We start from the raw sequence: 57,096 nt of genomic DNA on the forward strand, positions 1-57,096 counted from the left end.
GCACTTGTGTGGGTGTGGGAGAGTAGGACACCGCCGACAATACTCGTAAATGGGGAAGGCCCCGGAACCACGGTTCCGGGGCCTTCTGCTGTCCGGGGCCGAGAAACCACAGCCACCGAGGACTATCCTCGGCGGGATGAGCAACCCAGCAGCGCACCAGGCGAACCTCAAACCCCGCAGCCACGAAGTCACCGACGGGATGGAGCGCGCGCCGGCGCGCGGGATGCTTCGGGCGTTGGGGATGCAGGACGACGACTTCGCGAAGCCGCAGATCGGTGTCGCGTCCTCGTGGAACGAGATCACGCCATGCAACCTGTCGCTGCAACGACTGGCGCAAGCCGGCAAGGAAGGCGTCGACGTTGCGGGCGGCTTCCCGATGGAATTCGGGACGATCTCCGTCTCGGACGGGATCTCGATGGGACACGTCGGGATGCACTATTCGCTGGTGTCCCGGGAGATCATCGCCGATTCGGTCGAGACGGTGATGCAGGCCGAGCGGCTGGACGGCTCGGTGCTGCTCGCGGGCTGCGACAAGAGCCTGCCGGGAATGCTGATGGCCGCCGCGCGCTTGGGCCTGGCGTCCGTCTTCGTCTACGCGGGGTCGATCATGCCCGGCAAGGTCGACAACCAAGAGGTCACCATCATCGACGCGTTCGAGGCGGTCGGTGCGTGTGCTCGCGGACTGATCGGCCAGGACCAGGTGGATCGCATCGAGCGCGCCATCTGCCCGGGCGAGGGCGCCTGCGGCGGGATGTACACCGCGAACACCATGGCGTGCGCCGCGGAGGCGCTGGGCATGTCGGTGCCGGGGTCGGCGAGCCCGCCGTCGGTGGACCGCAGGCGGGACGCCAGCGCGCGGGACGCGGGCCAGGCCGTGGTCGGCATGCTGCAAAAGGGGCTGACCAGCAGGGACATCATGACGAAGGAGGCGTTCGAGAACGCCATCGCGGTCGTGATGGCGTTCGGCGGATCGACCAACGCGGTGCTGCACCTGCTGGCGATCGCGCGGGAGGCCGATGTCGACCTGACGCTGGAGGACTTCAACCGGATCGGCGACCGGGTCCCGCACCTGGCCGACGTGAAGCCGTTCGGTCGGCACGTGATGCCCGCGGTGGACCGCATCGGCGGGGTTCCGGTGGTGATGAAGGCGCTGCTGGACGCGAGACTCGTGCACGGCGACTGCATGACCGTCACCGGCAAGACCGTGGCGGAGAACCTGGCCGAGCTGGACCCGCCGGAGCTCGACGGCGACGTGCTGCACTCGTTGTCGAACCCGCTGCACCCGACCGGGGGCGTGACGATCCTGCGCGGATCGCTGGCTCCGGAAGGCGCCGTGGTCAAAAGCGCCGGTTTCGACACCGCATCGTTCGAGGGCACTGCGCGGGTGTTCGACGGTGAGCAGGACGCGATGGACGCGGTGGGCAACGGGACCGTGCAGCCCGGCGACGTGGTGGTGATCCGCTACGAGGGGCCGCGCGGTGGTCCGGGGATGCGGGAAATGCTCGCGGTCACCGGAGCCATCAAGGGCGCTGGGCTGGGCAAGGACGTGCTGCTGCTGACCGATGGGCGGTTCTCCGGCGGCACGACCGGGCTGTGCATCGGGCACGTGGCGCCGGAAGCCACCGATGGTGGGCCGATCGCGCTGGTCCGCGACGGGGATCGCATCCACCTCGATCTCGCGGCCCGGACCTTGGACCTGGTCGTCGACGAAGACGAACTCGCCGTCCGGAGGCGGGAGTGGACCGCGCCGGAGCCGCGGTTCCGGCACGGCGTGCTGGGCAAGTACGCCCGCCTGGTCGGCTCCGCGGCCGAAGGCGCCGTGTGCTGACTCGCCGACCTGGCTGACTCGGAGAAGCGGCTGACTCGAGAGGCGGCTGACTCGGAGATGCCGGGACCGCAGAACGCCCCGCACTCCGCACCGAGAATCCGAGTGAAGGACCCGTTCGACCCGATGGGTCCGGGTCCTTCACTCGGGATCGGTCAGGTCGCCAGCGGCACGGTCATGATCGGCGGTGTGGTGGGTGCCGGAGAGCCGCCGTCCGGTTCGACGGTGACGCCGAGCGTGGCGGTTCCGGCGGGCATCGCGGCCATCATCGGCTCGGTGCCGTCGCCGCGACCCTGCTCCAGCAGCCCGGCCGGGGTCGCACCGTCCGCTCCGATGAACCAGAGCTGGTAGTCGTGCTCGCTCGGCGCCGGAGCCATCCCGCTGGTCATGAACATCGCCTTGCCCATCTGCTGGGAGACGATCGCGGTGGCCCGCGAGCCGGACGGACCGGCCGAGTTCAGCACCCGGGTGTCGGGTGCCTGCAACACCTGCGACATCTCGTCGCCGCGAGCGCCCGCGGCGATCATCCGGTCCTTGGTGTCGGCGAGTTCCTGCTGCGCGCGCAGCGCGAGCACGCCGAACGCGCCGGCCAGTGCGATCCCGAGGACCGCAGCGACCGCGGCCAGCCGGACGCCCCAGGGTTTGCGCCGCGCCCGCGCCTGAGCCAAGGGTGCCGGTGGCGGCGGGTCCTGCCGGGTCTGCGCGACCTCCGCGAGCACCCGCTGCTTGAGGCCGTCCGGAACACCCGATTGCTCGGTGGCGGCGAGCCGGGCCGCGGCTTCGCGCAGCTCGCGGACCTCCTGGCGGCAGTCCTCGCAGCCGGCCATGTGCAGCTCGAACTCGGCGCGTTCGTCGTCGGGCAACGCGTCCACGGCGTATGCGCCGGTCAGCGTGGCGAGGTCGGTGCTCATCGGCCCACCCCCAGGCAATCGCGCAGGCGGATCAACCCGTCCCGCAGTCGCGTTTTGATGGTGGAGGCCGGAGCTTCCAGCAGCCCGGCCGTTTCCCGGTAGGTGTAGCCGCGATAGTAGGTCAGCAGCACCGACTCGCGCTGCAGCTCGGTGAGCGTGCTCAGGCAGCGCCGCACCTGCCGCTGCTCCCACCGCGTGGTGACGGATTCGCTGACCTCGTCGAACGGCCTGCCCTGGTCGCGGGCTCCGACGCGGGCCTCGCGGTCCCGCCCGGCCTGCGCCGAACGCACCCGGTCCACGGCTTTGCGGTGCGCGACGGTCAGCACCCAGGTCAGCACGCTGCCGCGCTCCGGCCGGTAGTGCGTGGCGGTGCGCCACACCTCGACCAGCGCTTCCTGAGCGACTTCTTCGGACTGCGCGGCGTCGCGCACGATGCGCTGGACGAGCCCGAACAGCGAACCCGCGATCAGCTCGTAGAGCTGCTCGAAGGCGCGTTCATCGCCTTTGGCGACTTCGGCGATGAGCGCTTGCGCGTCCGGACCTCCGTCGTCGGCGGGTGGTGGCACCCGCCGGGGTCCGTGCTGCGGGAGTTCTGGCATCTGCTGGGTCCCTTCTTGGCCGCGGTCGCGACCGCCCGGTCATGGCAGTGTTCAGGCCGCCGGCGGTTTGCCGAAACCGAGCTGCCAGACGTCGAGGTAGCCGGAGCGGAATCCGGCTTCGCTGTAGGCGAGGTAGAACTCCCACATCCGCCGGAACCGTTCGCCGAAGCCGAGCTCGGCGATCCGCTCCCGGTTCTCGATGAACCGGTTGCGCCAAGTGTGCAGGGTCGTGGCGTAGCTCGGGCCGAAGGAGTGGCGTTCGATACCGCGCAGGCCGGTGTGCCGGCGCACGCATCGCTCGATCGCCTGCAGCGAGGGCAGTTCGCCGCCGGGGAAGATGTACTTGTGGATCCAGGTGCGGGAGCGGCGCGAGGCCAGCATCCGGTCGTGCGGCATGGTGATCGCCTGTAACCCGATGCGCCCGCCCGGCGCGAGCAGCCGGTCCAGGGCGCGGAAGTAGCCGGGCCAGTACTCGGCGCCGACTGCTTCGATCATCTCGACGCTGACGATCGCGTCGTAGCCGCCTTCGGCGTCGCGGTAGTCGCGCAGCTGCACGTCGACGCGGTCGGCGAGGCCCGCTTCGGCCAGCCGCTTCTGCGCGAGTTCGCGCTGCTCGGTGGACAGGGTCAGCGTCGTGACCTGCGCACCGCGCTCGGCCGCGCGCAGCGCGAGCGAGCCCCAGCCGGTGCCGATCTCCAGCAGCCGCGTGTCCGCACCGACCCCGGCGAGGTCCAGTACCGCGTCCAGCTTCGCCCGCTGGGCCGCTGCGAGGTCCCTGCCGGGCGCGAACAGGCCGGACGAGTAGGTCATCGTCTCGTCCAGGAACGCGGCGAACACGTCGTTGGACAGGTCGTAGTGCCGTTCGATGTTGCGCCGCGAACCCGCGGCGGTGTTGCGCTCCGCGGCGAGCTTCGGCGGGTCGACCCACCGGCGCAGGCCTTGCAGCGGTTTCGGCACCAGCCGCGGGAGCCGTTCGGCGAACGGGGTGAGCAGGTCGGCGGGTTCCGGGCTCTCCCATTCGCCCGCCATGTACGACTCGCCGAAACCGATCTTGGAGTCGGCGCCGAGCCGGTGGAAGAACGCGGCCGGATCGGTGATCCGCATCAGCGGGGATCCTGCGCCGCCGCTGCCGAGCCGTTCGCCGCCCGCCAGCGCGATCTGCACCGGCAGGTCGCGCACGGCGTGCCGGAACAGCTTCTCGGCCAGGTAGGCGCGGGCGGGCGAGTCCGGCGCGGCTTCGAGCGCTTCCCACGGTGGGGTGCTGGTGGGCTGGTGCAGGGCGGTGCTCATCGGATGCCTTCCTGGTGGACGTGCGGCTTTCGGGGCGCGATGCGAACTCCGCGCAGCCACAGCGCGATGCCGTGCCGCCGGATCAGCGCGGCGACGCGGTGCGGGAGCAGGGGGCGGCGCAGCAGCTCGCGCACGATCGCCGGCACGGTCGCGGGCCTTCGGCTTCCGGTGAGCACGGCCGTCAGGCGCGGGCCGGACTCGTCGCGGAATCGGATGCGCACGTGGACGCGCTCGCCGGGCGGAGGGATCCGCATCTCGTAGTGGCCGTTCTCGGGCAGGAACGGGGAGACGTAGAAGTGCTTGCCGGTCTCGGCGCGGCCCTCCGCGTCCGGGTGCAGCAGGTAGCAGTGCCGCTCGCCGTAGGTGTTGTGCACCTCGGCGACCACGCACGCCTGCTCGCCGTCCGGGCGGTGGCACCAGTACACGGTGATCGGGTTGAACACGTACCCGAGCACGCGGGCGTGCGCGAGCATCAGGATGCGGCCGCCGCGCAGGTCGATGCCCTGCAGCCCGAGCCAGTGGTCCACGTTCGCGCGGATGCTGCGGTCCGGATCGCCGAGGTGGTCGCGTGCGTCGAAGCGGGCGAACGGCCGCAGCCACCTGGGCAGCCGCGGCAGTTCGTCGAGGTCGACCAGCCAGGTGTGCAGCCGGTGCCGGAAGCGGTTCGGCACGTCGCCGTGCCGGGTGTGCGAGACGGTGACGTCGTAGAGCGCTGGGGCGTCGCAGCGCACCGGGGCGGTGGGCACGGTCACCACCCCGCTCCGAACGCTTCGGCGGCCCGGACGCCGCTGGCGCAGCCGTCTTCGTGGAAGCCCCAGCCGTGGTAGGCGCCCGCGAACCTCGTGCGGTCGTCCCCGAGCCCCGGAAGAAGGCGTTGCGCTGCAACGGAATCCGGCGTGTAGATGGGATGCCGGTAGTGCATCCGGGCGAGTGTCCGGTCCGGACGGACCCGGCCTGCCGGGTTGAGCGTGACCAGGTAGTCCGCCGGTTCGGCCAGCCGCATCAGGCGGTTCATGTCGTAGCTGACCAGCACGTGCCCCGGATCCGCCGCGCAGCTGGGCTTGTGGTGGTTCCAGGACGCCCGCGCGCCGCCGCTGCGCGGCAGCACTGCCGGGTCGGTGTGCAGCCAGGTCTCGTTCTCGGAGTAGCCGAAGGAGCCGAGGACCTTCCGCTCCGCCGGGGTCGCGTCGGCCAGCAGCGCCAGGGCCTGGTCGGCGTGCGTGGCCAGCACCACCCGGTCGGCCAGGTGCGTGCGGTCGGCTTCGTCGCGGATCTGCACGTGGTCCTCCGCGCGGCGCACCGCGCGGACCGGGGTGTGCACTGTGGACAAACCTGCGGCTGCGCGCTGAACGTACTCGCGCGAGCCGCCTTCGACGGTGCGCCAGGTGGGCGAGCCGGACACCGACAACATGCCGTGATGGCGCAGGAACTCGAAGAGGTACCGCGCCGGATAGCGCGCGCTGGTGGCGAAATCCGCCGACCACACCGCGGAAACCAGCGGCAGCGCGAAGTGGTCCACGAAGTAGCGGGAAAATCCCTGCGTGCTCAGGAAATCGCCGAGGGTGACCTCGTCCGCCTGCGCGCCGGGAGCGTCCAGCAGCCGGTTCGCCGACCGGTGGAAGCGCGGGACCTGGGCCAGCATCCGCAGGTAGCGGGCGCGGAAAGCGTTGCCGCGCTGGGCGAACAGCCCGCCTGCGCGCTTCGCGCCCGCGTACTCGAGCCCGCAGCCGTCGCAGGACACGCTCATCGACATCTCGGTTTCGCGGGTGCGCACCCCGAGTTCGCCGAACAACCGCAGCAGATTCGGGTAGGTCCGTTCGTTGTGCACGATGAACCCGCTGTCCACCGGCAGCACTCGGCCGTCCGAAGTGGTCAGACGGTGCGTGTGCGCGTGCCCGCCGAGCCGGTCGTCGGCCTCGAACAGCAGCACGTCGTAGCGCCGCCGCAGCAGGTGCGCGGCGGTGAGGCCGGAGACTCCGGCGCCGATCACGGCTACCGTCCCGGTCATCGCACCGGCTCCTCGCCCGCGAGCAGCGCGCGGACGAACCGCCTGGTCAGCGCGTCCCATTCGGGCCTGCGCCGGAGCATGGCGTGCCCCGAGCGGGGAACTCGCCGGTAGGTCACCGCTGGCGCGTCCGGTTGCCGCCGCGCGCGCACCGCGTAGTCGGCCGACGCGGCCGCGGAGGTCACCCGGTCCTCGTCGCCGTGCGCGATCAGCACCGGCTTTCCGCGCAACTGCTCGACCGGTTCGTCCTGCTCGACCCACGGAGCCAGCGCGCAGACCCCGCGCACACCGGGCTCGCCCGCGAGCCGCAGCGCGACCCGGCCGCCGAGGGAGTGCCCGACCAGCACGATCCCGGCCTGCGGGTGCTCCCGCTGGATCCGCTCCAGCGCCCAGCGCGCGTCCGCGACGGCGTCCAGGTCCGGTTCGTTCCAGCCCCGGAAGCGGTTGCGCAGCAGCCACACCTGCGCGGAGCAGCCGGCGCCTGCGCTGTGCAGCGACCGCGCCACGGCACGCATCCGCAGGTAGGCGAGCTGGTGGCCGCGTGCGGGGGCGTGGCTGGTGGCCCGCCCGCCGTGCAGCACCAGCACGATCGTGCCGGGGGTGTCCGCGCGGGAGCGCAGGACCCGCAGCTTGGGGGATTGCATACCCGTTGTTCGCAGCCGCCGGGCGTTCGGGCTGGTCGTTGTCGGATGGATCACAGCGAGCCGTCCGGGGCGCCGCGGGCTCCGAACCACCCGCGATCGAAACGCTCGGGGAAGGTGTGCGTGTTGCGTGCTCGGCAGGCTGCGGAACGGATCGAAGGCGTGCTGCGGGACCTCGTGGGAGTGCCGTTGCCGGTTGGCGTGGTGGCCTGGGACGGCAGCACCGCCGGTCCGCGCAGCGGGCCGCGGGTGGTGCTGCGCAGGCGGCGCGCGTTGCGGCATCTGCTGTTCAGCCCGGGTGAGCTCGGGCTGGCGCGGGCGTTCGTCTCCGGCGATCTCGACGTGGAAGGGGATCTCGCGGAAGGGTTGCGCCGTTGCTGGGCGGCGTTCCGCGAGCAGCGGGTGGCCAAGCCGCGGTTCGGGCCTTCGGCGTGGCGGCGGATGCTGGGCGAGGCCGTCGCGCTCGGCGCGATCGGCCCGCGGCCGAAGCCGCCCGCCAGCGAGGCCCGCCCGAGCGGTGCGCTGCACAGCCGCCGCCGGGACCGCTCGGTGATCGCGCACCACTACGACACCGGCAACGAGTTCTACGAGCTGCTGCTGGATCCGAGCATGGCCTACTCCTGCGGGTACTTCACCGGCGACGGCGGGCTCGCCGAGGCGCAGCGGGCCAAGCTCGATCTGATCTGCCGCAAGCTCGGGCTAACCGCGGGGATGCGGCTGCTGGACGTCGGTTGCGGCTGGGGTTCGCTGATCCTGCACGCCGCGCGGCACTACGGGGTGCACGCCACCGGCGTGACGCTCTCGGCGCAGCAGGCCGGGCACGTGCAGCAGCGCATCGAGGAATCGGGGCTGTGCGGCCAGGTTCACGTGCGGCTGCAGGACTACCGGGAGGTCCGGGATGTCGAGCCGTTCGACGCGGTGGCCTCGATCGAAATGGGCGAGCACGTCGGCACGGACCAGTACCCGATCTACGCGGCCGCGCTGCACCGGCTGGCGCGGCCCGGTGCGCGGGTGCTCGTCCAGCAGATGTCCCGCGCCGGGACCGCGCCCGGCGGCGGCGCGTTCATCGAGTCCTACATCGCGCCGGACATGAGCATGGTGCCGGTCGGGCGCACGCTGGGATTGCTGGAAGACGCGGGGCTGGAGATCCGGGACGTGGAGGCGATGCGGGAGCACTACGTGCGCACCGTCGAAGCGTGGGCGCGCACGCTGGACGAGAACTGGGACGCCGCAGTCGAGCTGGTCGGGCCGGAGCAGGCCAGGGTGTGGCGGCTGTACCTGGCGGGCGGCGGACTCGCGTTCGAGGAGAACCGCATGGGAGTCAACCAGATCCTCGCCGTTCGGCCCACTGTGGACGGACGCAGCGGGCTGCCCGTCGCCGGGCGCTCGACCGTGCTGGAGGGTGTGCGATGAGCCCGTTCGCCGCCGCACCGCTGGCCGCGCTGGCCACGGTCCTGGCCAGCTACGGCATCGCCCGCCTGCGCGGGCGCTGGGACACGATCGACAGCGTCTGGGGTGCCGGTTTCGCGGTGATCGCGCTGGTCACCGCGCCGTTCGGAGCCGGAAGCCCGGCCGGGTGGGCCGTCGTGGCGCTCACCGCCGTGTGGGGTGTGCGGCTGTCGGTGCACCTGCACACCCGCAACGCGGGGAAGCCGGAAGACCGCCGCTACCGGGAGATGGCGCAGCGCTACGGCGATCGCGTCGGGGTGCTGATGTTCGTGCGGGTCTACCTCGTGCAGGGCGTCGTGCTGTGGTTCGTTTCGCTGCCCGTGCAGGCCGCGGTGGCCGCCGAGCCCGCGCTGCCGGGCGCGGCGGTGTTCGCGGTGCTCGGCGGCTCGGTGTGGCTGATCGGCTTCGTCTTCGAGGCGGTCGGGGATCGGCAGCTGCGCAGGTTCAAAGCGGACCCCGCCAACGAGAACGCGGTGCTCGACACCGGGCTTTGGCGCTACACGCGGCATCCGAACTACTTCGGGGACGCCTGCGTGTGGTGGGGGCTGTACCTGCTGGCGTGCCAGAGCTTCCTCGGTGTGGCGACCGTGCTCTCACCGGTGCTGATGACGTGGCTGCTCGCGCGCGGCACCGGCAAGCCGATGCTGGAACGCGGCCTGGCCGAACGCCGTCCCGCCTACGCCGATTACGTCGCGCGCACCAGCGGTTTCCTCCCCCTCCCGCCGCGGCGGTGAGTCAGCCGCGCGGCGACTCCCGCAGCAACCGGGCGGCTTCGGCCTTGGAGATCGTGGCCGTCCGGGCGCAGCGGGTGCAGGTGAGCGTCCGGCGGACGCGGACCGGGAACAGCGGGATGAAGAACACCGTGAACTTCGTGACCACCCGGTCCAGCACGGCTGCGTACTGCCCGCCGCAGGCGTGGCACAGCAGCAGCGGCACGCCGAGTCGCCGCGCGGTCCGCCGAAGTCCGAAAAGGATGAACACGACACTAGCCTACTGCCCGGCCCGCACCGGTTCGCCGACGGTGAACGGCCCGTTCGACCAATCTAGTCGGACGAACAGGCCGTTCACTCGGATCGACTTGCTTGCGGAGGTCAGTTGCTGAGGTAGGACAGGGCTGCGGTGACCAAGGTGCGGACGCCGGTGTCGATCGTGGGGTGCAGGGTCGGGGCGAACTGGGCGGAGTGGTTCGACGGGACGTCGGGCCCGGGCGCTAGCGTGCCGTCCGCGGCGAACCGCGCCGGGTCGATGCCGCCGACGAACCAGAACACCGACGGCACTCCGGCGGCGCGCCCGAACTCGCCGAAGTCCTCGCTGCCGGTGATCAGCGGGCCGTCGCGCACCTGGTCCGGCCCGAACTCCTCGCGGAACCGCGCGGTCAGCGCCTCGGTCGCCGCTTCGTCGTTGACCGTCGGCGGGTAGGAGGCCGTGGCGGTGATCTCCGGTTCGCGCGGCGCCGCGGACGCCGTCGACTCCGCACGCACGATGCGCCGCACCGCCTCGTTGACCTTCTCCCGCACCGGTTCGGCGAACGAGCGGATGCTCAGCTGCAGCTCCGCCTCGTCCGGGATCACGTTCTCCTTGGCTCCCGCGTTCATCGCGCCGACGGTCACCACCGCCGCGTCGGTCGCCCCGATCTCCCTGGACACCACGGTCTGCAACCGCAGCACCGTCGAAGCCGCCAGCACCACCGGGTCGACCGTCGCCTCCGGCCGCGACCCGTGCCCGCCGCGGCCGAACAGCCGGACGTGCAGCGTGTCGCTGGCGGACATGGCCAGGCCGGAGCGGGTGAGCACGTGCCCGGCGGGCATCGGCGCGAGGTGCTGGCCGAGCGCCACGTCCGGGGTGCCGAAGCGGTCGAACAGCCCGTCCTCGACCATCGCGCGCGCACCGCCGCCGGCCTCCTCCGCGGGCTGGAGCACGAACAAGATCGTGCCGGACCAGGAATCCCGCCTCGCGGCAAGGCTTTCCGCCGCACCGAGCAGCCAGGTGACGTGCATGTCGTGCCCGCAGGCGTGCGCCACCGGAACCTCGATGCCCTGCGAATTCGTCGCGACCCGGGTGCTGGCGTAGGACAGCCCGGTCTCCTCCCGCACCGGCAGCGCGTCCATGTCGGCGCGCAGCAGCACGGTCGGCCCGGCACCGTTGCGCAGGACCCCGGCCACGCCGGTGCGGCCGATCCCGGTGGTGACTTCGCACCCGGCCGCGCGCAGGGCGTCCGCCCCGATGCCCGCGGTCCGGTGCTCCTCGAACGACAGCTCCGGGTTGCGGTGCAGGTCGACGTAGCGGCTTTCCAGGTCGCTCATGTTGCTCCTTCCGGCGGTACTGCCCGGAAGTCTCGGATCGCGTCGTGCTGCTTGCAACGTGCGCGAGAGCGACGCGACACGCGGCGGGGCCGAGCGGACGGTCGCAGGACGCGGTCGCCGGTGGAGGTCCGCTCCTCGCGGCCATCCGTCGTGGACCGCTCCGGCCGCAGCACTGCGCGAACCGGCCGGACCCGCGGCGGTACCGGCGGCAACGGTCCACCCGCGGTTTCAGTACTTCCTGCTGGTGAGCATCCTGGTCAAGCCGGACAGCTCCGCCGCCACCTCCGGTGCCGGGTCGGCCAGCCGCAGCTGCTCGTGCGCCTCCCGCTCGCACCGCTCGACGCGTTGCAGGCACCATTCCCGGCCGCCGGCCTCGGTCACCAGCTCGGCCGCCCGCACCGCGTCCTTTTCGGACAGTTCGGTGGCGCGCTCGTAGAGCTCGGCGAGTTCGCCGCCCGCCGCGGTGCCGGAGTTCAACGCGGCCACCACCGGCAGCGACTTCTTCCGGTTCCGCAGGTCCGAATGCACCGGTTTCCCGGTCACCTCCGGATCGCCCCAAATGCCCAGCAGGTCGTCCACCAGCTGGAACGCCAGGCCGAGCCGGGTGCCGAAGCGCCGCAACCGCTGCGCCCGCTCCGGCCCGGCACCGCCGAACGAAGCGCCGAGCGCGCAACTGCAACCCAGCAGCGAAGCCGTTTTCGCGCTCACCATCGTCAAGCACTCCGGCAGCGCCACATCGGAGCGGCGCTCGAACGACATGTCCGCGCTCTGCCCGTCCACCAGGTTCAGCACCGTGCTGTTGAGCTCCTGCAACCCGGACATCGCAGCCGGGTGCCCGCTGGCGGTGAGCACATCCGCGGCCAGCGTCAGCAGCGCGTCACCGGCGAGGATCGCCGCACCCGAACCGAACACCCGCCACGCCGTGGGCCGGTGCCTGCGGGTCAGGTCGCCGTCCATCACGTCGTCGTGCAGCAGTGAGAAGTTGTGCACCAGCTCCACCGCCACCGCCGCGGGCAGCGCCGCCTCGGCGTCCGCGCCGACGGCACGCGCCGAGAGCAGCACCAGGTTCGGCCGGATCGCCTTGCCCGCCGGAGCCTCCACCGGTGCGCCGTGCTCGTCCCACCAGCCGAAGTGGTGACCGACGATGCGGCTCATCGACTCCGGCAGCGTGCCCACGGCCGCACGCAGCGCGGGGTCCAGCAGGGCGCGCCCGGCCGCGAGGGTGTCGGGCACGCCGTCGACTCCCGTGCTCATCCGCGAAGTCCCTTCACCGCGTGGTCTCGACGTGTTCGAGCACCCCGAGCGCGTCCGGCACCAGCACCGCCGCCGAGTAGTAGGTGCTGACCAGGTAGGAGCTCACCGCGTGCTCGTCGAGGTTCATGAACCGCGCGTTCAGGCCCGGCTCGAGCTCGTCCGGGATGCCGGTCTGGTGCAGACCGATCACGCCGCTGTCCTCGGCGCCGGTGCGCATCGCAAGGATCGAGGTGCTCCCGGACTCGTCGATCGGAATCTTGTTGCACGGCAGCAGCGGAACTCCGCGCCAGCCGGTCAACCGCGCGCCGTCGGTTTCGACGGTGTCCGGCACCACGCCGCGCTTGTTGCACTCGCGGCCGAACGCCGCGATCGCCTTGGGATGCGCGGCGAACAGCTTCGTCCCGCGCCGCCGGGACAGCAGCTCGTCCAGGTCGTCCGGCGCGGGCGGGCCGGTGCGGGTGTGGATCCGCTGCGAGAGGTCGGCGTTGTGCAGCAGTCCGAAATCGCGGCTGTTGACCAGGTCGTTCTCCTGCCGTTCGCGCAGCGCCTGGATGGTCAGCCGCAGCTGCTGCTCGGTCTGGTCCATCGGCGTGCTGTAGAGGTCGGTGACCCGCGTGTGCACCCGCAGGATGCTTTGCGCGACGGCCAGTTCGTACTCGCGCGGCGCGGTCTCGTAGTCGACGAAGGTGCCGCCGAGCAGCTGTTCCCCGGAATGCCCCGAGTTGATGCCGATCTCGGCCTCGCCGTGCTTGTTCTGCGCCTTGCGCGGCCGCGACCCGACCTGCTCCAGATGTGCCCGCAGCGAATCCGTGCGGTCGCGGATCTCCTGCAGCACCGGGGAACGCAGCGCCAGCACCGTGCACGCGGTGACGGCTTTGAGATCGCACCGCCAGTTGCCGTCCTCGCCGGTCAGCACCTCGTCGCCGATGTGGTCGCCGTCGGCGATCATGCCGAGCACCGCGTCGTCGCCGTACTGGCCGCGGGCGAGCTTGTGCACCTTGCCGTGCGCGACCAGCAGCAGCCGGTCGATCGGCTGGCCCGCCTCGGCGATCACGTCGCCCGCGGCGTACTCGTGCTGGGTGAACCGGTCGGCCAGCGCGCCGAGCGCGCCGGAGTCGTCGAATCCGCGCAGCGCGGGCAGTTCCCGCAGCTCCTGCGGCACGACCTGCACGTGCGCGCCGGTGTTGACGAAGGTGATGCGCCCGTCGCCGAGCGTGTAGGTCAACCGCCGGTTCACCCGGTACGTGCCCGCGGTGGCCTCCACCCACGGCAGCTTGCGCAGCAGCCAGCGGGAACTGATGCCCTGCATCTGCGGCGGAGTCTTGGTGGTGGTCGCCAGGTTCCGCGCCGCGGCGGTGCCCAGGCTCAGCGCCGGGCGGTCGGTCTGCTGCCGGTCTGCGGTGTCGATCTCGCGGGTCATGCGGCTCCCGTCGGTTCCGAGCCTGTTCTGGATCATGTTGCGTAGGTGGTCGGGTAGCGGTGCCGGTCGCTCCGGTGCTGGGAGCGGCTGCGTGTTCGCAACGAGTGACCGCACCGTTCGCCCGAACTATTGGGGCGAAGCGGCCGTTCACTCCGGATGCCGCTTCCCGCCGACCACCGGCCACAGTGGACATCGCTGTACCAGTCCACAGTGGATAGATATCGGCCGGGGCCCGCGGCCGAGGCCGGTGGCCCCGGCCGCCCGGGTTTCAGCCGTCGCGTCCGACCTCGACGTTCTCCAGCACGCCGAGCGCGTCCGGGGTCAGCACCGCCGCCGAGTAGTAGGTGCTGACCAGGTAGGAGATCACCGCGCTCTCGTTGATCCCCATGAACCGCACCGACAGGCCCGGCTGGTACTCGTCCGGGATGCCGGTCTGGTGCAGGCCCACCACGCCCTGGTTCTGCTCGCCCGCGCGCAGCAGCATGATCGAGCTCGACCGCGTCTCGGACACGCCGATCTTGTTGCAGGGCAGCAGCGGCACACCGCGCCACGCCGGGAAGTGGTGCCCGCCGAACTCCACGTTCTGCGGGTACAGGCCGCGGTGGCTGCACTCGCGGCCGAACGCCGCGATCGCGCGCGGGTGCGCCAGGAAGAAGCTGGGTTCCTTCCACACCGTGGACAGCAGCTCGTCCATGTCGTCGGGCGTGGGCGGGCCGGTGCGGGTGTGGATGCGCTGCGCGAGGTCGGCGTTGTGCAGCAGCCCGAAGTCGCGGTTGTTGATCAGCTCCTGCTCCTGGCGCTCGCGCAGCGCCTCGATGGTCAGCCGCAGCTGCTGCTCGGTCTGGTTCATCGGCTGGTTGTAGAGGTCTGCGACGCGGCTGTGCACCCGCAGCACCGTCTGCGCGACGCTGAGCTCGTACTCCCGCGGCGAGAGCTCGTAATCCACGTAGGTGCCGGCGAGTTCGGTCTCGCCGACGTGCCCGGAGCTGATGTCGATCTCGGCCTCGCCGTGCTCGTTCTGCGGCTTCGGCCGGTCGCTCAGCGCCTGCTGGATGTGCGTGCGCAGCGACTCCGCCGCGTTCATCTCCTGCAGGCTCTGGTGCCGCAGGGTGAGCACGGTGCAGCCGGTCACGGCCTTGACGGTGTGCTTCCACGAGCCGTCCGCGGAGGCCAGCGCCTCCGCGCCGAAGTACTCCCCGCTGGCCATCACGCCGAGCACGGTGTCGTCGCCGTACTCCCCGCGGCCGATCTTGTTGGCCTTGCCGTGCGCGAGCAGGAACACCTGGTCCACCGGCTGCCCGGACTCGACGATCACGTCGCCGGGGCCGAACTCCTGCTGCACGAAGCGGTCCGCGAGCGCGCCCAGCGCCGACTCGTCGTCGAACCCGCGCAGCAGCGGCAGTTCGCGCAGCTCCTGCGGGATGACGCGGACTTCGCTGCCGGTGTTGGTGCAGGTGATCCGGCCGTCGCCGAGGGTGTAGGTGAGCCGGCGGTTGACCCGGTAGGTGCCGCCTGCGGCCTGCGTCCAGGGCAGCATCTTCAGCAGCCACCGCGAGGTGACGCCCTGCATCTGCGGCGGGGTCTTCGTCGTGGTCGCCAGGTTCCGCGCCGCTGCGGTGCCCAGGCTCAGCTGCGGCCGCTCGTTCTCATCGACACCCGTATCCGCCACGGTCACGAGGTACACCACCCAATCTTCGCTACGAGGTTGTTGCCTGGTCTTCGGGACGGGATCCCGGATTCCCGCGGTCGTCGGCCAGGAGCTCACCGGCCGAGCCGGCGAACCGCCGGCCACCGGGCGCGAGCCGGTGCCGGGACCACGTCCCGGGATGGTTTTCCGGGCGCGCGCATCGAGGGGTTGTGCGCACCCGCACCGGCCCGTGCCGAATCCGGCGCCGGGCAGCATTGCCCGCACGCCCGTCAATTGCACGGATCGTTCGCGTTGTTCGGTCGCGCTTGTGCTTTTCCAGCGGTGATTCCGGCGCGCGGTCGGCATTCGAGCCGACGATTCCGGCCGGGTCGAGTTCTCTCGATCAGTTGCTTGGCGGTGCAGACGCTAGCACCGCCGGATGGGCCCGTATAGTCACCCGAAGGAGCTAAGCGATGGGCCTCGATCGTTCCGCGACCGATTTCCCCGACGATCACTCGATCGGCCTGTTGCATCACATGAAGTAGTTGTTGGTGGAACGAATTCCTGGGCTTCGAGCTCTGCGCCGCGCGCCGCTACGATTAACGGGTCCGGTTTCTCGGCCGAATTGCATTCGGTGAATGCGCGCTCCTGCTCTGACCGGGGGATCGGGAGCGCGCTGCCGCCCGGCGGAGCCGGTTGCTGTCGCGGCGCATCGCTGCAGTAGCGTTCTGCGCGGGGAAAACGCGTCTCACCGACAAAATCTCAGGTTTCTCGAAATCGGCTCGGACGTGCGGGTTGTCGCGGGGACTGTTGGTAGCGGCGTGCGATCAGCGTGGGATGTTTCGCGATGGCGTCGCGTGCGGGCGGCGCCTACTGGGTCGGAGGAGGACGGCCACGATGCGGTGGAATCTGCGGCTGGCGGCGGCCAATCGCGGTATCTGGAAAGCGGGCGAACTGCAGCGCAGGCTGGCCGAGCGGGGACTGGTCGTCTCCGCGGGCAAGATGTCCGCGCTGTGGTCCGGGCAGCCCAGCAGCGTGAAGCTGGACGATTTGGACGTGCTGTGCGCGGTGCTCGGCTGCGAAGTCGGGGAACTGCTCATTCCGCAGCCGGAACGGGTGCCGCCGGCGAGCTCTTCCGCGGATCCCGGTGGTGCGGCCGGAACCGGCGAGTCCGGGCGGTCCGGTTCCGGATGAGCGTTTCCGGAGGACCGTGCGCGCGATACCTTTTCCGGTCGGCACGGCCAAGCGCCGAAGGGCGATCAATCGATAGTGATGGTGATCACTCGAATTCGTTTCGTGGTGAATGGGAGGTGGTACTGCTCCGAAGCGGTGATCGATGGTTATTCGGTCGGATGAACCCGACGGTGGCGCTCTTGTGCGGGATCCGCCGTGCTGGCTAGCTTGTCGATCGGCCGTTCGCACCTGAGATGAATCCCCGCGCGTCGACGGGTGGATCGAGTGCCGACGGCTCGGCTCCCGCGGTAATGCTCGCGGGAAATACGGCGCGAACGGCCGTGCGCGTTTTCGGTGTTTCCGCGCGCCCGTTCGCGCGCATCGGCGGTCGGAAAGGAATGCGATGCAGATCTACCTCGCCGGGGCCCTGTGGGTCGTCGGAGCGGCCGCGGTCGGTGCCTTGCTCGCCTGGGCCGTGCGGCGATTCGGCCTGGACGAAGGGCGGCCGGACAACAACGAGGCCACCGGCCAGGTCTTCGTCATCGTCAGCGGGCTGCACGCGGTGATCGTCGGATTCGTGCTGATCTCGCTGTTCGACGCCGTTTCCACCACCGGCGACGGGCTCGACGCCGAGGCCGAGGGCCTGGTCGCCGCATCTTGGGCGGCGGACTCGCTGCCCGGTCAGACGGGTGCCGAGGTGCGCAGCCTGGGCGACAGCTACGCCCGCAACGTCGTGGACTACGAGTGGCCGCAGCTGCGCGCCGGGCAGGACGTCACCGGGCCGGGCTGGCAGCAGCTCGACGCGATCCGCGGCGCCATCGCCGCGTCCGAACCGGTCGGGGAGTGGCAGGAGGACCGCAAGACCGAGGCGTTCAGCCGACTCTGGGAGGTCTACCACGAGCGCCAGGCGCGACTGGCCGCGGTCGAGGACAACCAGGTCGCCGAGGTGGTCTGGTTCGTGCTCATCATCGGCACCGTCGTGACGGTGCTGCTGCCGAACCTGTTCGGTGGCACCAAGTTGTGGCCGCAGGTCGTGCTCATGTCCACATTGGCCGGTGCGTTGACGTTGCTGCTGTTCGCGATCTACCAGCTGCAGAACCCGTTCAACGGAACCTCCGCGATCCAGCCGGACGCGCTGGAGTGGGCGATGGGGCGGCTGACGTGAGTCCGGCGGCGCGCAGGCTGGCGGGAGCTTCCGCGGCCTTCGCGGCGGTGGCGGTGTCCGTTCCGGTCCTCACGGCGGCGGATTCCCCCGGCAAGTGCGGCATTCTGCGCACGCAGACCACAGCGGACCCGTTTTCGTCCACTGTGGAGCGCGTGGACCCGGGCAGCGGGGAGCCGACGCAGGTCGCGGAGCTGGACGAGGTCGTGGACGCGCTGGGCTTCTCCTCGTCGCAGGGCGTGGCGTACGGGATGGCGGGCGACTTCGCGCACGACCACCCGGACGGTGCGCCACCCGGCAGGCGTGCAGTGACGATCTCGCCGGACGGAACGGTCACCGACGCGGGCAGGGTGCCGTGGGCGGTGTTGCGGGCCACCGCGGGCGAAGTCGTCGGCGACCGCTGGTACCTCGGGGCGCTGAACTTCCTGTACGTGGTGGACATCGACCCGGACAGCCCGTCGTACCTCGACATCACCGAAGCCACCGCGCTGCACGACCCGGCGCTGGCGGTCGGGATGCACGACTTCGCCGCTGATCCGGTGGACGGTGATCTCTACGGCGTTTCCTCGCTGCTGCCGGGTCCGGCGCGGGTGGTGCGCATCGACCCGGGCACCGGGGACGTGAACGTCGTACCGGGTGCCCGCTTGCCTGGCGAGACGGTTTACGGCTCGGTGAGCATCGGGCCGGATCGTTCGCTGTTCGCGTTGGCGCACGACGTGGACGGGGCGAGCAGGCTTTACCGCGTGGATCGGGACGGGGAGGTTCGCGAGCTGGCCAGCGGTCCGGTGGTGCTGAGTTCGGACTCCGCAGGCTGCGTCGGCGAACCCGGCCCGCCACCACCCGATCCCGCACCGCCCGAACCCGCGCCGCCGGAGCCGCCCCCACCGGACCCACCCCCGCCGGAGCCGCCCGCACCGCAGCCACCCGCACCAGCGCCGCCCGCTCCGGAACCCCCCGAGGCCGCGCAGCCCGCGCCCGAGCCGCCCGCTCCGGAACCGCCCTCGCCACCCCCGGACTCCGGCCGCGACCGTCCCGTGATGTTCCCCCCGGAGGAATCCGACGACGAACAGCCGACCCCCACCGAAGAGAAGCGCCGCTGGGGCCTCACGACGCTGCTGCTGATACTCGGCGGCGGCGCAGCAGCACGCTCGGTCGGCCGCCGCTGAGCAACCGATCCGGCAGGAATCACCCGATGCGGCCGGCCGCGATCGCGCAGCCGCCGTCCCGACGACCAGGAAGCGGACTTCGATGATCGGAATTCCCGGCTCGCCGGGTGTGCTGCGCGCCCGCGGCGTCCGCCTGCTGCTCGCGCTGTTCATGGTGCTCTCGGCAGGCATGCTGCCTGCGCTTCCGGCGCACGCGGAGCCGGAACCGTGCACGGGAGTCCACCAGGGCGACGAGCGGCTGGGGCCGGAGAACCTGCCTGCGGCTCGGCAGCGCCCGGTCGGGCCGCTGCTGGCCGGTTACTCGCGGACCGGTGAGCTCAGCACCGAGGACTTCCTCGACCGGTATTGGGATCCGGGCGCGGACAGCTGGCGCTACCCGCCGCAGGACGGTTTCGCCGTCGGCCCGGACGGAGCTGCCCGCAAGCACCCGCAGGTGTTGCGGGCCGGTACGGACCTGGACCGCTTCGGCTCCGAGTTCGGCTCGTTCCTGGCCCCGGCGGGCGATCACTACGCCGAACGTTCGCTGCCGCCGCAGAGCCTGCTCACCCGCGAACCGCGATTCCCGTGCGGTTACCACGAATACGAGGTGGCGCGGGACTTCACCGCGTGGCAGGGCGAGATCGCACCGTGGTTCGCGCAGCGCGGCGGCGGGCAGCAGATCCTGCTCGATCCCGCGTTCCTCGATCCCGGGCAGGGGCAGCGGTTGAACGTTCGGTGGCTGGTGGCGCACGGCTACCTCGAACCAGCAGGCTGATCCGGGGCCTGCGGTCACCGTGGCCGCACCGGGAGGAATCGACGTGGACCGCGAAGAACTGCTGAGCGTCCTGCGCCACCGCGGAGTCGCCGACGCCGAGATGTGGATCGAGGGCGTGCACCAGCCGCAGCCCCCGTCCCCGGAGTTCCTGTTCCTGCGCCGGGCGGGGAACGGTTGGGACACCGGTGTTTGCGAACGCGGCAGTTGGCACGTGGTGGCCTCGTTCCCGGACGAAGCGGCCGCCTGCGCCCACCTGCTGCGCCTGGCCGAGCCCTGACGCGCCGCACCCGCCCGGCGTGCCGATCACCTCGGGCAGCCGGCCTGGTGGACGGCGGACGCCTGTTCCGGCTCGGTACGTTCGCCTGCGGGAGGTCGGTGTGGACGAGTTCATCGCAGCGCTGCCCAAGGTCGAGCTGCACGTGCACTTGGTCGGTTCGGCATCGTTCGAGACCGTGCTGGACCTCGCGTCCCGGCACCCGGACGCCGGGGTGCCGACCACCAGGCGGGAACTCGCCGAGTTCTACCGGTTCCGGGACTTCGAGCACTTCATCCGCGTGTACGTGGCGGTGAACTCGCTGGTGCGCACTTCCGCGGACGTGACGCGGCTGGTGACCGGGCTGGCCACCGACCTCGCTGCGCAGCGCGTCCGCTACGCGGAGGTGACCGTGACGGTGTTCAGCCACCTGTTCGCCTGGCTCACCGACGACGAGATGCTCACCGGGCTCACCGAGGGCCGCGCGGCCGCGCGCGAGCAGGGTGTGGAACTGGCGTGGTGCTTCGATATCCCGGGCGGTCATCCGGCGGTCGGTGACGGCATGGACACCGTGCGGTTCGGGTTGGTGAACCGGCCGGAAGGGCTGGTCAGCCTCGGGCTGGGCGGCATCGAAGTGGACCGTGCGCGGTTCACCGGCGCTTTCGCGGCCGCTCGTGCCGCGGGGCTGCGCAGCGTCCCGCACGCGGGCGAGACGACCGGCCCCGAGTCGATCTGGACGGCGCTGCGCGAACTCGGCGCGGAACGAATCGGGCACGGCATCAGCGCGGTGCGAGATCACGCGCTCATCGAGCACTTGGCGGCCGAGCAGGTCCCGCTGGAGCTGTGCCCGACGTCGAACCTGCGAACCCGGCAGATCGCGGCGATCGGCGCGCATCCCGTCCGGCAGCTGCGGGACAACGGCGTGCTGGTGACGTTGAACACCGACGATCCGCCGATGTTCGGCACCGACCTCAACCGCGAGTACCGGGTCGTGGCGGAGAGCCTGGAGCTGGACCGCGCGGAGGTGGCCGACCTGGCGCGCAACGCGGTCACCGCCTCGTTCCTGGACGAGCCGGGGAAGGCGCGGATCCTCGGGGAGATCGACGACGTACTCGCCGCGCACGCCGATGGCCCGTGAACGGTCGGCCCGCACCGCCGCTCGCGGAGTACCGTGCCCGCAGGGAGAGCCCCAGTGGGAAGGCACCGATGAGCACGACGATCCGCAAGAAGACGGCCCGCGCCGCTACGGGCGCAATGCTGCTCGCCGGACTCGTCCTGCCGCTGCTCGGCTGCGCCGACACCGACCCGGGCGTGCAGCACTACGCGCCCAGCCAGTCGCGGCAGGACATCGCCACCAAGGTCGGTTTCATCAAGCACGACCTGTGCTTCCGCGAGGCCACGACGCACGGGACGCAGCGCTGCGACCGCTACCTGACCCAGGTCCGCAACATCGCGCTCAGCGCCACCGAGTCCACTGAGAACCCACCGGCGATCACCGGCCCCGCGCAGGTCTTGCAGCAGCGGGTGCAACAGCTGCAGGGGCAGGGTTGCCTGCCACCCTCCCCGGACACCGAGCAGCGTTGCACCGCGAGCCTGCAAGCGGTGAACAAGGCGCTCACCGACCTCGAAACCGCGCTCGCCACCGCACCGCCGCGCTGAGAGCTCCCGATCGGCACGTAGCGGAGCCGGTCAGCGGCACTCCCACGCACCGTGCTCCGGAGCCCGATCCCCGCATAGCGCCCAAAAAGGCGCGGGAGACCGCCCACCTCTCGGGCCGCACCGCGGCCGGGTTGATACTGCGGGGGTGACGAGATCGGTTCGCGTCGGAGTGGACATCCGCCCGTTCCGCGCATGGGTGCTCGCGCCGGAACGGCTGCGCGGCCTCGCCGACCGGCACGCCACCCCGTGGGACCGGTCGGGCGGCCACATCGCGGACTCGCTGCGGCTGCTGGACGAGTGGAAACGACTGCGGGTGCTGGCGCGGGAATCGCGGCCCGCGATGTACGTCTACGAGCAGACCGGCCCGCTCGGGGTGCAGCGCGGCGTGATCTCCGCGGTGCATCTGGACAGCAGGCTGCTGCCGCACGAGGACGTCCTGCCGCCGCACGCGGAGAACATGGCGGAGCTGATGCGCGCAGGCGGGATGAGCCTGCCGCCGATACTGCTGGGCTACACCGGCACCGACCACGTCGCGGCGCAACTGGACGCGGCGACCCGGCAGCCGCCGCTGACCGAGCTGTTCACCCCGGACGGCCAGGAGCACCGGGTGTGGCGGATGGCAGCGCGGGATTCCTGCTCGGAACTGATGGGCGCGCTGCACGAGCGCGCCGCGTTGATCGCCGATGGGCACCACCGGCACGTCGCCGCGCGCCGGTATCGGCGGGACGTGCACGCCGCCGGGCACGGCCGCGGGCCGTGGGACTACCTGCCCGCGCTGCTGGTGGACACCAAGCGCAGCCCGCTGCGGCTGCGGCCGGTGCACCGGGTGCTGCCGTTCGCCGACCCGTGGAAGGTGTTGGCGGAGGCGCAGAAGTGCTTCCGCATCACCGCGTTGAACGGGCCGCTGGAGGAATGGCTGGACGTGCTGCGCGCGCACGCCTATCGCGGCCCGGCGTTCGTCGTGGCCACGCGGGACCGGGCGTTCCTGCTGGACAGCCCGGATCCGGCGTTCTTGGAGCGCGGTCCGTGCGCGCGGTTCGCGGAGCCGCTGCGCAAGATGCACATCACGGTCGTGCAGGCGTTCCTCGACTCGCTGCCGCCGGGGCCGGACCTGGCGGTGCGCCACGAGTCCAGTGCGACCCGCGCGGTGCGGGAGGTGGCGGATCGGGGCGGCCTCGCGATGCTCGCGTTCCCGCCGAGCGTGCAGGATCTGCACTCGGCGGCGGCGACGGGCTGCCGGCTGCCCGTGCAGGCGACCGCCTTCGGCCCGAACCCGCATCCCGGGCTGGTGCTGCGCGACCTGCCCGCACCGCGGAGTGCGCCCGATCCACAGCTCCAGACGGACCCGCACCTGCCGCAGTGATCGCTGGTCCAACGTGGACGGTCGTCGGTGGTGCACCGCGCGGTGCCGACACGCCCGATCCGCACCCGATCACCACGGATCATCCTGAGTGAGCGGACCGCTCGCCCGGCCAGGTTGGTCGAGGGTCGGTTCACTCGAAGCGCCCGGTGCGTGGTGCGGTGTGCCGACACGCCCGTACGTCACCGGATACGGCTGGGCTCGGATCTGAGTTCGCTCGGAGAGCGCTGCGCGGAGTCAGGCCGGGATGTCGCTGCGGAAGCGGCGCAGGCGAAGGCTGTTGGCGACGACGAACGCGCTGGACAAGCCCATCGCGGCCCCGGCGATCATCGGGTTCAGCAGACCGGCCGCCGCCATCGGCAGCGCCGCCACGTTGTAGGCGAACGCCCAGAACAGGTTCTGCTTGATGGTCCCCAGCGTGCGCCGCGACAACCGGATCGCGTCCACCGCCGCGCGCAGATCACCGCGCACCAGCGTCAGGTCGGAGGCTTCGATCGCCACATCCGTCCCGGTTCCCATGGCCAGGCCGAGGTCGGCTTGCGCGAGCGCGGCGGCGTCGTTGATGCCGTCCCCGACCATCGCCACCGCGCGGCCCTCGCCCTGCAAGCGGCTGATCACGGCCGCCTTGTCCGCAGGCAGCACCTCGGAGATCACCTCGTCGATGCCCACCTCGGCGGCCACCGCGCGGGCCACGGTTTCGTTGTCCCCGGTCAGCAGCACGGGGGAGAGGCCGAGTTCGCGCAGCCGCCGGATCGCGTCCGCCGAGGTCGGTTTGACGGTGTCGGCGACCTCCAGCACGGCCCGGACGGCACCGTCCCAGGCGACCACCACCGCCGTGCGGCCGCGCCGCTGCGCTTCGAGCCGAGCGGTCCGCAGCGGCTCCGGCAGTTCCGCGTCCACCAGCGCGGGCCGTCCGACCCGGACCTCGTATCCGTCCACTTCGGACTCGACGCCGAGCCCTTCGACGTTGCGGAAGGCGTTCGCGGCAGGCAACGCGCCGACCCGGTCGGCCGCACCTTGCGCGATCGCCCGCGCGACGGGGTGTTCGGAGCCGTGTTCGGCGGCTCCGGCCAGCCGCAGCGCGGTCCGCTCGTCGGAGTCCGCGACGTGCACGCCCACCAGCGACATCCGCCCGCTGGTGACGGTGCCGGTCTTGTCCAGCACGACGGTGTCGATGCGCCGGGTCGACTCCAGCACCTCCGGCCCCTTGATCAGCACGCCGAGCTGGGCGCCGCGGCCGGTGCCGACGAGCAGCGCGGTCGGCGTGGCCAGGCCCAGCGCGCACGGGCAAGCGATGATCAGCACCGCGACCGCGGCGGTGAACGCGGCGCTCGCCCCGCCACCGGCGATCAGCCACCCGGCCAGGGTGAGCACCGCGAGCGCGATCACGATCGGCACGAAGACCGCCGAGATCCGGTCGGCGAGCCGCTGCACCGCGGCCTTGCCCGCCTGCGCGGCCTCCACCAGGCGCGCCATCTGCGCGAGCTGGGTGTCCGAGCCCACCCGGGTCGCGCGCACCACCAGCCGCCCGCCCGAGTTCACCGTTGCGCCCGCGACGGAATCGCCGACGCCGACTTCGACCGGTGCGGACTCGCCGGTGAGCATGCTGGCGTCCACCGCCGAACCGCCCTCCTCGACGGTGCCGTCGGTGGCGATCTTCTCGCCGGGCCGCACCACGAACAGGTCCCCGGTGGCGAGCTGCTCGGTCGGGATGCGCTGTTCGCGCCCGTCGCGCAACACCGCGACGTCCTTCGCGCCGAGTTCCAGCAGCGCCCGCAGCGCGGCACCGGCGCGGCGCTTGGAGCGGGCTTCGAAGTACCGCCCGGCGAGGATGAACGTGGTCACCCCGGCGGCCACTTCGAGGTAGATCGAGCCGGCGCCGTCGGCGGGCCGCACGCCGAACTCGAATCCGTGCGTCATGCCGGGCATTCCGGCGCTGCCGAACACCAGCGCGTAGATCGACCACAGGAACGCCGCCAGCGTGCCCATCGACACCAGCGTGTCCATCGTGACCGCGCCGTGGCGCAGGTTCGTCCACGCCGCGCGGTGGAACGGCGCACCGCCGGAGATCACCACCGGGGCGGCGAGCGCGAGGGAAATCCACTGCCAGTAGGTGAATTGCAGCGCCGGAACCATCGCGAGCACGATCACCGGCACGGACAGCACCAGTGCGGTGATCAACCGGTCGCGCAGCGCGCGGGTGCCGTCGTCCTGTTCGGACTCGCCCGCGCCGCCGGAGTCCGGCAGCTGCGCGGTGTAGCCTGCGGCCTCGACCTGTTCGACCAGCTGTTGCGGCGCGACGCCGTCCGGGAAGGTCACGGTCGCCTTCTCGGTGGCGTAGTTGACCGCGGCGGTCACCCCGTCCAGCTTGCCGAGCTTGCGCTCCACCCGGTTCGCGCACGAAGCGCAGGTCATGCCGCCGATGGCCAACTCGATCGACTGCCCTGCCGGTGCGGTGCTCATCGCGATCTCCCGATTCTTCGCCTGCTGCGTGCGGTGCCGGACGAGTTCCCCTCCGGTCGGAACCGGCGCCGGTCGAGCAGGACCGGCGCCGCCGATCGGGCCGCGGTGTCCGAGCGCGGGCTCAAGCCAGCGCGTAGCCCGCTTCTTCCACGGCGCCGCGCACGTCCGCGTCGGCGAGCGGCTGCGCGCTGGTCACCGTCACCGCGCCGGTCTGCACGTCGACCGCGACGTCGGAGACGCCGGCGAGCTCGCTGAGCTCCTCGGTCACCGAACGCGCGCAGTGCTCGCAGGTCATGCCGGTCACGGTGTAGGTCAACTCGGTCATCGGGGTCCTTTCGCGGAGTCGGCGGTTCAGGAGCGCACGAGCCGGGCGATCGCGTCGCCGGCTTCCCGCACCTTCTCGTCGGCGGCGTCGCCGCCCTCGGTCAGCGCCTCTGCCACGCAGTGGCGCAGGTGCTCGTCGAGCAGTCCGAGCGCCACCGATTGCAGGGCCTTGGTGGTCGCGCTGACCTGGGTGAGCACGTCGATGCAGTACTCGTCGTCCTCGATCATCCTGGCGAGGCCCCGCACCTGTCCCTCGATGCGGCGCAGTCGCTTCGCGTACGCCTCTTTGTCCGGCGTGTAACCGTGCACCGCTTCCTCCTCGCAGTCCGATGCGGAGCCTTCGCCACACATATACCCCTAGGGGGTAAGGGTGTCAACGCGCCAAGATTTCGGAGCGAACGGACCGTTCGTCCAATCTATTGGGACGAACAGGCCGTTCACTCCGGTCAGGACGCGGTGTTGACGGTCTCCAGGGGACGGCCGGTGGCGCGCGGGCCGAACAGGCCGATGTCCAGCGTCACAGCGATCATCGCCGCGGCCACGACCGCGAACAGCACCCCGGCGCCCTGCGCCTGCAGCAGCGGAACCAGCACGAACGGCATCGCGCCGGTGGTCAGCCGGGACAGCGAATACGTCCAGGACGCCGCGGTCGCGCGGATGTGCGTCGGGAAGATCTCCGCCTGGTAGATGTGGAAGGCGTTGGAGAACACGTTGCTGGCCGCGGTGTAGCCGAACCCGAGCAGCAGGATCAGCGCGGTCGAACCGGCCAGCCCGAACCCGAGCCCCAGCACGACCATCGCCATCGCCGAGCCCATCACCAGGTGCTTGCGCTCCACCCGCTCGACGAACGGCAGCGACAGCGCCGAGCCCACCGGGTAGCCGACGAACGTCAGCGCGCTGAACAGCAGCGAGTCGGTGACCTGGTAGCCCTTCGCGGCCAGCACCATCGGCACCATCGTGCCGAAGCCGTAGTAGCCCACCGTCTGCAGCACCTGGAAGACCGCCATCATCGCGGTGCGCTTGCCGTACGGTGCGGCGACCAGGTCGCGCAACCCGCTGGACGGGGCGGTGACCGCACGATCCGGCTCGGCAGGGTCCGGCTCCGGCAGCGCCGCCCCGGCGGCTCGGGCCTCCCGCTCGAAGTCGGTGACCAGCGCGTCGGCCTGTTCGGCGCGGCCGCTGGTGGCCAGCCAGCGCGGCGACTCCGGCAACCCGCGACGCAGCAGGAACACCACGACCGCGCCGAGCGCGCCGATCGCGAACATCCAGCGCCAGCCCGCGATGCCGAGCGGGCTCAGCGGCTCGAGCCAGTGCGCCAGGAACCCGGCCGCGGGCACGCCCAGGAACGACAGCGTGTAGGCCCAGGCGATGAACCGGCCGCGGCGCTTGGCGGGCAGCAGGTCGCTGAGGTAGGCATCCGCCAGCGGCGGTTCCGCACCGATCCCGATGCCTGCGACGAACCTGGTCGCGGCCAGCATGAACGGCCCGGTGCTGAACGCGCCGAGCAGCGAGAACAGCGAGTAGATCGCCAGGCTCACCAGGAACGCCCGGCGCCGCCCGATCCGGTCGGCGAGCCGCCCGAGCACCAGCGTGCCCACGAACATCCCGAGGAACGTCGAGGCCAGCACCAGCGGCAGCTCGGCCTTGCTCAGGTGGAACTCCTGCGTCAGCGCGACGCTGAGCACCGGCGTCAGGAAGATCTCGTACATGTCGAAGAACAGCCCGAGCCCCACCGCGACGGTGGCTTTGCGGTGCATCCCGATCAGCGGCAGGCGGTCCATGCGCGCCGCGATCGTCGGCTCGGGAGTCGTCACGTTCTGCTCCTTCACGCCCGTGCCGGGAGTCGATCTACCCGCCGGGGCACCTTATAGCGGCACGAGGAGGTTCGGAACCGTGTTCCGCGCCTGCTCGCGGCTTCGGTTCGGGAACCCCGCGGGGGTACCGGCGAGCACCGGATTTCTCCGCGCCGGTTGCCGGGTAGTCCGGTGGTGGCCCACGACCGGCGAACGAGAGGAGGCGCAGCGGTGACGTTCTCCGCTGACCGGCGGGACGAACCCGCAGAACCGGACCGGCCCGAGGTGCCACGGCCGGAGAGCCCGGAGCCCGCGCAGAGCCCGGAACCCCCGCAGATCCCGGAGCCCCCGGAGGTCCCGGACCGGCCGAGCGCTCCCGACCCGCCGGACATCCCGGACCCGGACCGCCCGGAGCCGCCCGAGCCCCCGGACAGCCCGATCAACCCGGACAGCCCGATCAACCCGGAACGGGAGTCCGACCGGTAACGCAGTCGGGGCGGAGGAACTCGCCCGGCCCGGCGAGTTCTCCTCCGCTCAGAACGGATACTGCGCGTGCTGTTCGCGGAAGGTGACCCAACGCGTGTCGGTGAACGCGTCGATGCCGTCGCGCCCGCCGAACCGCCCGTAGCCCGAGTCCTTCACCCCGCCGAACGGGGCCTGCGGCTCGTCGCCCACGGACTGGTCGTTGATGTGGAAGATCCCGGTCCGCACCCGCTGCGCGATGGCCCAGCCGCGGCGGGTGTCCTCGGTGATCACCCCGGCGGTCAACCCGTACGGCGTGTCGTTCATGACCTCGATCGCGGAGTCCACGTCGTCGTAGCCGTGCACGGTGGTGACCGGGCCGAAGATCTCCTCGGAGTGGATCCGCTGCTCGGGAGTCACGCCGCTGAGCACGGTCGGCCGGTACACCGCGCCGTCCGGGCGCCCGCCGCCGGTGTGCAGCACGGCGCCCTGCGCCACCGCGTCGTCGACGAGCGCGGCCACCCGCTGGGCGGAGCGTTCGCCGATCACCGGCCCGATCACGGTGTCCGGCTTTCCGGGGTCGCCGCAGGGCAGTTCGGCCACCTTGGCCGCGAACCGCCGGGAGAACTCCTGCTCCAGCGCGCGCGGCAGCAGCACGCGGTCCGCGGACATGCAGATCTGCCCGGCGTTCATGAACGCGCCGAAGGTGACCGCGTCGACCGCGTAGTCCAGGTCGGCGTCGTCGAGCACCAGGATCGAGTTCTTCCCGCCCAGCTCCAGCAGGGCCGGTTTGAGGTTCTCCGCGGCTTTGATTCCGACGCTGCGGCCGACGTTCGTCGAGCCGGTGAAGTTGACCCGGCGCACCCGCCGATCGGCGATCAGCGTCTCGACCACCTGCGCCGCGTCGTCGCGGGCGTTGGTGAGCACGTTGAGCACCCCGTCCGGCAGACCCGCCTCGCGCATGATCTCCGCGAGGAACAGGCCCGCGGTCAGCGGCGCGTCCTCGCTGGGTTTGAGCACGGCGGTGTTGCCCACTGCCAGCGCCACCGCGAAGGAGCGCACGCCGAGGATCAGCGGCGCGTTCCACGGTGCCAGCGCGGCGACCACTCCGGCGGGCTGGCGCAGCGCGAACCCCCACTCGCCGGGGCTGGAGCTGGACAGCACTTCCCCGCGCGGCGCGGTGATCGCCGCCGCGGCCTCCCGCAGCACGTCGGCGGCCAGCCCCGCGTTGAACATCGCCCACGGCCGGGTGCCACCGACTTCGCCGGCCATCAGCGCCACCGCGTCCTCGGTGCGCTGCTCCAGCAGGTCGGCCGCGCGCAGGAAGATCTTGCGGCGGGTGCCCACGTCGGTCGCCGCCCAGCCGGGGAAGGCCGCGGCGGCCGCGTCGACGGCCGCGGTGACGTCCTCGGGGGCGGCTGCCGCGACGGTGGCGAACACCTCGCCGGTGTAGGGGTTGAGGTCCTGCTCGGTGCGGCCGGTCCCGGCGGCGCGGTCGGCACCGCCGATCAGCAGTCCGCGTTGTCCAGCTGCTCCAGCTGCCATAGTTCCTCGCTCTCCAAGCTCGTCGCCGGTGCGCCGTGCCGACCGGCATCCGCCCGAGGGTGTCAGGAAACCTGTTCCCGCTGAATCTGTCACGTGACTAGCGGCCGGGTCCGGACGGCTCGATTCCGGGCTTCCACGAGGAATCCGCGGGTGCCCGCCACCGCGCGGCGGCTGGAAACGCGGCGAGCAGCGGATCGCCGGATCAGGCGGACGGCTGCTCCACCACGACCACGTTGTTGCCGTCCGGATCGCGCAGCATGAACATCAGCGGTGCGCCGGGGTTGCGCATCGGCTCCGGGTCCATGTCGATCCCGCCCAACGCCTGCAACCGGGTGTGCTCGCCGACCACGTCGGCGGTCTCCACTCCGAGCATCCCGCCACCGGGTTGCCCGCCCATCGGCGGATTGAGCGCGAGCCGCGCCGTCGAGCCCGGAGGGGCGACCTCCAGCCAGCGCATCTCGCCGTGCTCGCCGAACGGCGTGTCGGCACGCACCTCGAAACCCAGCTTCTCGGTGTAGAACGCACGTGCCGCGTCCTGGTCCGAGACGGTGAACATGACCACTGCGATACTCGACATCTGCATCTCGGCGTCCTCGCGATCGGCAACGGTGGGCGGGCCCGGACGTCGCTCGAGTTACCCGGGTCGCGAGATCGACAACCCCCGGATCACTTCGGCGAGGGGAGAAAGAGACCACTTCTGAAACGACGAAAAGCCCGCCACGAAGGGCGGGCTTTTCGTTCTTCCAGGTTATCGCTGTGCGCCAACAGGGACTCGAACCCCGAACCCACTGATTAAGAGTCAGTTGCTCTGCCTGTTGAGCTATTGGCGCTTGCTTGCCTGCCGGGGATTTTCCCGCTTGCGCTCGTTCCCTGGCGACGAAAGAAACACTAGCACGGCGCGCGGGGCACAGATCCGAGGGGGTGTCCGGCGGCGGTGCCGTTGCCGGACCGTGTCCGGTTGATCCGCTTCGGGCGAGCAACCGGCCGCGTCCTGGTGCGTCCACCGGGGTGGAAGATCAGCAGAAATATACGCAGCGTGCACGCCGGGTGCACTCCACGAGGTCGGTGGGCTCAGGCACACTGTGCTGTGGCGGATGTGGCGGATCGGAATCGAACGGACAGTGACAAATGAATGACTCGCTTCACTCCCTCGGGAGTGGTCGGGCTCGGTGGTCGCGGGTGTGGTCGCTCGTGCTCATCGGCCTCGTGGGGGTGCTGGTCGCCGGGTGCAGCGGCGGCGCCGGGGGACAGCAGAGCGCGCCACCTCCGCCGCCGACGGTGTTGTTCGACCCGGGCAACGGAGCCCAGGGGGTGTCGCCGACCGCGCCGATCACGGCGACCGCGCAGCACGGCCGGATCGTCGACGCGGTGCTCACGAATCCGGAAGGGGAGCGGGTCGAAGCGGCCGTCGCGCCGGACGGGGCGAGCTGGTCGGCAGCCGAACCGCTGGGCTACGGCAAGACCTACAAGGCGGCCATCACCGTGCAAGGCGCGGCTGGCGCGCCGGTGACGCAGGAGGCCTCGTTCACCACGGTCGATCCGGCGGATCAGACCTACGTCTCGATGAACCCGCTGGACGGCCAGACCGTCGGCGTCGGCCAGCCGCTGGCCTTCTACTTCTCCGAAGACGCGCCCGCGCCGGACAAGGCCAAGGCCGAACAGGCCATCCGGATCCGGACCGAACCCGCCGTGGAAGGCGCGTTCTACTGGATCGACAGCCGCGAGGTGCACTGGCGCCCCAAGGAGTACTGGCAGCCCGGCACCGAGATCACCGTCGACGCGGACGTCTACGGCAAGGACCTGGGCAACGGCGTCTGGGGTGAGGAGAACCGCACGGCCACCTTCCACATCGGCGACGCGGTGGTGCTCAAGGCCGACGGCGCCAGCCACCAGATGTCGATCAACGTCAACGGTGTCGAGCAGCGGACCATCCCGGTCTCGCTGGGCAAGCCCAGCTTCCCGTCGAACGACGGCACGCACGTGGTCACCGAGCACCACGCGACCAAGCTGATGGACTCATCGACCTACGGCCTGCCCGTCGACCAGGGCGGCTACCAGACCGAGGTGAAGTGGGCGGTGCGGATCTCCAACAGCGGCGAGTTCCTGCACGCCGCGCCGTGGTCGGTCGCCGACCAGGGCAAGCGCAACGTCAGCCACGGCTGCATCAACATGAGCAACGCCGACGCCAAGGCGGTCTACGACCTGCTCAAGAAGGGCGACGTCGTGGAGATCACCAATTCCGGCGGGCCGGAGCTGAAATCCACGAACGGTTTCGGGGATTGGCAGGTCCCGTGGGACGAATGGCTCAGCGGCAATCGCTGAGCCCGCCGCGCAATCGAAAGGCCCCGCTCCGATTCGGAGCGGGGCCTTCCTCGTGGGGTGAGTGACGGGATTCGAACCCGCGACTCCTGGGACCACAACCCAGTGCTCTACCGACTGAGCTACACCCACCACAGCAACGGTGCGCCGGTGAACCCGGCCGTCCGGAGCAACACGAATATCCTAGCGCGCGGTGTCGATCGCTTTCCCACCGGGCTCCGCACCCGGGTGACGGGCGAGGTCAACGGCTCACTCGGACGGTTTGACGGCCTTCTCGGTACCGCCTTCCACCGCCGCGCCGTCGAGCAGTTCGGCGGCCACCGTCTGCGCCTGCTCGCTGCTCGGGCCGGGCTGCGGCACGAACGCGGTGCGCCGGTAGTACGCCAGCTCCCGGATCGACTCCCGCACGTCGGCCAGCGCGCGGTGCGCCAGCCCCTTCTCCGGCTGCGCGTAGTAGATCCGCGGGAACCAGCGCCTGCACAACTCCTTGACCGAGGACACGTCCACCATGCGGTAGTGCAGGTGCGCGTCCAGCGCGGGCATGTCGCGCGCGATGAACCCGCGGTCGGTGGCGATCGAGTTGCCCGCCAGCGGCGCCGATACGTTCTCCGGCACGTGTTCGCGGATGTGCTCCAGCACGCGCTGCTCGGCTTCGGCGAGGGTGACCGAGGAGCGTCGCACCTCCTCGGTGAGCCCGGAGCGCTCGTGCATGTCCCGCACCACTTCGGGCATCGCCGACAAGACCTCGTCCGGGGCGTGGATCACGATGTCCACACCCTCGCCGAGGATGTTCAGGTCGGCATCGGTGACCAGGGCGGCGATCTCGATCAAGGCGTCCGAGGCCAGGTCGAGCCCGGTCATTTCACAGTCGATCCACACTAGACGGTCGTTCACCCGTGCGAGCCTAACGCGACGCCCGCGCCGGGCGGGATCGGACCGCGCGGGCGTCACTCGCCGCGCTCGCGCAGCTGGGCGGGCACGACCTTGCCGGTGGCGTTGCGCGGCAGCTCTTCCAGGAACACGACGTCCCTGGGCAGCGCGTACTTCGGCAGCGCGTCGCGGAGCCGGTCGCGCACCGCGTCGGCGTCCAGGTCCGCGCCGGGCGCGAGCACCACGTACGCGGCGAGGCGCTGGCCGAACTCCGCGTCGTCCACGCCGATCACCGCGGTCTCGTGCACCTCGGGAAGGGTGGCCAGGGCGTCCTCGGTCTCCTTGGGGTAGACGTTCTCCCCGCCCGAGACGATCATGTCGTCCTCCCGGCCGACGACCTGCAACCGCCCGGCCGAGTCGATGCGGCCGAGGTCACCGGTGGACATCAGCCCTTTCCGGGTCTCCTTGCCGCCGCCCCCGGTGTAGCCCTCGAACAGCATGTCGTTGCCGACGAAGATCCGCCCGGTTTCGCCGCGGCGCACCGGTTCACCGTCCTCGCCGACGATCATGATGGTGGTGCCGCGCGGTGCCCGCCCCGCCGTGCCCGGCGACGCCGCCAGGTCTTGCGGGTCGGCGATGCTCACCCAGGACGCCTCGGTGGAGCCGTAGAAGTTGTAGAGCACCCGCCCGAACACCCGCTGGAACCGGGTCGCCAGGTCGGCGGGCAGCGCCGATCCGCTGCACGCGACGATCCGCAGCGCGGAGCAGTCGAACGGCGCACGGGACTCGGCAGGCAGGTCCAGGATGCGCTGCAGCATCACCGGCACCATGAACATCGCGGTGCACCGGTGCCGCTGCACCGCCGCGAGCGCCTGCTGCGGCTCGAACTTGCGGCGCAGCACCAGCGTCGCGCCGATCGCGGAGCCGAGCTGGAAGGCCGCGAGGCCCCAGGTGTGGAAGATCGGCGCACCCACCAGGATCCGCTCGCCCTCGCGCAGCGGCACCCTGGACATGATCGTCGCGGCCGGGCCGACGCCGGGCGGCGCGGGCCTGCGGGCGCCCTTCGGCGTGCCGGTGGTGCCGGAGGTGAGCACGATCATCCGCGCGTGCCGCGGCCGCCGCGGCAGCCGGGTGGACGGCGAGCTGCCGATGAGGTGCTCCAGCGTGGGCCGCCGGGTGGTGCCCTCGGTCCAGGCGAGCACCACGTCCAGGTCTTCGGGCGGCTCCAGCTGCTCGACGAACTCGGTGTCGGCGATCAGCACGTCGGCCCGCTGCTCCGCCAGCACCGCGTGCAGCTGTTGCGGCCGCAGGCCGGTGTTCAGCAGCACCACGTCCACGCCGATCTTGCCGCAGGCCACGATGCTCTCCACCAGTCCGTGGTGGTTGCGGCACAGCACCGCGACGCGGCCGGTGTCCCGGACGCCGCGGGCGCGCAGCCCGTTGGCCAGCCGCGCGGTGCGCTGGTGCAGCTCCTGGAAGCTCAGCGCGCCGCGCTCGTCGATCACCGCGGGCCGGTCGGGGTGCCGGATCGCGGCGACCTCGTAGCCCAGCGCCGGGGTCACGCCCCAGCGGCGCCAGGCCCGCACGATGCGCCACAGCTTGTCCGGGCGCATCGGGCGGACCACGCCTTGCCGGATCAGCAGCCACAAGGTCTGCGCGCCGGGGGCGACGCGCTGCGCGGCTCGCCGGAGGCCACCCGCCGGTCCAGCCGCCGAGTCCCCCGGCGCACCCGCCAGGTTGCGGAGCAGTTCTTTCGGCCGTCGCCACATCGCCACGCGCGTCTCCTCGAGTCCCTTAACTACTCGCCAGTAGATAATGCCTGGGGGCGAGCGCGAGGGGAAGGGCTCAGCGCTCCGGAACCGCCGCCGCGGCCACCACCGCCTCCCGCAACGCCGCGCGAAGCCGGCCGGCCTCCAGTGGCGCGAGCACCGCCGTCTCCCCAGGCGGAGCCACCACCACCACACTGCCTTCGTTGACGAACACGGCCATGTTGCGCCGCCGCCCAGCCACGTCGCGGCAGTTGACCTGCCACTCCATGCTCTCTCCCACGCAGACCTCCTCGTCCGGGTGCGCACTCCACGGCGTGTGATGGTTCAGAATCACGGTTGTGACGGTGCTTCGCCCGATTAATCGCGCGGAAACCTCGCGGCGTCACACCATCGGCCGCACGGCGGCCTCGGATAGCGGGCCGTGCCCGGATCCGGCCGCCCTCGGGCGTGCGCGGTGATGCGGGAGACTGCTGATCGTGACTGGTTACGACGGGCTGGTGTGGCGGACGCTGCACCGGGTGCTGGCGGTGCTCGCGATCGGCGTGCTGGGCCTGCTGATCGGCCTCGGCTCCAGCGCGAGCAGATCGGACTCGCTGCTGGGCGTGCTGGTCGTGGCGCTGGTCGCGCTGCCGGTGGCGCTCACGCTGCGCCGGATGTCGCCGACCGCCCGCGGCAATCTGCGCCTGCTGCCCGGGCGCAGGCCGCTGATGACGGCGCAGGCGGTGCTGCTCGGCCTCGTCGCCGTGCTGGTGCTGTGCTGGTCGGCGGGCAACGCGATAGCGCCGGGCACGCTGGCGCCGCTGCCGCTGGCGCTGGTCGGGGTGTTGCTCGCCGCCGTGCTGGCGCTGCTCGGGTGGATAGGGCACCGGATGAGCCGCTGAGCCGCAGTGCCCGGGCGGTTGCCGAGGTGGCGAAAGCGGCTCACGCCGCTTCGAAGAAGACCGGCAACCATGCCGAGCTCGGGTTCCGAGCGGGCACTCAGCGGACCGGCAGCGGCTCGCCGTGCTCGGCCGCCGGCCGCGGCCCGAAGATCCGCCGCTCGGCCGGGCTGATCGGCACGTCGTTGATGCTGGCCTCGCGCCGTCGCATCAACCCGTCTCCGGTGAACTCCCACAGCTCGTTGCCGTAGCTGCGCCACCACTGGCCCGCGGCGTCGTGGCACTCGTACTGGAACCGCACGGCGATGCGGTCGCCCTGGAACGCCCAGAGTTCCTTGCGCAGCGCGTACTCCAGCTCGCGCGACCACTTCTCGCGCAGGAAGTCCGCGATCTCGGCCCGCCCGGTGATGAACCGGTCGCGATTGCGCCAGACCGAATCCGCGGTGTAAGCGGCGGCGACCTGCTCGGGGTCCTGGGTGTTCCAGGCGTCCTCGGCGGCCTGCACCTTCTGCCGGGCGGTCTCCTCGGTGAACGGCGGGAACGGCGGGCGTGCGGTCACGGTGCCTTCCTCTCGGCGTTGCCCTCTCGGCGCGGCGATTGCGGGAGATCCCGGCAGCGGCGGTGTCGCTGCGGACGCGGCAACGGCGGTGACCTGCGCGGGCCACCGCCGCGTGCCGGGAACCGCTCAGGCAGGCCGGACGACCAGGCCGCGCGGCTCGGATGCGAACGTCAGCGCGCCCTCGAACTCGGCGATCGGCAGTTCGTCGCGCACCAGCCGGTGCGGCCCCTCCGAGATCTCGATGCGCACCTCGGCGGCGGTGAAGGTCTGCTCGGCGAAGTCCGGCCCGGACAGCTGGATCTCCAGCGCCCCATCCTGCAGCGTGATGGCGACGGCGCCACCCGGGACCGACAACGGCTCGCCGCCGGTGGTGAGGGTGAGGCTGCCAGCGCCGCCGTGCTCGGGGCGGACCGCGACGTGCGAGAGCGCGACGTCGCGCCGTCCTTCGGCGCTGGTCACTCCGATGACGTCGCGCGCGTCCTCGACCGGCGAATCCCCGTCCTGCTGCGGCGCCAGCAGCGGCGCCCGCAGCTTCGCGGCCAACCGGTGCGGCTGCCAGGAACCGGCGCCGATCAGGTTCACCACGCTGGCGACCTCGGTGCCGTCGACCAGCCGCTCGCTGCCGGGCGCGGGCGTGATCTCGATCGCGGGGATGTCGCGTTCGTCCAGCAGCTCGCGCAGCGCCTTCGCGCGCTGCCTGCTGTTGCGGTCGAATCCGCGGGTGATGGCCACCGCCCCGGACGTCCCGGCCTGCGCCGCGGCGTCGGCGAGACCGGCCAGCGGTGCCCAGACCTGCGCCGGGTCCGGCCGGGAAGTGCGGCGGGACCGGGCGAACTGGGGGGAGTCGGTTGTGGTCTCCATTGCCCCAACCTTAATCCGCCGCACAGGGTTGCCTCACTAGGTGATCAGGGCTGCCCGGTGTGAGTTCGATCGCGCCGTCGGCACCGCGCGGGGTCGCGGCGGCGCTGCGTCAGGTGGAGATCCCCACTGCGAGGCGGCGTCCGACGTTCAACGGCAGCGCGCTCAGGAATCCCAATTGGTGATCATCAGCTCGTCGTCGCGCGCCAGTTCCTCGTCGACGCGCTGCTCGCAATCCGGGCAGCGCTCGGTGATCCGGCGGCTGCTGGGCTCCTTGCTGGCGGGCCAGGTCTCGTGCGGGAGCTTGATCGTCGTCGAGCACAGCGCGACCACCGGGTCCCCGGCCGGTCTCGCCCCCGGGCGCACCGTGATCGCGTGCCGGACGCGTTCGCCTGCGCCGACGATCCACCACACGTGCTCGCGATCGGGGAACACCGCTCCCACCCCCACATCTCCTCGGACGCTGCGCCGTCCTGCCGCGGCCTGTGGCCGATCTCGAACCTTAGACGGTGCGCTCAGCCGCCGGGTTGCATCCGCGTGGCAACCGGTGCGGTGCCGATGCGAGCCGCCCCGGAACGGATGCACCCTTCCGGATCATCTGTTCCGGCCGGGCGGTGGTGCCGGTCGTGGTCCGTTCGACCCAAGGTGATCAGCTACATCCTGTTTCACATGGTGATCATTATCACCGATGCGACAGCGGGGTCGAGCCGTCCGGCGGAACCCTCCGCGGCACGGCGCTTCGCCAGGTTGACCGTGCTTGCTAGCTTGAGAGCAGTGACGCGGGGTGCCCACCAGGGCTGAGAGCAAACCCGTCGAACCTGACCTAGTTCGAACTAGCGGAGGGACGTCACCGCCGTGACAACTCGCGCCGATGCACCGCAAGCCGCCGGGCGGCTCGACCTGTCCGTGTACCTGGTCACCGACACCGAACTGTGCGGTGCCAGAGGGGTGCCGCGGACGGTGCGCGAAGCCGTGGCCGGTGGCGCGACGGTTGTTCAGGTCCGCGATCCGCGCGCCACCGGCAGGCAGCTGTGCGAGCTGGTCACCGCGGTGCGCGCCGAACTCGCCGAGTTCCCGGCGGTCCCGCTGCTGGTCGACGACCGGCTCGACGTGGCGCTCGCGGCAGGCGCCGACGGCGTCCACTTGGGACAGAGCGACGTGCCGCCGGAGCAAGCGCGGCGGATCGCGCCCGAGCTGCTGATCGGCTGGTCGGTCTCGGACGCCGCGGAACTCGCCGAGACCGCCGCGTTCCCGCCCGGCACCGTCGACTACCTCGGCATCGGCCCGGTGTTCGGCACGCCGACCAAACCCGAAGCCGCGCCCGCGCTCGGCGTCACCGGGCTGCGCGAGCTCACCGCCGCGACCGAACTGCCCGCGGTCGCCATCGGCGGCGTGCACGCCGACAACGCCGCCGAGATCGCCGCGACCGGCGTGCGCGGGCTGTGCGTCGTCTCCGAGATCTGCGCGGCCGCCGATCCGGCATCGGCCGCGGCCCGCCTGCGAAAGGTGTACCGATGATTCCCAACGTGCTGACCATCGCCGGGACCGACCCCAGCGGCGGGGCCGGGGTCCAGGCCGACCTCAAGGCGTTCTCCGCCAACGGTGCTTACGGGATGTCGGTCATGACCGCGCTCGTCGCGCAGACCACCACCGGTGTCTCCCAGGTGCACGAGATCCCGCCGGAGTTCGTCACCGCCCAGCTCACCACGCTGCTCGACGACGTCCGGGTGGACGCGGTGAAGATCGGGATGCTCGCGAACGCCGAGGTGATCCGCGCCGTCGTGGCGGTGCTGGACCGCTACAACCCGCCGAACGTGGTGCTGGACCCGGTGATGGTGGCCAAGAGCGGTGATCGGCTGCTGGCCGCCGAAGCGGTCGAGGTGCTGCGCGACGAGCTGCTGCCGCGGGTCGAGCTGATCACCCCGAACCTGCCGGAGGCCGCGGACCTGCTGGGCGAGCGGGAGATCGCCGAGTCCGCCGGGATGCCGGGCGTCGCCGACCGCCTCGCCGGGCTCGGCGCCAAGCAGGTGCTGCTCAAAGGCGGCCATCTGCGCCAGGGCGCCAGCGTCGACCTGCTCCGCGGCGACGGCGCGGCGCAGTACCTGCGCGGCGAGCGGGTCGAAACGACCAACGACCACGGCACCGGTTGCACCCTGGCCGCCGCGATCGCCGCGCTGCGCCCGCAGCGGGCGAGCTGGGAGGAGGCCGTGCGGGAGGCCAAGGACTACCTGACCGAGTCGCTGCGCGCCGCCGGACGGCTGGACGTCGGCCGCGGGCACGGACCGGTGCACCACTTCCACCGCTGGTGGTGAGTTGAACCCCGCCTGCCACGGCGGAGAAATCCGGCCTCGCGAAGGAGTCGCCCGATGAGCAAGCTGCCCGATCCGCCCGCCGACGGCTTCTGCGCCGGTGCCTGGGAGCACACCGCCGAGTTGCAGCGGGCCACCGTCGAGCACCCGTTCAACGCCGCGCTCACCGACGGCACGCTGGACCGCGAGCGGTTCGCGTTCTACATCGTGCAGGACGCCCGCTACCTGGTCGGCTTCGCGCAGGCGCTGTCGGCAGCCGCGACCCGCGCGGACGGGCCGCAGGACGCGGCGTTCCTGGCTGGCAACGCGCAGGCGGCGCTGGTCGAGGAGCGCCGGCTGCACGCCGGATACGTCGAGGAGTTCGGGCTGACCGAAGCCGACATCGCCGGGGTGCCGACCTCGCCGTCCTGCCTGGCCTACACCTCGTTCCTGCGCGCGAACGCGCTCTCCGAGCCGTACCCGGTGCTGCTCGCGGCGATCTTGCCGTGCTTCTGGGTGTACCAGCACGTGGGCAGCGAGATCCTCGATGCGGTGGGCGACATCGCGGCGCACCCGTACCGGCGGTGGATCGAGACCTACGCCGACGACGAGTTCGCCGAATCTGTGCGCGGCGCCCGGGAACTCACCGACCGGGTCGCCGAAGCCGCCGACGAGCCGACGCGGCAGCGGATGCTCGAAGCGTTCACCCGCGCCAGCGAGTACGAGTGGCTGTTCTGGAACAGCGCGTGGATCCGGGAGGAGTGGCCGACCGCTCGCTGGTTGCCGTGATCTTCCGGTCTCGGGTGGTGCTCGTGACCGGACGCACGTGGTCCCGCTGCTAACGTATCCGGCCGTTCGCGACGATTACCGAACGTCACGTCCGGTCGGACGTGTTCCGGTGTGGGATGTCTTTTCCCACCGCGCAGTCTGGGATTCGGTGGGCCTTGAGCACAGGTTCGTCCATTTTGATCATGATGGCGGGGATGATGGTGCCGATCCTGGCGGCCGCCCCGTTCTACATCGCGGACCGACGGGCCGATTCGGAACAATCCACGCAGGATTCCGACGACTGACGCACCGGCGAGACCGGACCCGGTTGGCAACGGGGAAGAACCTCAGCCCGACGGCGGTGGTGGACCGGCAGGCGTACGAGCAGGGTGCTGGTGCGCCAGCCGCCGCGAACCCTGGAGGATCCCGATGTCGCCAACGCCGTCGGTGCGAGTGTCCCGCCGCGGAATCCTGCGCACCGCACTCGTGTCCGGGATCGCCGCAGGCGCGTTCGGGTCCGGGCGCGCCTTCGCGGTCCCGGGCACCGCGGCAGGCGGTGACCTCGCCGATCCGCGCAAGAAGGACATCGCGATGCAGCTCGTGTCCAGCGCGGAGAACTCCTCGTTGGATTGGCGCGCGCAGTTCGGCTACATCGAGGACATCGGCGACGGTCGTGGCTACACCGCCGGAATCATCGGTTTCTGCTCCGGCACCGGCGACATGCTCGAACTCGTCGAGTCCTACACCGGGGCCGAACCGGACAACGCGCTCGCGCCCTATCTGGAGGCGTTACGCGCGGTGAACGGTTCGGATTCGCACGAGGGTCTGGACGGCTACCCGGACGCCTGGGCCACTGCCGCCGAGGACCCCGACTTCCAGCGTGCGCAGGAGTCCGAACGGGACCGGGTGTACTTCGCGCCCGCGGTGCACCGGGCCAAGGAGGACGGGCTGGGTGCGCTCGGGCAGTTCGCCTATTACGACGCGATCGTCATGCACGGACCCGGTGAGTCGTGGCCGTCGTTCGGCGGCATCCGCCAGGCGGCGCTGCAGCAGGCGGCCCCGCCCGCGCAAGGCGGCGACGAGACCGGCTACCTCAGCGCCTTCCTGGACGCCCGGGTCAGCGCCATGCGGGAAGAGGACGCGCACAGCGACACCAGCCGGGTCGACACCGCGCAACGAGTCTTCCTCGACGCCGGGAACCTGGCTCTCGACCCACCGCTGAGCTGGCACGTCTACGGTCAGGAGTTCCGCATCGACGGCTGAGCGGCGGAAGCTCAGTGGCCGTACATCGACCAGGCGAGCTTGAACTTGGCGTCCTGCAGCGCTTTGAGCGTCTCGGCGTCGAATCCGCCTTCGGTCGGCTGCGGCGGGATCGCGAGCCCTTCGCTGATGCCCCAGCCGGAGCCGCGCTCGATCAGCGACCGGTGCTTGTTCGTGTAGTAGCCGGAATTGATCGACACCGCCACGCCGTGCGCTCCGGCCGCGGCGGCCATCAGGTGCATGTGGAACCGGCTGGACAACCACCGCTGCCCGGCCGCCGCGGGCAAGCCGGTCTCCATGATCTCGGAGAAGGCGTAGAACCGCGCCCCCGGCAGGTCGTGCTCGACCAGCGCGAACACCTCCCGGTCCACCCGCGGGATGCCTTCCACGATGCCGACCTGCTCCGGTCGCACGTCCCAGGCGCGCAGCGTGTCCAGCAGGAACCCGGCCAGCGCGGGCACGGTGACGTCCAGCAGGTCCGACTGCAGGCAGACCATCACCTCGCGCAGGTCGTCGGTGCGGTACTGGCCGGGCTCGATGCCGAAGAACATGTCGTCGCCGGTGGCGGTGAGCTGGCCCGCCGAGCTGAGCAGCTCCGCGGACGGCTCGTCGCGCACGTCGATCAGCTCGAACTGGGATGCCAGGTTGCGCAGCAGCGGCCGCGCCTCGTCCGGCACCGGCCACAGCCCTTGGCCGGTCATCACCGCGCGCCCGCCGGAGCGGCGGACCGCGGCGACCGCACCGGCCAGCAGCCCGAAGTGCCGCGGCCAGATGCCGTTGATGAACCCGCCGCCGATGACGTGCACCAGGTCTGCGCTCGCGGCGAGTTCGATCCCGGCCACCCAGTGCGGCGCCAGCCCGGGATTGATCATCGCGTGCTGCACGAACGAAGCGACCTCCCACGGCTCGTCGGAAGGCGCTTCCCAGGACAACCGCCAGAGCGTGTCGGTGAAGCGGGCGTGCGGGTGCAGGTGCCCGAGCAGCACCTCGCTCGGACCGGGGTTCGGGCAGTCCACCCACACCTCGCTGTGCGGTGCCACCTCGGCCAGGTACTTCAGCCAGGTCGCGGCGATCAGCTCGTCACCGTAGTTCGGGTGCCCGGTCGTGGCGACCAGGTACAGCTTGGGCGGTTGTTCGGGACTGGTCACAAGCTCTCCAGCGTTCGGGGTCGCGACTGCGCGCGGCAGGCGCCGAACCTAGCAACACCGTGCCCGACCCCCGGTCCGGAGGCATCTCCCGGGGCCGTGCGGAGGAACGCGGCAGGGCGTGCGGAGTCCTTCAGCCGTATTGCGTGGCGAAGCCGACCGCGTGCGTGGCCGCCGCCCGACGCAAAAAGCGGCGGCAACGACTCGGTGAGCCGTTGCCGCCGCCGGGGGCCGCTGATCAGTTGCGCTCGTGCAACTGGCTGCGGAGGCGTTCGATGCGGTCCTGGGTGCGGCGGAACTTCGCCGCGTGGTGTTCCTCGAACAGGGAGGTCGGCAGCGTCCCGACCGAGACCCCGATCTCCTGGTCGCTGGGCCGGATCCGGATCACTTCGGCGGAGCGGACCGGCTCGCCCGATTCCCGTTGCGGCTGCTGGTCCGGTTGCGGCTGCTCGGTTTCGGGTCGGTGCGGTGCGGCTTCGGCCGCTTCGGAGGTGTTCTCGGCGGTCTCCTCGCGGGCCGGCGCGGTCTCGCCGGACTCGGCCGCCGGCTTGCCGTCGCCGCCCGCGGCCTCTCCGGCCTGCGCGGAATGGGCCTGCTCCCGGGGCGCCGGACGCATGGCGTGCTTGCCGGTGGGGGCCGAGTCCGCGTCCGTGCGCCGGGCCCGCGCCAGCATCGGCCAGAAGATCAACGATGCCAGCAGGAAGCCGGCGGCGAAAATCATGATGGTGTTCACGAGGTGCTCCGATCAGTAGCGGGGAACGGCGCCGTCGGGTTCGCTGCTTGCCGCGGCCGGGACATCGCCGCCGCCGGTTCCGCCGAAGTCCTGGTCGGTCAGGGCGTCCAGCGGGACCAGGTAGCTCTGCGTGTCGTCGCGCGGCTCGGGCAGCCACACCTGGTGCGGCTCGGCGACGAGCTCCGCGTCGATGACGTCGTCGATCTGCTGCTCGCCGATCTCGTTGGTGGAGGCGCCGACCAGCCTGCCGACGTTCTCCAGCGAGGACAGGATCGCGCTGCGCAGCTCTTCCATCCTGGTCTGCTTGGTGTGCAGGTCCTGCAGGACCTGCAGCCGCAGGTGCTCGCTCTCGGCGTCGCGCTTGCCGCATTCCCACCGGGTGCTGGCGAGCAGCTCGTCGGCCTCTTCCTGCGCGGCTTCGATGGTGGCTTTGTACTCGTCCCGGATGGCGTGGCGCATCCGGCGCTCCCGTTCCCGGATGTCGGCGATCTTCTGCTCGTGCTCTTGGCGGATCTGCTTCTGCCGCTCGTCCATCTCGTCGACCAGCCTCGTGCATTCCGCTCGCATGGACTCGGCGGCCTGCTCGGCTTGGCTGATCAGCTGGTGCGCCTCGTACTCCGCGCTGCCGCGCACGGTCCGTGCTTGGCGCTGCGCCTGTTCGCGCAGCGTCTGCACTTCTTCCTCGGCCAGCGTGAGCATGTTCTGCACCCGCTGGGAGGCGTGCGGCAGTCCGGTGTCGGAAGCTTCGATGCGCTGCAGTCGTTGCTGGGTCTCGGCGAGCTCGTGCCGCGCGTCGTCGCAGAGGCGGCGCAGGTCGGAGTTCAGCGCCACCGCTTCGTTGCGGTCGATGCTGACCAGCCGGAGCTGGTCTTCCAGGAGCTCGATGTGCTCGATCACCTGGCGGCGGTTGAAACCCCGGACCTGGATGTCGAATCCGGGACGGAGCGGGACGACGGCTTGTGCGGAGTCCTCCACGTTGGACACTCCTCTCCACAGGCGAGGGTCGACTCGCGGTGGAGAGTAGGTCCGAATTGGACACCGCGCGCGGTGGACACCGGAGATCACCACCTGATCAGGTAGTGCGCAGCGGATTCGCGGGCGCGCTCAGCGGATCTCCGGCGGACTGATCTGGGATTCGCCGATGGCCGAGGGTTGCACGCCCCACTTGCGCAAGATCCGTTGGTATTCCCCGGTTTTGATCAGCTTGTGCACCGCGGCTTGCAGCGCGGGCGCGAGCGGGGAACCGGCGGGCAGCGCGAAACCGACGTCGAGCCTGCGGAATTCGTTGGAGAACCTGATCGCGGGCTGTTGCGCCGCGGCGTAGCGCAGGCCGTTCGTGGTGCTCATGACCGCGTCGACGCGGCCCTGGGTCAGCGCGGAGTACATCGCGCTGGACTCCGAGTACACCTGAACCTGGTAGGCGGGCCGGCCGATGCCGGTGCACCGGTGGCGTTGCGCGTTCAGCGTCGCCTCGAAGGTGGTTCCCTGGGCGGTTCCGACGGTTCGGCCGCACAGCGCGGTCACGTCGGTGATCGGCGGGGGCTCGGCGCCGCGGCGCACCGCGAAGCCCTGCCCGTCGCGGATGTAGGTCGCGAAGTCGATCGTGCGCTTGCGCTGCTCGGTGACGCCGAAGTTGCCCGTTCCGGCGTCGAACTTCCCGCTGCGCAGCGCGGGCAGGATCGCTTCGAAGGCGGCGTCCTGGGCGGCCACCCGCAGGCCGAGCGTGCGTGCGGCGGCCGCGGTGATGTCGATGTCCAAGCCGACCGCGGTGCTGTTGTCGTCCAGGTAGAACGAGGCAGGCGGCGAACCGCTGATGGAGCGGCCGATGCGCAGCGTGCCCGCGCGCCGGACCGGCTCCGGCAGCAGTGCGGCGGCGGTCTCGTCGCGTTGCACGCCGGAGACGACGTCGGCTTGCACGTCCAGCCCAGGCGCCACAGTGGACGGAGCCGTTCCGCACGAAGCGAGCAGCACTCCGATCAGCAGCGCGCACAGGGATTTCGTGGCGGCGCGCATGGTTCTCCTTCCCGCGCCCGGCGTCGGTCGGCGGCACCGGGAGCGGCCGGTGCCGTGGTTCGACGGCGGCGACAAGACGCGGACCACACGACTCCCAGATCGATGTGGACGCGCCTGCGCGGGCGGGGATGCACGGCACCGAGGCTTCGCCGCGGATCCGTGCGGTGTCAACGGCGGCCACCTGGTGGGAGTTCTTGACCGCGCGCGCAGCCGCACAAGAAGTTCGGTTCCGGCCCCATTCCCCGACTCGGGCAGGAGAACATGACGCATCCGCAGGTGGCGCCCGCGCTCGCGCGGGGTCCGGAGACAGCGCCGGAGGTCGTCCCGGCGCGCCACCCGCTGCGCTGGATCGCAGCTGTCCTGGTGCTCGCGGCGGTCTGCGCCGCGGTGTTCTCGGTGGCCACGAACGAGAACTTCCAGTGGAACGTGGTGGGTGCCTACTTCGGCACCGCGGCGGTGTTGCGCGGGTTGTGGCTGACGATCTGGCTGACCGCGGCGACCGTGCTGCTCGGTTTCGCGCTCGGCACCCTGCTCGCCGTGCTGCGGCTTTCCGGCAACCCGGTGCTTTCCGGGTTGAGCTGGGGATACGTGTGGTTGTTCCGGTCCATTCCGGTGCTGGTGCAGTTGTTGTTCTGGTTCAACATCGGCGCGCTGTACCCGGTGCTGGGCTTCGGCTCGTTCTCGGTGCAGACGGTGGATCTGCTCACCGGCACCGTCACGGCGGTGATCGGCCTGGTGCTGCACGAAGCCGCGTACGCCGCCGAAGTGGTGCGCGGCGGCATCCTTTCGGTCGACGGCGGCCAGCTGGAGTCCGCGCAGGCGCTGGGCATGACGCGATGGCGGGTGCTGCGCCGGATCGTGCTGCCGCAGGCGATGCGCGCGATCGTGCCGCCCGCGGCCAACATGCTGATCGGCACGCTGAAGGGCACCTCGATCGTCAGCGTCATCGCGGTGCACGACCTGCTGCATTCGGTGCAGCTCGTCTACAACCGCACGTACCAGGTGATTCCGCTGCTGCTGGTGGCGACGGTCTGGTACTTGATCCTCACGACGCTGCTGACGATCGTGCAGTACTACGTGGAGCGGTACTTTTCCCGTGGCGCGCAACGGGTTCCGACGCCGTGGCAGCGGTTGCGCGCGGCGCTTGCGGGAGGGATCGCCCGATGACTCCTCCGATGGTCAGCTTGCGCGGGGTCCGCAAGAGCTTCGGCACCACCGAGGTGCTGCGCGGGGTGGACCTGGCGGTGGCCGAGGGCGAGGTCAACTGCCTGATCGGCCCGTCGGGTTCCGGCAAGAGCACGTTGCTGCGGTGCGTGAACCACCTGGAGACGGTGGACGCGGGGCGCGTCGAGGTGGACGGCTCGCTGGTGGGCTACCGCGAGTCCGGCGGCAGGTTGCGCGAGCTGCCGGAACGCCTGATCGCCCGCAGGCGCGCGGAAATCGGCATGGTCTTCCAAGGCTTCCACCTGTTCGGCCACATGACCGCGATGCAGAACGTGGCAGAAGCCCTCATCGGCGTGCGCCGTCTGTCCAAAAAGGATGCACACGGGCGAGCGCTGGCCGCGCTGCAGCGCGTCGGGATGGCCGACCGGGCGGATTTCCACCCGAGCCGGCTCTCCGGCGGCCAGCAGCAGCGGGTCGCGATCGCGCGAGCGCTGGCGATGGAACCGAAGGTGCTGCTGTTCGACGAGCCGACCAGCGCGCTGGACCCGCAACTGGTCGGCGAGGTGCTCGACGTCCTCGGCGACCTCGCCGGGGCGGGACTGACCATGATCGTGGTCACGCACGAGATCGGATTCGCCCGGCAGGCCGCGGACTCCGTGGTGTTCCTGGACCAGGGGCTGGTGGTCGAATCGGGTGCCGCGCGCGAAGTCCTCCAACGGCCCGAGCGAAGCCGGACTCGGGAATTCCTTGACCGAGTGCTGTGAAAGCACTTGGGTGGGGCCGCCGAGTTTTGCCCGCAGCCGCGGGAAAGCACGCAGTGATCGGCGCGATACGGCGCGTGCCGGGCGCGCCCGCGGCCGATCCGCGCGCTTTGGTTAGGCTCGGCTTGCCAAGTCGGGGACGACAGAGGAGTGCGGTGTGACTGAACGGACCGATCCGCGGACCGCGGTGCTGTTGCGGCGCTGGCTGGCCGAGACGCACACGCCGGTCGCCGATGGGCCGCTGAAGGTCACCATCGGGCCGTTGCGGTTCAGCACCGAGATCACCTACCGCTCGCCCACGGGTGCGCACGGCTTCGGTCCGATCCGCGTCGCGGACTCCGGTGCGCTCGCCGAGTCCGCCCTGCTGGCAGCGGCCTGTTCGGCGGACGCGCGCGGGCGCGCCACCGCGGACGCCCCGATCAACGCCGAGAGCAGCGGCACGCTGGTGGACTGGCTGCTGCAGGCCGTCGGCAACGGGGCGGTGGATCCGCTGGCGGGCGACCACGAGGTCGACGTGCTCGCAGACGGTGTGTCCTCGGCCGACGAGGCACGTCGCTGGCTGGCCACGCACGTGGAGGGCACGCTGACCCCCGCATTGCGCAACGTCGACGGAAAGGCCGACCTGGCCGACGTCACCGCGCGCCTGCTCAGCGCCCGGTCGCTGGCCGCGATCGGACGGTTCGGGCTGCGCGGCGTCGCCGACGAGCAGGAGCTGCTGGAGCTGCTGACCGCGGCGCTGACCGCGATCCGCGACACCTACCCGGAGACCGAGCGGATCGTGCGGCACTGGCTCACCAGCACCACGCTCACCGACTTCGCGGTGCTCAACGGGTCCGGGCTGCGCTACCGCAACGGCGACAGGGTCGAGGTGCGGCCGGTGCACCACGAGGTGCCGAACCCGTTGCGCGCCAAGGTGAACGACACCGACGTGCCGGGCGTGCCGATCCCGGAGCTGGGCGAGGGCTGGTCGTTGCGGCCGGTTCGGCTGGACTCCGACGATCCGGCGCTGGTGCACCGCTGGATGAACGCCGAGCACGTGGCGACCAACTGGAACCAGGCGTGGTCGTTGCGCCGCTGGACCGACGAGCTCGGCACCCAGCTGGCCGGTGAGCATTCGATGCCGTGCCTGGTCAGCCGGGACGGCCGGGAGGTCGCTTACGTCGAGCTGTACCGGGTGCTGCGGGACAAGCTTTCGGCCTGCTACCCGTTCGAGCCGAACGACCTGGGCGTGCACATCGCGATCGGGGAGTCCGACGCCGTCGGCCGCGGGCTCGGTTCGTCGCTGCTGGCAGCGGTGGCGCAGGGGTTGCTCGGCGCCGATCAGGACTGCCGCCGGGTGGTCGCCGAGCCGAATGTCCACAATGGAGCTTCGGTGGCTGCGTTCGGCAAGGGCGGGTTCGGTCGCGCTCGCGAAGTCGGTCTGCCCGGCAAGAACTCCGCGCTGATGATCCACCCGCGCTGATCGGCGGCGAGCGCGACCTCCGTCCCAAGGGGCCGGTCGAAGTCGGCGCTCGCTCCTCGTGCGCCGGCGATTGGGCCGAATGGAGCAGGTGCTGCGGGCCGCGCCCGCGGGCGTTGCGTCTGCGCAGGACTGAGAGGTAAAGCACGAGCCATGCGTTCTGGTGCGCGGCGCGCGGGTGAAATAAGGTTAGCCTTACTTCGTCCGTGTGACCGTGGGGAGAACGATGCCGGAGATTCCTGGCGCGTCGCTGCCGCTGTCCGCCGCCCAGGCGGGAATCTGGTTCGCGCAAGCGCTCGATGGCGCGAACCCGATCTACAACACCAGCGAGTACGTCGAGATCCACGGCCCGATCGACCCGGAGCTGTTCCGCGCGGCGCTGCGCACCGTCCTCGCCGAGGCGGACGCGCTGCGCCTGCGCGTGATCGACGACGCGGACGCCCCGCAGCAGGTGATCGAGCCGGCCTGGGGCCCGCGGCTGCCGGTCGTCGACCTCACCGCGCAGGCCGGCCCGCGGGCGGCCGCGCTGCGCTGGATGCGCGCTGACCTGGCCGAACCGGTCGATCTCACGGTCGGCGGGCCGGACGGGCGGCTGTTCACCGCCGCGCTGTTCAAGCTCACCGACCAGCACTGGTTCTGGTACCAGCGGATTCACCACGTGGCCATCGACGGCTACGGCTTCTCGATCGTCATGCGCCGGGTCGCCGAGGTCTACAGCGCTCTTGCCGCTGGGCAGCCGGTCGGCGAGACCCCGTTCGAGCCGTTGAGCGCGCTGCTGGACGCCGAACGCGAATACCGCGAGTCGGCGAAGTTCGAGCGCGACGCCGAGTTCTGGCGCGAGCACCTCGCCGACGCCCCGGCCCCGGTCGGCCTCGCCGGCCGCAGCGGCCGCACCGCGCACACGTTCCTGCGGCGCAGCGCCGAACTGGACTCCGACGCCGCCGACGCGCTCGGCGCGGCCGCCGCGGACAGCCGCACGATCTGGCCGGATGCGCTGATCGCCGGGTTCGCCGCCTACCTGCACCGGGTCACCGGCGCGCGGGAGGTCGTGCTGGGGCTGCCGGTGATGGGGCGGCTCGGTTCCACCGCTTCCCGGGTGCCGGGCATGGTCGTGAACGTGCTGCCGCTGCGGGTCGCGGTCGACCCGGACACCACCCGCGACGAGCTGGTCGGCCGGGTCGCGCGGGAAGTGCGGCAGCTGCGCAAGCACCAGCAGTACCGCGGCGAGGACCTGCGCCGGGACCTGCGGCTGCTGGGCACCGACCGGCCGCTGTTCGGCCCGATGATCAACGTGAAGGCGTTCGACTACGAGCTGAGCTTCGCCGAACACCCGGCGACGGTGCACAACCTGGCCGCCGGGCCGGTCGACGACCTCACGGTGCTGGTCTACACCGAAGGCACCGGGATGCGGTTCGAGTTCGACGCGAATCCGCAGCTGTACTCCGCGGACGAGCTCGCGGCGCACCAGGACCGGTTCCTGCGCTTCCTGGACCGGTTCGCGCGCACCGGCGGACCCGTCGGGCAGGTGGACCTGCTCACCGCCGAGGAGCGCGAGCTGGTGCTGCGGGAGTACAACGGCGGGCCGGTCGGCGCCGACCGCGGTCCGGCGACGCTGCCCGAACTGTTCGAGGACCAGGTCCGGCGCACGCCCGAGGCGATCGCGCTGACCTGGGGAGACGAGCAGATCAGCTATACCGAGCTGGATTCCAGGGCGAACCGGCTGGCGCACTGCCTCATCGACCACGGCATCGGGCCGGAGCAGCTGGTGGCGCTGGCCCTGCCGCGTTCGGCCGAGTTGGTGGTCGCGGTGCTGGCGGTGCTGAAGTCCGGTGCGGCCTACCTGCCGCTGGATCCGGGCATTCCGGCGAGCCGGATCGCTTACATCGTCGCGGATTCCCAGCCGTCGATGCTGATCAGCGACTCGGCGCAGCACGGCGACCTGCCGATCCCGCGCCTGCTGCTGGACGATCCGGCGGCCGTGCGGGAGATCGGCGAGCACTCGCAGCGCGACCCGCGCGGTGGTGAGCGGGGGCCGCTGACGGCGGACCACGCCGCCTACGTGATTTACACCTCCGGCTCGACCGGCAAGCCGAAGGGCGTGGTGATCCCGCACCACAACGTGGTCCGGCTGTTCAGCGCCACCGAGCCGTGGTTCGGCTTCGGCACCGAGGACGTGTGGACGCTGTTCCACTCGTATTCCTTCGACTTCTCGGTGTGGGAGCTGTGGGGCGCGCTGCTGCACGGCGGGCGGCTCGTCGTGGTGCCGCACGAGGTCAGCCGGTCGCCGGAGGAGTTCCGCCGGCTGCTGGTGCGCGAGCGGGTCACCGTGCTCAACCAGACTCCTTCGGCGTTCTACCAGCTCATCGAGGCCGATCGGGAATTCCCGGAGTCCGCCGGGCGGTTGGCGCTGCGGCGCGTGGTGTTCGGCGGGGAAGCGCTCGATCTGTCCAGATTGGACGATTGGTACGCGCGGCACGCCGACGACGCGCCGAAGCTGATCAACATGTACGGGATCACCGAGACCACCGTGCACGTGTCCTACCTGGAGCTCGATCGCGAGCTGGTGTCCCGCCGGGACGGCAGCCTCATCGGGCGCGGCATCCCCGACCTGCGGGTCTACCTGCTGGACGAGAACCTGCAACCGGTCCCGCCCGGCGTGGTCGGGGAGCTCTACATCGCGGGCGCGGGGCTGGCGCGCGGCTACCTGGGGCGGCGTGGGCTGACCTCGTCCCGGTTCGTCGCCGATCCGTTCGGCACGCCGGGCACGCGGATGTACCGGTCCGGGGATTTGGCCCGGTGGCGCGGAAACGGGCTGCTGGAGTTCGTCGGGCGCGCCGATCACCAGGTGAAGGTTCGCGGTTTCCGCATCGAGCTCGGCGAGATCGAGGCGCGGCTGGCCGCGCAACCGCGCGTCTCGCAGGCGGCGGTGCTCACCCGCGAGGACCAGCCGGGAGACGTGCGGCTGGTCGGCTACGCGGTTTCGCAGGCCGAGCCCGCCGAGCTGCGCGCGGCGCTGGCGGCCGAACTGCCGGACTACATGATTCCGTCCACAGTGGTCATAGTCGACGAGTTCCCGTTGACGCCCAACGGAAAGCTCGACACCGATGCGCTGCCCGCGCCGGACTTCAGCGCGAACGCCGCCGGGCGGGCGCCGCGCGACCAGGTGGAGACCGCGCTGTGCCGGCTCTACGGCGAAGTCCTCGGCGTGGACGAGGTGGGCATCGACGACGGCTTCTTCGAGCTGGGCGGGCATTCGCTGCTCGCGACCAGGCTGCTGGCGCGGGTGCGCGCGGAACTCGGCGTCGAAGTCGCCATCCGCACGCTGTTCGACCACCCTTCGGTGGCCGGGTTGGCGAGCCGGCTCGGTCCGGGCGTGCGCGGCCGGCCGGAGCTGCGGCCGCTGCCGCGCCCGGACGAGGTGCCGCTTTCCTTTGCGCAGCAACGGCTTTGGTTCCTGCACCGGCTGGAAGGTCCCAGCGCGACCTACAACCTGCCGATCACGCTGCGGTTGTCCGGCGACCTCGACGTGCCCGCGCTGCGCGCCGCGCTCGGGGACGTGGTCGGGCGGCACGAGAGCCTGCGCACCGTCTTCCCGGACCGGCAGGGGCAGCCGCGGCAGCGCGTGCTGGAGCCGTCCCGGCCGGCGTTGACCTACGTGCGCACGACCGAGTCCGCATTGGACGAGGAACTGGCCGCGGCCGCCCGGTACGGTTTCGACCTCGCGCAGGAACCGCCGCTGCGCACCGTGCTGTTCCAGACGTCCGCGAACGAGCACGTGCTGCTGGTGCTGCTGCACCACATCGCCACCGACGAGTGGTCCATGGCTCCGCTGCTGCGCGACCTGGCCACCGCCTACTCCGCGCGCAGCATGAACGCCGAGCCGGACTGGAAACCGCTGCCGGTCCAGTACGCGGATTACACGCTGTGGCAACGGGAACTGCTCGGCGACGAGCAGGACGACAACAGCCTCGCCGCCCGCGAGCTGGCGTTCTGGATCGACGAGCTGGCGGGCCTGCCGGACGAGCTCGAACTGCCCGCCGACCACCCGCGCCCGGCCGTGCCGAGCCATCGCGGCGGCGCGATCCGGTTCGGTTTCGACGCGGAGCTGCACAGTGACCTGCGGGCGCTGGCCGCCGAGCACCAGGCGAGCCTGTTCATGGTGCTGCAAGCCGGGCTGGCCGCGCTGTTGACCAGGCTCGGCGCGGGAACCGACATCCCGATCGGCTCACCGGTGGCCGGGCGCGGAGACGACCGGCTGGACGAACTGGTCGGGTTCTTCGTCAACAGCCTGGTGCTGCGCACCGGAACCGGCGGCGATCCGACGTTCGCCGAGCTGGTCCAGCGGGTGCGGCGCACCGACCTGGCCGCCTACGACCACGCCGAGCTGCCGTTCGAGCGGCTGGCCGAAGTGCTCAACCCGTCCCGCTCGCTGGCCAGGCACCCGCTGTTCCAGGTGATGCTGGCGTACTGGGGCGAGGCGGACGCGGTGCACGCCGACTTCCCCGGACTGAAGTCCGATGTGGACACCGTGGACGCGGGTGCGGCGAAGTTCGACCTGGCGCTGAGCCTGCGTGCGGCAGGCGGCGGCGTGGAAGGCGTCGCGCAGTTCAGCACCGACCTGTTCGATGCGGGCACGGTCGAGGACCTCACCGACCGGCTGGTGCGGCTGCTGACCGACGCGGTTTCCCGGCCGGACGCGCCGATCAGCCGGCTCGCGGTGCTCGACGACGAGGAGCGGCAGCGGATCTTCTCCTGGGGTGACGCGGTCGCCGCGCAGGACGTCGACCCCGCCACCTTCCCGGACCTGCTGGACGCGCGGGCAAGGGCGAACCCGGACAAGCCGGCGCTGGTCTTCGAGGGCACCGAACTCAGCTACGCGGAACTGGGCGCACGCGTGAACGCGTTGGCACACCTGCTGATCGAGCGCGGCGCCGGTCCCGGCCGGATCGTCGGAGTGATGCTGCCGCGCTCACCCGAGCTGATCGTGGGGTTGCTCGCGGTGATGGCGTCCGGTGCGGCTTACTTGGCGCTGGACCCGGATTATCCCGAAGACCGGTTGCAGCACATGATCGACGATGCCGGGCCGGACCAGGTGCTCGCGCTGTCCGCGAACCGGCCGCGGAACGCGCGGACGCTGCTGCTCGACGACGACGGGACGCGCGCGGCGCTGCGCACCGCACCGGTCGCCGCACCGCCGCGGAAATCCACTGTGGACGACCCGGCGTACGTCATCTACACCTCCGGCTCCACCGGCAGACCCAAGGGCGTCGTGGTGCCGCACCGCGGTGTCGCCGGACTGCTGGCCACGCAGGCGCAGCGGGTCGGCATCACCGAGAGCAGCCGGGTGCTGCAGTTCGCCTCGCCGAGCTTCGACGTGGCGTTCTGGGAGATGTGCATGGGGCTGCTCTCCGGCGGCACGCTCGTCGTCGCGCCCGCGGACCGGCGGGTGCCTGGCGCGCCGCTGGTCGACTACGCCACCGAGCACGGCGTCACGCACCTGGCCATCGGGCCGTCGGTGATGGGCATGTTCCCGCCCGGCGTGGACCTGCCGCCGGACGCGACCTTGTTGTGCGGGGCCGAGAAGGTGCCCTCCGACCTGGTCCAGCGCTGGGCGCGCGGGCGGCGGATGCTGAACTGCTACGGCCCGACCGAGGCCACCGTCAACTCCACGCTGTGGTTGTGCGAACCCGACGCGGGCACGTCCGTGCCGATCGGCCTGCCCGACCCGGGAACCCGGCTGTACGTGCTGGACGAGGCGCTGCAGCCGGTGCCGCCGGGGGTCGTCGGCGAGCTGTACGTCGGCGGCACCGGGCTCGCGCACGGCTACCTGAACCGGCACGGGCTCACCGCCGAACGCTTCGTCGCCGACCCGCACGGCGAACCCGGCTCGCGGATGTACCGCACCGGCGACCTGGTGCGCTGGCGCGATGACGGGGCGCTGGACTTCGCCGGGCGGGCCGACGACCAGGTCAAGATCCGCGGATTCCGGATCGAACCGGGCGAGGTGGAGGCGGCGCTGACCCGCCACCCCGCGGTGTCCCAGGTCGCCGCGGTGGTGCGCGAGGACCGGCCCGGCGACAAGCGGCTGGTCGGCTACGTCGTCGCGCGCCAGGACGTCAGCCAAGCCGAACTCCGCGCGCACGCGGCGGAATCGCTGCCGGACTACATGGTCCCGGCGGCGATCGTGTTCCTCGGCGAACTGCCGCTGATGCCGAACGGGAAGCTGGACCGGGGCGCGCTGCCCGAGCCGGACCTGGCCGCATCCGTGGGCGACGCGGTACCGCGCGATCCGACCGAAGAGGTCCTGTGCGAGCTGTTCGCCGAAGTGCTGGAACTGCCGCGGGTCGGCGTGCACGACGGTTTCTTCGACCTCGGCGGGCACTCGCTGCTGGCCGCGAAGCTGATCGCGCGCATCGATGAGGCGCTGGGCGTGCAGCTCAACGTCGGCAGCCTGTTCGCGGCACCGTCGGTGTCGGGCCTGAGCTCCCGGATGCGCACCGGCGGCAAGGGCGACGCGCTCGGCATCCTGCTGCCGCTGCGCACCGAAGGCGACAAGGAACCGCTGTTCTGCGTGCACCCGGCGGCCGGTCTGGCGTGGCCGTTCTCCGGGCTGATGAAGCACATCGACCCGCGTCGCCCGCTGTACGGCTTGCAGTCGCGCGGTCTGGACGAACCGGCGCCGGTGATCGCGAACCTGCACGATCTGGCCGCCGAATACCTCGAGCACATCCGCTCGGTGCAGCCGCACGGGCCGTACCACTTCCTGGGCTGGTCGTTCGGCGGCGTGATCGCGCACGAGATGGGGACCCAGTTGCAGGCCCAGGGCGAGGAGGTCCGGTTCCTCGCGATGCTCGACTCCTACCCGAAGGACGTGTGGGACGAGCTGCCCACCGAGGAGGAAGCGCTCAAGGCGCTGCTCTACATGGCCGGCTACGACCTCGCCGAGCTGCGTGCTGACGGGATGGGCGTAGACCAGCTGCGCCGCGAGCACGTGATGGAGATCCTCTCCGCGGAGGGCAGCGCGCTGGCCAACCTCGAAGAGCACACGGTCGAAGCCATCATCGACAACTTCGCCAACTGCGCGGTGCTGGAGAACGAGGCCGAGCACGAGATCTACCGCGGTGACGTGCTGTTCTTCACCGCCACCGTGAATCCGGCGAAGGAGTCGCTGACCGCCCGGATGTGGGAGTCCTACGTGGACGGTGTGGTGGAGAACCACGACATCGCCTGCGAGCACAAGGACATGACCCAGCCGGGGCCGCTCGCCGAGATCGCCGAGCTGGTGCAGCGGCGGCTGACCGATTCGGAACGGCTGGCCGACCCGGAGCGGCTGGCCGACTCGGAACCGCCCGCCGCGCCGCCGCAGACCGATCCCGCCGGGCCGTGGCAAGGCGACGAGCCCGTTTCGCCGCAGCAAGGCGGCAACCCCGTCTCGCCGCGGCAACGCAACAACACCGCGTCGCAGCGGCAAGGCGGCGACCCCGCCCGGCCGCAGCGCAACGACCGTCCCGCCGCGCCGCAGCAAGACGCAGCAACGCCGCCGCAGCCAAGGAGTCCGCGCTGATGACCAACCCGTTCGACGACCCCGACGGAACCTTCTACGCCCTGGTCAACGACGAGGACCAGTACTCGCTGTGGCCCGCCCGCATCGAGATCCCGGCGGGCTGGTCGATCGCGCACGGACCGGCGCCCAGACCCGAATGCCTCGAACACATCGAGGTGCATTGGACCGACATCCGCCCAGCCCGCAACGGCGCGTGAACCAGGACCGGCAGTGCGCTTGAACGACCCGAAGATCGCGGTGTGCGTCGTCTACGTCGCGGCGATGTTCATGAACGGCATGGACGCCACCATCGTCAACGTGGCGTTGCCCGCGATCGGCGACGAGTTCGCCGTGGCGCCGAGCGCGACCAGCGCGATCAACGTGGGCTACCTCGTCAGCCTCGCGGTGTGCATTCCGATGTCCGGGTGGCTGGGGGACCGGTTCGGCACGAAGAAGGTCTTCCTCGGCGCGTTCGGCGCGTTCGTGCTGGCCTCCGCGCTGTGCGGGGCGGCGCAGGACATCACCCAGCTCACCGCGGCCCGCGTGCTGCAAGGCGCGGGCGGCGGGGTGCTGAGCCCGGTCGCGCTGACCATGCTGTTCCGCGCCTACCCGCCGCAGGAGCGGATCCGGTTGTCCGGCGTGCTCGTGATCCCGACCGCGATCGCGCCCGCGCTGGGGCCGGTGCTCGGCGGGTTGTTCGTGGAGCACTTGACCTGGCGGTGGGGCTTCTTCGTGAACGTGCCGGTCGGGGTGCTGGCGCTGATCTACGGCGCGGTCAAGCTGACCGAGCACGTGGAGTCGGTGCACAAGCGGTTCGACGTGCTCGGGTTCGCGCTGGCCGCGCCGGGCCTGGGGCTGCTGATGTACGCGCTGGACACGGTTTCCGCGCACGGTTTCACCTCGCCGCAATTCCTGGCCTGCGGCGTGGCCGGGCTGGTCTGCCTGCTGGTGCTGGTCCTGGCGCAGCTGCGCACCCGGCAACCGATGCTGGACGTGCGGCTGTTCGCCGACGCGTCGTTCCGCCGGGCGAGCCTGATCCTGGCGTTCTGCGTGGCCGGGTTCCTCGGCACGCTCTACGGCTTCACGTTGATGTACCAGTCCGGGATGGGTGCTTCGGCGCAGGAGACCGGGCTGGTCACGTTGCCGAAGGCGATCGGGCTGATGCTGGCTTCGCGGGCGGTGACCTGGGCGCACCCGAAGCTGGGGCCGCGGGTGCTGATCGCGCTGGCGATGCTCGGTGCCGCGGTGTCGTTCGCGGCGATGAACCTGGT

Annotated in this window: 52 protein-coding genes, 2 tRNA genes and 1 riboswitch (1 of these 55 only partly in view); of the genes, 25 read left to right on the forward strand and 29 right to left on the reverse strand. The window is 71.3% G+C overall.

The window, feature by feature from the left end; all coding sequences use genetic code 11:
- The first annotated feature begins 136 nt into the window (after positions 1–136).
- A complete protein-coding gene (gene ilvD / locus INP57_RS14835) occupies positions 137–1,828 on the forward strand; it encodes a dihydroxy-acid dehydratase (RefSeq protein WP_200070822.1) in 1,692 nt (563 codons plus the stop codon).
- Between the two features lie 152 nt (positions 1,829–1,980).
- On the opposite strand, the gene INP57_RS14840 is transcribed toward ilvD, so the two are convergent.
- The 6 genes from INP57_RS14840 to INP57_RS14865 are packed head-to-tail and all read right to left on the reverse strand — an operon-like array spanning position 1,981 to position 7,274.
- Positions 1,981–2,736 (reverse strand): anti-sigma factor, encoded by a 756-nt coding sequence (locus tag INP57_RS14840; protein WP_200071129.1) that lies wholly within the window; start codon positions 2,734–2,736, stop codon positions 1,981–1,983.
- Entirely contained in the window at positions 2,733–3,335 is a 603-nt protein-coding gene (sigK, locus tag INP57_RS14845) for an ECF RNA polymerase sigma factor SigK (RefSeq protein WP_200070823.1), read from the reverse strand. Before sigK ends, INP57_RS14840 begins: the two co-directional genes overlap by 4 nt.
- Before the next feature lie 51 nt (positions 3,336–3,386).
- Positions 3,387–4,625 carry an SAM-dependent methyltransferase gene (locus INP57_RS14850; RefSeq protein WP_200070824.1) on the reverse strand — a complete coding sequence of 413 codons (1,239 nt, stop codon included), beginning with the start codon at positions 4,623–4,625 and terminating at the stop codon, positions 3,387–3,389.
- Entirely contained in the window at positions 4,622–5,377 is a 756-nt protein-coding gene (locus INP57_RS14855; RefSeq protein ID WP_307850092.1) for a DUF1365 domain-containing protein, read from the reverse strand. The genes INP57_RS14850 and INP57_RS14855 overlap by 4 nt, the downstream gene beginning before the upstream one ends.
- Complete coding sequence (locus tag INP57_RS14860) at positions 5,374–6,633, reverse strand: NAD(P)/FAD-dependent oxidoreductase (RefSeq protein WP_200070825.1); 1,260 nt, start codon at positions 6,631–6,633, stop codon at positions 5,374–5,376. Before INP57_RS14860 ends, INP57_RS14855 begins: the two co-directional genes overlap by 4 nt.
- On the reverse strand, positions 6,630–7,274 hold the full coding sequence (locus tag INP57_RS14865) for an alpha/beta hydrolase (RefSeq protein WP_200070826.1): 645 nt from the start codon (positions 7,272–7,274) through the stop codon (positions 6,630–6,632). The genes INP57_RS14860 and INP57_RS14865 overlap by 4 nt, the downstream gene beginning before the upstream one ends.
- A 123-nt stretch (positions 7,275–7,397) precedes the next feature.
- Between INP57_RS14865 and INP57_RS14870 the strand changes: the two genes are divergently transcribed.
- Both INP57_RS14870 and INP57_RS14875 read left to right on the forward strand, forming a co-directional pair.
- Positions 7,398–8,684 (forward strand): SAM-dependent methyltransferase, encoded by a 1,287-nt coding sequence (locus tag INP57_RS14870; RefSeq protein ID WP_233627628.1) that lies wholly within the window; start codon positions 7,398–7,400, stop codon positions 8,682–8,684.
- Positions 8,681–9,454: a DUF1295 domain-containing protein gene (locus INP57_RS14875; protein ID WP_200070828.1), complete on the forward strand. Its 774-nt coding sequence runs from the start codon at positions 8,681–8,683 to the stop codon at positions 9,452–9,454. The genes INP57_RS14870 and INP57_RS14875 overlap by 4 nt, the downstream gene beginning before the upstream one ends.
- A gap of 1 nt (position 9,455) precedes the next feature.
- Here INP57_RS14875 and INP57_RS29585 read toward each other — a convergent pair whose 3' ends face one another.
- The 5 genes from INP57_RS29585 to INP57_RS14900 form a co-directional block, all read right to left on the reverse strand.
- A complete protein-coding gene (locus tag INP57_RS29585; protein WP_200070829.1) occupies positions 9,456–9,701 on the reverse strand; it encodes a zinc ribbon domain-containing protein in 246 nt (81 codons plus the stop codon).
- 110 nt (positions 9,702–9,811) lie between these two features.
- Complete coding sequence (locus INP57_RS14885; RefSeq protein ID WP_200070830.1) at positions 9,812–11,023, reverse strand: amidohydrolase; 1,212 nt, start codon at positions 11,021–11,023, stop codon at positions 9,812–9,814.
- A 228-nt stretch (positions 11,024–11,251) separates the two neighbouring features.
- Entirely contained in the window at positions 11,252–12,277 is a 1,026-nt protein-coding gene (locus tag INP57_RS14890) for a family 2 encapsulin nanocompartment cargo protein polyprenyl transferase (protein WP_200070831.1), read from the reverse strand.
- Positions 12,278–12,290: 13 nt separating this feature from the next.
- Positions 12,291–13,697 (reverse strand): family 2B encapsulin nanocompartment shell protein, encoded by a 1,407-nt coding sequence (locus INP57_RS14895; RefSeq protein ID WP_233627629.1) that lies wholly within the window; start codon positions 13,695–13,697, stop codon positions 12,291–12,293.
- A 268-nt stretch (positions 13,698–13,965) separates the two neighbouring features.
- Positions 13,966–15,372 carry a family 2B encapsulin nanocompartment shell protein gene (locus INP57_RS14900; protein WP_295151208.1) on the reverse strand — a complete coding sequence of 469 codons (1,407 nt, stop codon included), beginning with the start codon at positions 15,370–15,372 and terminating at the stop codon, positions 13,966–13,968.
- 849 nt (positions 15,373–16,221) lie between these two features.
- On the opposite strand from INP57_RS14900, the gene INP57_RS14905 reads away from it, so the two are divergent.
- From INP57_RS14905 to INP57_RS14940, 8 genes are all read left to right on the forward strand, one after another.
- Positions 16,222–16,518, forward strand: coding sequence for a helix-turn-helix domain-containing protein (locus INP57_RS14905; protein WP_200070833.1), 297 nt, complete (start codon positions 16,222–16,224; stop codon positions 16,516–16,518).
- Positions 16,519–16,900: 382 nt separating this feature from the next.
- Complete coding sequence (locus INP57_RS14910; RefSeq protein ID WP_200070834.1) at positions 16,901–17,662, forward strand: bestrophin-like domain; 762 nt, start codon at positions 16,901–16,903, stop codon at positions 17,660–17,662.
- Entirely contained in the window at positions 17,659–18,825 is a 1,167-nt protein-coding gene (locus INP57_RS14915) for a DUF6923 family protein (protein WP_200070835.1), read from the forward strand. Before INP57_RS14910 ends, INP57_RS14915 begins: the two co-directional genes overlap by 4 nt.
- Before the next feature lie 82 nt (positions 18,826–18,907).
- Positions 18,908–19,579, forward strand: coding sequence for a TNT domain-containing protein (locus tag INP57_RS14920; RefSeq protein ID WP_200070836.1), 672 nt, complete (start codon positions 18,908–18,910; stop codon positions 19,577–19,579).
- A 43-nt stretch (positions 19,580–19,622) separates the two neighbouring features.
- The gene (locus INP57_RS14925; protein WP_200070837.1) at positions 19,623–19,856 is read left to right on the forward strand and encodes a hypothetical protein; all 234 of its coding nucleotides are present in this window, start codon (positions 19,623–19,625) and stop codon (positions 19,854–19,856) included.
- Between the two features lie 100 nt (positions 19,857–19,956).
- The gene (gene add, locus INP57_RS14930; protein WP_200070838.1) at positions 19,957–20,970 is read left to right on the forward strand and encodes an adenosine deaminase; all 1,014 of its coding nucleotides are present in this window, start codon (positions 19,957–19,959) and stop codon (positions 20,968–20,970) included.
- Positions 20,971–21,038: 68 nt separating this feature from the next.
- Complete coding sequence (locus INP57_RS14935) at positions 21,039–21,491, forward strand: hypothetical protein (RefSeq protein WP_200070839.1); 453 nt, start codon at positions 21,039–21,041, stop codon at positions 21,489–21,491.
- A gap of 145 nt (positions 21,492–21,636) precedes the next feature.
- Complete coding sequence (locus INP57_RS14940) at positions 21,637–22,854, forward strand: DUF1015 family protein (protein WP_200070840.1); 1,218 nt, start codon at positions 21,637–21,639, stop codon at positions 22,852–22,854.
- A 234-nt stretch (positions 22,855–23,088) separates the two neighbouring features.
- Here INP57_RS14940 and INP57_RS14945 read toward each other — a convergent pair whose 3' ends face one another.
- The 4 genes from INP57_RS14945 to INP57_RS14960 all read right to left on the reverse strand — a co-directional run bounded on the left by INP57_RS14945 (position 23,089) and on the right by INP57_RS14960 (position 27,419).
- Positions 23,089–25,314 (reverse strand): heavy metal translocating P-type ATPase, encoded by a 2,226-nt coding sequence (locus tag INP57_RS14945; protein WP_200070841.1) that lies wholly within the window; start codon positions 25,312–25,314, stop codon positions 23,089–23,091.
- 121 nt (positions 25,315–25,435) lie between these two features.
- Positions 25,436–25,639: a heavy-metal-associated domain-containing protein gene (locus INP57_RS14950; protein ID WP_200070842.1), complete on the reverse strand. Its 204-nt coding sequence runs from the start codon at positions 25,637–25,639 to the stop codon at positions 25,436–25,438.
- Positions 25,640–25,665: 26 nt separating this feature from the next.
- Positions 25,666–25,947: a metal-sensitive transcriptional regulator gene (locus tag INP57_RS14955; RefSeq protein ID WP_295148390.1), complete on the reverse strand. Its 282-nt coding sequence runs from the start codon at positions 25,945–25,947 to the stop codon at positions 25,666–25,668.
- Positions 25,948–26,084: 137 nt separating this feature from the next.
- Positions 26,085–27,419, reverse strand: coding sequence for an MFS transporter (locus INP57_RS14960; protein ID WP_200071132.1), 1,335 nt, complete (start codon positions 27,417–27,419; stop codon positions 26,085–26,087).
- A gap of 243 nt (positions 27,420–27,662) precedes the next feature.
- Between INP57_RS14960 and INP57_RS30200 the strand changes: the two genes are divergently transcribed.
- Complete coding sequence (locus INP57_RS30200; protein ID WP_200070844.1) at positions 27,663–27,917, forward strand: hypothetical protein; 255 nt, start codon at positions 27,663–27,665, stop codon at positions 27,915–27,917.
- A 48-nt stretch (positions 27,918–27,965) separates the two neighbouring features.
- Here the strand turns inward: INP57_RS30200 and INP57_RS14970 are convergent, their stop codons facing one another.
- The 3 genes from INP57_RS14970 to INP57_RS14980 form a co-directional block, all read right to left on the reverse strand.
- Positions 27,966–29,438, reverse strand: a complete 1,473-nt coding sequence (locus INP57_RS14970; RefSeq protein ID WP_200070845.1) for an aldehyde dehydrogenase family protein — start codon at positions 29,436–29,438, stop codon at positions 27,966–27,968.
- Positions 29,439–29,640: 202 nt separating this feature from the next.
- Positions 29,641–30,021 carry a VOC family protein gene (locus INP57_RS14975; RefSeq protein ID WP_233627630.1) on the reverse strand — a complete coding sequence of 127 codons (381 nt, stop codon included), beginning with the start codon at positions 30,019–30,021 and terminating at the stop codon, positions 29,641–29,643.
- 174 nt (positions 30,022–30,195) lie between these two features.
- Positions 30,196–30,268, reverse strand: a tRNA-Lys gene (locus tag INP57_RS14980).
- Positions 30,269–30,617: 349 nt separating this feature from the next.
- Between INP57_RS14980 and INP57_RS14985 the strand changes: the two genes are divergently transcribed.
- A complete protein-coding gene (locus tag INP57_RS14985) occupies positions 30,618–31,760 on the forward strand; it encodes a L,D-transpeptidase (protein WP_307850093.1) in 1,143 nt (380 codons plus the stop codon).
- A 53-nt stretch (positions 31,761–31,813) separates the two neighbouring features.
- Here the strand turns inward: INP57_RS14985 and INP57_RS14990 are convergent.
- From INP57_RS14990 to INP57_RS15005, 4 genes are all read right to left on the reverse strand, one after another.
- Positions 31,814–31,889 (reverse strand) — tRNA-His (locus INP57_RS14990).
- A 117-nt stretch (positions 31,890–32,006) separates the two neighbouring features.
- On the reverse strand, positions 32,007–32,651 hold the full coding sequence (orn, locus tag INP57_RS14995) for an oligoribonuclease (protein WP_200070847.1): 645 nt from the start codon (positions 32,649–32,651) through the stop codon (positions 32,007–32,009).
- A gap of 53 nt (positions 32,652–32,704) precedes the next feature.
- Entirely contained in the window at positions 32,705–34,396 is a 1,692-nt protein-coding gene (locus tag INP57_RS15000) for an AMP-binding protein (protein ID WP_200071134.1), read from the reverse strand.
- Positions 34,397–34,472: 76 nt separating this feature from the next.
- Positions 34,473–34,664: a hypothetical protein gene (locus tag INP57_RS15005; RefSeq protein ID WP_200071135.1), complete on the reverse strand. Its 192-nt coding sequence runs from the start codon at positions 34,662–34,664 to the stop codon at positions 34,473–34,475.
- A gap of 208 nt (positions 34,665–34,872) precedes the next feature.
- Here INP57_RS15005 and INP57_RS15010 point away from each other — a divergent pair, with 208 nt between their 5' ends.
- Positions 34,873–35,277: a hypothetical protein gene (locus tag INP57_RS15010; protein WP_200070848.1), complete on the forward strand. Its 405-nt coding sequence runs from the start codon at positions 34,873–34,875 to the stop codon at positions 35,275–35,277.
- A gap of 97 nt (positions 35,278–35,374) precedes the next feature.
- Here the strand turns inward: INP57_RS15010 and INP57_RS15015 are convergent, their stop codons facing one another.
- The 3 genes from INP57_RS15015 to INP57_RS15025 form a co-directional block, all read right to left on the reverse strand.
- Positions 35,375–35,833 (reverse strand): nuclear transport factor 2 family protein, encoded by a 459-nt coding sequence (locus INP57_RS15015; protein ID WP_200070849.1) that lies wholly within the window; start codon positions 35,831–35,833, stop codon positions 35,375–35,377.
- A 126-nt stretch (positions 35,834–35,959) separates the two neighbouring features.
- A complete protein-coding gene (locus INP57_RS15020; RefSeq protein WP_200070850.1) occupies positions 35,960–36,694 on the reverse strand; it encodes a hypothetical protein in 735 nt (244 codons plus the stop codon).
- A 162-nt stretch (positions 36,695–36,856) separates the two neighbouring features.
- Positions 36,857–37,135, reverse strand: coding sequence for a hypothetical protein (locus INP57_RS15025; RefSeq protein WP_233627631.1), 279 nt, complete (start codon positions 37,133–37,135; stop codon positions 36,857–36,859).
- A gap of 326 nt (positions 37,136–37,461) precedes the next feature.
- Positions 37,462–37,553: riboswitch (TPP riboswitch) on the forward strand.
- On the opposite strand from INP57_RS15025, the gene thiE reads away from it, so the two are divergent.
- The 5 genes from thiE to INP57_RS15045 all read left to right on the forward strand — a co-directional run bounded on the left by thiE (position 37,547) and on the right by INP57_RS15045 (position 41,010).
- The gene (gene thiE, locus INP57_RS15030; RefSeq protein ID WP_200070851.1) at positions 37,547–38,209 is read left to right on the forward strand and encodes a thiamine phosphate synthase; all 663 of its coding nucleotides are present in this window, start codon (positions 37,547–37,549) and stop codon (positions 38,207–38,209) included. Its footprint overlaps the riboswitch before it by 7 nt.
- Positions 38,206–39,003, forward strand: a complete 798-nt coding sequence (thiD, locus tag INP57_RS15035; protein ID WP_200070852.1) for a bifunctional hydroxymethylpyrimidine kinase/phosphomethylpyrimidine kinase — start codon at positions 38,206–38,208, stop codon at positions 39,001–39,003. The genes thiE and thiD overlap by 4 nt, the downstream gene beginning before the upstream one ends.
- A 54-nt stretch (positions 39,004–39,057) precedes the next feature.
- Positions 39,058–39,768, forward strand: a complete 711-nt coding sequence (tenA, locus tag INP57_RS15040; RefSeq protein ID WP_200070853.1) for a thiaminase II — start codon at positions 39,058–39,060, stop codon at positions 39,766–39,768.
- A gap of 155 nt (positions 39,769–39,923) precedes the next feature.
- The gene (locus INP57_RS30040) at positions 39,924–40,052 is read left to right on the forward strand and encodes a hypothetical protein (protein ID WP_255520875.1); all 129 of its coding nucleotides are present in this window, start codon (positions 39,924–39,926) and stop codon (positions 40,050–40,052) included.
- Positions 40,053–40,176: 124 nt separating this feature from the next.
- Positions 40,177–41,010, forward strand: coding sequence for a chitosanase (locus tag INP57_RS15045; protein WP_200070854.1), 834 nt, complete (start codon positions 40,177–40,179; stop codon positions 41,008–41,010).
- Between the two features lie 11 nt (positions 41,011–41,021).
- Here the strand turns inward: INP57_RS15045 and INP57_RS15050 are convergent, their stop codons facing one another.
- The 4 genes from INP57_RS15050 to INP57_RS15065 all read right to left on the reverse strand — a co-directional run bounded on the left by INP57_RS15050 (position 41,022) and on the right by INP57_RS15065 (position 44,898).
- A complete protein-coding gene (locus tag INP57_RS15050; protein ID WP_200070855.1) occupies positions 41,022–42,155 on the reverse strand; it encodes a polysaccharide pyruvyl transferase family protein in 1,134 nt (377 codons plus the stop codon).
- Positions 42,156–42,390: 235 nt separating this feature from the next.
- A complete protein-coding gene (locus tag INP57_RS15055; RefSeq protein ID WP_200070856.1) occupies positions 42,391–42,885 on the reverse strand; it encodes a hypothetical protein in 495 nt (164 codons plus the stop codon).
- Between the two features lie 12 nt (positions 42,886–42,897).
- Positions 42,898–43,860, reverse strand: a complete 963-nt coding sequence (locus INP57_RS15060) for a coiled-coil domain-containing protein (RefSeq protein WP_200070857.1) — start codon at positions 43,858–43,860, stop codon at positions 42,898–42,900.
- 129 nt (positions 43,861–43,989) lie between these two features.
- A complete protein-coding gene (locus tag INP57_RS15065) occupies positions 43,990–44,898 on the reverse strand; it encodes an ABC transporter substrate-binding protein (RefSeq protein ID WP_200070858.1) in 909 nt (302 codons plus the stop codon).
- Between the two features lie 261 nt (positions 44,899–45,159).
- On the opposite strand from INP57_RS15065, the gene INP57_RS15070 reads away from it, so the two are divergent.
- The 6 genes from INP57_RS15070 to INP57_RS15095 all read left to right on the forward strand — a co-directional run.
- Positions 45,160–46,065 (forward strand): amino acid ABC transporter permease, encoded by a 906-nt coding sequence (locus tag INP57_RS15070; RefSeq protein WP_200070859.1) that lies wholly within the window; start codon positions 45,160–45,162, stop codon positions 46,063–46,065.
- Positions 46,062–46,826, forward strand: a complete 765-nt coding sequence (locus INP57_RS15075; protein ID WP_200070860.1) for an amino acid ABC transporter ATP-binding protein — start codon at positions 46,062–46,064, stop codon at positions 46,824–46,826. Before INP57_RS15070 ends, INP57_RS15075 begins: the two co-directional genes overlap by 4 nt.
- 154 nt (positions 46,827–46,980) lie before the next feature.
- On the forward strand, positions 46,981–48,285 hold the full coding sequence (locus INP57_RS15080) for a GNAT family N-acetyltransferase (protein WP_295139524.1): 1,305 nt from the start codon (positions 46,981–46,983) through the stop codon (positions 48,283–48,285).
- A 223-nt stretch (positions 48,286–48,508) separates the two neighbouring features.
- Positions 48,509–55,846: a non-ribosomal peptide synthetase gene (locus INP57_RS15085; RefSeq protein ID WP_200070861.1), complete on the forward strand. Its 7,338-nt coding sequence runs from the start codon at positions 48,509–48,511 to the stop codon at positions 55,844–55,846.
- A complete protein-coding gene (locus INP57_RS15090) occupies positions 55,846–56,043 on the forward strand; it encodes an MbtH family protein (protein ID WP_295145783.1) in 198 nt (65 codons plus the stop codon). The genes INP57_RS15085 and INP57_RS15090 overlap by 1 nt, the downstream gene beginning before the upstream one ends.
- Before the next feature lie 13 nt (positions 56,044–56,056).
- Positions 56,057–57,096, forward strand: the 5' portion of a protein-coding gene (locus INP57_RS15095; RefSeq protein ID WP_307850094.1) for a DHA2 family efflux MFS transporter permease subunit. 382 nt of this gene lie beyond the right edge of the window; 1,040 of the gene's 1,422 nt are visible here — the first part of the coding sequence; the start codon lies at positions 56,057–56,059; the stop codon falls past the right edge of the window.

It is taken from the genome of Saccharopolyspora galaxeae, assembly GCF_016526145.1.
GTDB classification, from domain to species: Bacteria; Actinomycetota; Actinomycetes; order Mycobacteriales; family Pseudonocardiaceae; genus Saccharopolyspora_C; species Saccharopolyspora_C galaxeae.

Coding starts and splice junctions, on each gene's coding strand:
- INP57_RS15020 (WP_200070850.1), bottom strand. CDS start 36,694: ATGGAGACCACAACCGACTCCCCCCAGTTCGCCCGGTCCCGCCGCACT.
- thiD (WP_200070852.1), top strand. CDS start 38,206: ATGATTCCCAACGTGCTGACCATCGCCGGGACCGACCCCAGCGGCGGG.
- INP57_RS14910 (WP_200070834.1), top strand. CDS start 16,901: ATGCAGATCTACCTCGCCGGGGCCCTGTGGGTCGTCGGAGCGGCCGCG.
- INP57_RS14890 (WP_200070831.1), bottom strand. CDS start 12,277: ATGAGCACGGGAGTCGACGGCGTGCCCGACACCCTCGCGGCCGGGCGC.
- INP57_RS15000 (WP_200071134.1), bottom strand. CDS start 34,396: ATGTGGCGACGGCCGAAAGAACTGCTCCGCAACCTGGCGGGTGCGCCG.
- INP57_RS14935 (WP_200070839.1), top strand. CDS start 21,039: ATGAGCACGACGATCCGCAAGAAGACGGCCCGCGCCGCTACGGGCGCA.
- INP57_RS15075 (WP_200070860.1), top strand. CDS start 46,062: ATGACTCCTCCGATGGTCAGCTTGCGCGGGGTCCGCAAGAGCTTCGGC.
- INP57_RS14920 (WP_200070836.1), top strand. CDS start 18,908: ATGATCGGAATTCCCGGCTCGCCGGGTGTGCTGCGCGCCCGCGGCGTC.
- INP57_RS14865 (WP_200070826.1), bottom strand. CDS start 7,274: ATGCAATCCCCCAAGCTGCGGGTCCTGCGCTCCCGCGCGGACACCCCC.
- INP57_RS14960 (WP_200071132.1), bottom strand. CDS start 27,419: ATGGACCGCCTGCCGCTGATCGGGATGCACCGCAAAGCCACCGTCGCG.
- INP57_RS14970 (WP_200070845.1), bottom strand. CDS start 29,438: ATGGCAGCTGGAGCAGCTGGACAACGCGGACTGCTGATCGGCGGTGCC.
- ilvD (WP_200070822.1), top strand. CDS start 137: ATGAGCAACCCAGCAGCGCACCAGGCGAACCTCAAACCCCGCAGCCAC.
- tenA (WP_200070853.1), top strand. CDS start 39,058: ATGAGCAAGCTGCCCGATCCGCCCGCCGACGGCTTCTGCGCCGGTGCC.
- INP57_RS15090 (WP_295145783.1), top strand. CDS start 55,846: ATGACCAACCCGTTCGACGACCCCGACGGAACCTTCTACGCCCTGGTC.
- INP57_RS14875 (WP_200070828.1), top strand. CDS start 8,681: ATGAGCCCGTTCGCCGCCGCACCGCTGGCCGCGCTGGCCACGGTCCTG.
- INP57_RS15085 (WP_200070861.1), top strand. CDS start 48,509: ATGCCGGAGATTCCTGGCGCGTCGCTGCCGCTGTCCGCCGCCCAGGCG.
- INP57_RS15065 (WP_200070858.1), bottom strand. CDS start 44,898: ATGCGCGCCGCCACGAAATCCCTGTGCGCGCTGCTGATCGGAGTGCTG.
- INP57_RS14895 (WP_233627629.1), bottom strand. CDS start 13,697: ATGACCCGCGAGATCGACACCGCAGACCGGCAGCAGACCGACCGCCCG.
- INP57_RS14840 (WP_200071129.1), bottom strand. CDS start 2,736: ATGAGCACCGACCTCGCCACGCTGACCGGCGCATACGCCGTGGACGCG.
- INP57_RS14945 (WP_200070841.1), bottom strand. CDS start 25,314: ATGAGCACCGCACCGGCAGGGCAGTCGATCGAGTTGGCCATCGGCGGC.
- INP57_RS15005 (WP_200071135.1), bottom strand. CDS start 34,664: ATGGAGTGGCAGGTCAACTGCCGCGACGTGGCTGGGCGGCGGCGCAAC.
- sigK (WP_200070823.1), bottom strand. CDS start 3,335: ATGCCAGAACTCCCGCAGCACGGACCCCGGCGGGTGCCACCACCCGCC.
- INP57_RS14950 (WP_200070842.1), bottom strand. CDS start 25,639: ATGACCGAGTTGACCTACACCGTGACCGGCATGACCTGCGAGCACTGC.
- INP57_RS14905 (WP_200070833.1), top strand. CDS start 16,222: ATGCGGTGGAATCTGCGGCTGGCGGCGGCCAATCGCGGTATCTGGAAA.
- INP57_RS14975 (WP_233627630.1), bottom strand. CDS start 30,021: ATGCAGATGTCGAGTATCGCAGTGGTCATGTTCACCGTCTCGGACCAG.
- INP57_RS14860 (WP_200070825.1), bottom strand. CDS start 6,633: ATGACCGGGACGGTAGCCGTGATCGGCGCCGGAGTCTCCGGCCTCACC.
- INP57_RS14885 (WP_200070830.1), bottom strand. CDS start 11,023: ATGAGCGACCTGGAAAGCCGCTACGTCGACCTGCACCGCAACCCGGAG.
- INP57_RS15070 (WP_200070859.1), top strand. CDS start 45,160: ATGACGCATCCGCAGGTGGCGCCCGCGCTCGCGCGGGGTCCGGAGACA.
- INP57_RS15045 (WP_200070854.1), top strand. CDS start 40,177: ATGTCGCCAACGCCGTCGGTGCGAGTGTCCCGCCGCGGAATCCTGCGC.
- INP57_RS14850 (WP_200070824.1), bottom strand. CDS start 4,625: ATGAGCACCGCCCTGCACCAGCCCACCAGCACCCCACCGTGGGAAGCG.